Genomic DNA, 57,671 nt, shown 5'->3' with positions numbered 1-57,671 from the left:
GCTTTGGTATTGTCGCCTTTGCCTGTACTACCTGTAATGGTATGAGCGGCGCACTGGATCCGGTGATTCAGCAGGAAATTATTGACCGTGATCTGTACGCCACAGCAGTGTTATCGGGTAACCGTAACTTTGATGGCCGTATTCACCCTTATGCCAAACAAGCGTTTTTAGCATCACCTGCGCTGGTTGTTGCCTATGCAATTGCCGGTACTATCCGCTTTGATATCGAAAAAGATGTGCTGGGCTACCATAACGGTAAAGCCATTACCTTAAAAGATATCTGGCCAAGTGATGCCGAAATTGATGCGGTAGTGGCACAAAGCGTAAAACCAGAGCAGTTCCGCAAAGTATACGAACCGATGTTTGCGCTAAGTGTGGATTACGGTGAGCAAATTAGCCCGTTGTATAACTGGCGGCCACAAAGTACCTATATTCGCCGTCCACCTTATTGGGAAGGCGCACTGGCAGGCGAGCGCAGCTTAAGTGGTATGCGGCCGCTGGCGATTTTGCCGGATAATATTACCACTGACCATTTATCACCCTCCAATGCCATTTTGCTGGACAGTGCGGCCGGTGAGTATCTGGCTAAAATGGGCTTGCCGGAAGAAGACTTTAACTCTTATGCCACGCACCGCGGCGATCACTTAACGGCACAGCGCGCCACCTTTGCTAACCCCAAACTATTTAACGAAATGGTGCTGGAAAACGGCAAGGTAAAACAAGGTTCGCTGGCGCGGGTAGAGCCGGAGGGCAAGGTAATGCGGATGTGGGAAGCGATTGAAACCTATATGGATCGCAAACAGCCGCTGATTATTATTGCCGGTGCCGACTATGGCCAGGGCTCATCCCGCGACTGGGCCGCCAAAGGCGTGCGCTTAGCGGGTGTCGAAGCCATTGCTGCTGAAGGCTTTGAGCGCATTCACCGTACCAACTTAATTGGGATGGGCGTATTGCCGCTGGAGTTTAAGCCGGGCACTAACCGTAAAACCCTGCAGTTAGATGGTACTGAAACCTATGATGTGAAAGGCGCTCGCACACCACGTACCGATTTAACGCTGGTAATTAACCGCGCTAATGGCGAAGTGGTAGAAGTACCGGTCACCTGCCGTTTAGATACCGCCGAAGAAGTGTCGATTTATGAAGCCGGTGGTGTGCTGCAGCGCTTTGCGCAGGACTTTTTGCAAGGAGCGGTGTAATGAGCGCACCACAAATCAAGATCCCTGCCACCTATATGCGTGGCGGAACCTCGAAAGGCGTGTTCTTTAAGCTGACTGACTTACCCGCTGCTGCCCAGCAGCCGGGTAAGGCGCGGGATAACCTGCTGCTGCGGGTAATTGGCAGCCCGGATCCATACGGTAAACATACCGATGGCATGGGCGGCGCGACCTCAAGCACCAGTAAAACCGTGATCTTAAGCAAAAGCAGCAAGCCCGAGCATGATGTTGATTATCTGTTTGGTCAGGTCGCTATCGATAAACCCTTTATTGATTGGAGTGGCAACTGCGGCAACTTAACTGCGGCGGTAGGCGCTTTTGCGATTAGTAATGGTTTGGTCGATGCCGCGCGGATCCCGCAAAATGGCCTGTGCACGGTGCGGATTTGGCAGGCTAATATTGGCAAAACCATTATTGCCCATGTGCCGATGACAAAGGGTGAGGTGCAGGAAACCGGTGACTTTGAGCTCGACGGCGTGACTTTCCCGGCCGCTGAAGTACAAATTGAGTTTCTGGATCCGGCTGCCGATGAAGGCGAGGGTGGTGGTGCCATGTTCCCAACCGGCAATTTAGTGGATGATTTAGAGGTGCCAGGTATTGGTACCTTTAAAGCCACGCTAATTAACGCCGGCATCCCGACCATCTTTGTTAATGCGGTAGATATTGGCTATACCGGCACTGAACTGCAGGACGCGATAAATAGCGATGCGGCGGCGTTAGCGCGCTTTGAAACTATCCGCGCCTATGGCGCAGTAAAAATGGGCCTGATACAGGATATCAGCGAAGCGGCCGCCCGCGCCCACACGCCAAAAATTGCTTTTGTCGCGCCGCCACAAAGTTATATGGCGTCCAGCGGTAAAACCGTTGCTGAGAGCGAAATTGATTTGCTGGTACGGGCCTTATCAATGGGTAAATTACACCATGCGATGATGGGCACGGCAGCGGTGGCCATTGGTACGGCCGCTGCAATACCCGGTACCCTGGTAAATTTAGCCGCCGGCGGTGGTGCCAGAGAAGCAGTACGCTTTGGCCATCCATCTGGTACCTTACGGGTTGGTGCCGCGGCCGCTGAAGTAGCTGGTCAATGGACGGTGACCAAAGCCATTATGAGCCGCAGCGCGCGGGTGCTGATGGAAGGCTGGGTAAGGGTGCCTGGCGATTGTTTTTAAGGGACGCTTTTAGTGGTTATCGATTTAACAGGGCGCTATCAGCGCTCTGTTTTTTGACAGAACTGGAAAGAGCCACAGTAATGGTCACGGCCGGCAATAATCGTTAATCCTTGATTAAGTTTTGGCTGGCCGGATCTTTGTATACTCTGATGGCAGTAACAGCGCGGGCAAGGTGCATTATCTTAAGTATCTTGTGGGCCTGACCGACCTGCGCTTAGCAATAGATAACGGTCAAACATTTTCTGAATCGAAGTAACGCTTTATATAAGGAAATCATAAGAGTATGAAAAAATGGAGCACGTTTGCCGGGGTAATACTGCTATTAATTATTGGCCTTGTGGTATTCCATCAAAAAATTATTTCCGTGCTGGTTTTACCGTCATATATTGCCTGGGCAGAAGCGACCGAAACCGAAGGGCTGCGTATTGGCGAACCCTTGAGTGAAGGACAACTGCAGTTGGCGCGGGAAATTGGTATCAAAAGCCCGGAGAAGATCAGGCTGGTGGTCGTTGATCAGGTCCCTTTCCCTTACGAAAACCTGCTACTAAAAACCGTGGGCGAAGCCGTGGGGTTTATCGGTGAAGGTATTATCAACAATGCCCAGGTGTTTGGTTATGCCATTTATGTGAGAAAAGGCTATCAGTTAACGACGCCTAAACTGGCGCATGAGTTGGTACATGTGCTGCAAATTGAACGTACCAGCTTGCAGCAGGTGATAACGCAGCATTTTAGTGAGCTCGTCACCTATGGTTATGACAACTCGCCCTTGGAGGTTGAAGCCTTTCAGGCTAATGAGAAGTACCGTGATGTGTTATAGCGTTCAGTGGTTCGCGTCACAGCTTCGCTGTTGGTCGTTTTTTTCGGGCCGTTGACCCAGTAACAGGCAGTATCTTCTACAGTTAGATTATGCCTGCGTTAAGGTGCAACACCACTACCGACCAAACTTTGTAGCAATATCATGCAAACCAACCCGGTTGTACATTTTGAAATCTACGTCGACGATATGTCGCGGGCCAGAGCGTTTTATAACCTGATCGGACTGCATTCTATGCAATAGTTTGGTTTTACTGTAACCAGTTGAAACCCACGCCAGGCACAGGCGCGGCTACGCAAAAGCAATCCAGCGCCCGGCGATAATAATGGCCAGCCAGAGCAGCAAGGAGCACGCCGCAGCCAACTTTAAACCCGAGCTAACTTGGCCACCGCTTTGTGCTTGCTGCCAGCTCTGGCTGTATTGCACCAGTAGTAGGTTAAGTAGTGCCAACGATAATAATGCGAGTTTCAGCAAAAACGCCGGGTTATGTAAATAGTGCTGTGGTTGTACACTAAATAAGAGTAAACCGCTCGCTATCGCTAAGCCTAAGCCCAGACCCGCTATGCGGCTTAGCAAACTCAGAACTTCAGCCAGTGCGTTTTGGCGCAGCACACCTAAAAGTCGTAAATCCAGCAGCAGAATATTACCCAGCAGAATACCAATACCCACGATATGCAGACTGCTTAGCAGCGGATAAGCTAACTCTGAGTGACGAATGGCGCTGGCGAGCGCCGATTCCGCCAGGGTACTGCTTAGCGACTGCAGCATTACTCGTCTTCGCGCACCAGTTGCGGATAAAAGGTATACACCTTGCCATTAATGGTGGCTCTTACTGCTTTAATAATGCGCTCGTCGCTTTTCGCTGAGCGATGTCCGCGTATCAGCACGGTATCACCAACGGCGGCTTCACCCTCGACAAAGCCAGCATCGCGGGTTTGACGCGGATTACCTAAATCTACCTGCCAGGCGCCATCCGGCGTGGTAATCATTAAACGCGGATGCGGGGGACCGATAAAGATTTCGGTGATCTCGCCGGTCATTTCGGTTTGCTTATCTTCGGTCCAGTTCCAGCCGTGATGGGCCAGGGCGCTACTAGCCCAAAGCGTGACCGCAACAACAGTGACACCAAGGGTTTTGTCAGTGAACTTGCGCATGGTTAACCTCATTTGCTGTTAAAAAGAGTTAGCGTGTTTGCCGCACGCCAATGACAAGTATACGAAGCAGCGGCAGGGACGGTGCAGTTTATCGGCAATTTTGCGATAAACGGGCAGGTAAGCAGGCTCTGTTACAGCGCTTCGGCGTAGCGATACAGCGCTTTTAAAATCGCAGTTTTTTGCTCGTCGGCACTGTGTTCATGTGCCAGGTTTTCTAGCGCCAGACTAAATTGCTCCAGCGTTAAGTTTGGATTATCCAGTCCATGCATCAGTTTATCGGTGCGATAGCGTTGCCATTTTTGTAACTCGCTATCGGTAAGGGTGAGCGGGTAGTTGCGCGCCCGGTATAAAAAATACAGCCGGTTTAACCGCTCTTCGTTGAACAACACACTATCGGCAGTCAGGTTAGCCGGATCCAACTGATGCAATAGCTGCATTTTCTGCTTATCGGCATCGCTGATAAAGCCCTGGTAAAGCTGGTAGTCGGGGTTAGTCTCTGCACTATACTCGGTTGGCGTTTGATAAAGCTCAACAACCTTTTGCTGGAGCTCACGATGCTGGCGTAGCCATTCCAGATGCTGCAGGCACAGGTTACGATCGATACCAAGCTCAGTGGCGCGCTCGGCACTCAATGTTTTGGCATTAGCTAAAACCGGGCATTTGTTCAGATGAATCAGTTTTAACCCCAGCCGCTGTTCGCCATCGGCCAGGTCGCTGGTTTTTTTATATAACTTTTGCTGCAGTGTGGCTAAGTCATCGTTGAGCAACGGGCTTGGGTCGAGCTGCAGGTTATAGCAGATCACGGCATTTTTATTAGTTGGGTGGTAGGCCAGCGGTACTACCCAGCTGGCACAACCTTGCGCAGCCGGAAACTTTGATGACACATGGACCAGCGGGGTTAAACCGGCAACATCAATCAACTCACTGACTTTTTGCTTTTTACGCAGTTCAAATAAGTACTGAAATAACTTCGGCTGCTGCTGTTTTATCAATTTGGCAATAGCGATAGTGGCATAGACATCCGATAAGGCATCGTGTGCAGAGCTGTGCTCCAGGTTATTGGCTTTGGTCAGGTGCTCCAGCTTAAAGCTGGGGCTGCCATCTTCACGTAGCGGCCAGTTAATACCTTCTGGGCGCAGCGCGTAGCAGGCGCGCACCAGATCAATCAGATCCCAGCGACTATTGCCCTGTTGCCATTCCCGACCATACACATCGAAAAAGTTGCGATACAGGCTATAACGGGTAACCTCATCGTCAAAGCGCAGGCTATTGTAACCAAGCACACAGGTGTTCGGGGTGCTGAACACTTGCAGAATGCGCCGCATAAATTCGGTTTCAACTAAGCCTTTTTTATTACATAGCTGCGGAGTCAGGCCAGTAATTAATGCAGCTTGCGGGTGCGGTAAATAGTCGTTCGCCAGCTGGCAATACCACATATCCGGCTCGCCGATAATGTTTAGTTCGCTGTCAGTGCGGATGCCGGCAAATTGGGCTGGCCGGTCTTTTTTCGGATCGGCGCCCCAGGTCTCAAAGTCATAGAAATAGAAGCTTGGCGCTTGGTTCATTACAGGTCCTGATTGGGAATTCAGCCGCTTAGCTGTCAATACATTACAAGCTGCATCATACCTTATCAGGCCCCAAGCCGTACAGCCAGCACATGCCATGTTGAAGATACCCTGACCAAACTGCGACCAGTACCGGTTAATTGCGCTGTGGCGGATGGCCGAGCTACTCACAAAGTGGTAAAGTGCGAGCTACCACTTATACTTAGCGTTTTGCTAAATAAGAATACCCTGAGTTTGTTATGCGTAAAAATTTACCTGTTACTTCCATTCGTCGCACCTTCGCAGCTGAACAGCGCCTGATTTCTGTGACCGACACCCGCGGCATTATTACCGATTGCAATGACGCCTTTGTTGCGGTGAGTGGCTTTAGCCGAGAGGAGCTGATTGGCCAGCCCCATAATATTGTGCGCCATCCGGATATGCCGCCAGCAGCCTATGAAACTATGTGGCGCTATTTAAAGCAGGGGCAAAACTGGATGGGGTTGGTAAAAAACCGCTGCAAGAATGGCGATTATTATTGGGTCGATGCCTATGTAATGCCGATTAGTGAAAAAGGTAAAGTTATTGGCTATGAGTCGGTGCGTTGTGTGCCAAATGAGCAGGATGTCGCCCGTGCCGAAAAGCTGTACCAGCAAATTAATGCCGGTAAAGCCAGCCGCAAAATGCCACAACCTACGGTGTTGATTGCCAGTGTGACCTTGTTACTGCTGCTGTTAAGCCTGATGATGGCGAGTCTGGCCGTGACGCAATGGGTGTTGATCGCCGGCTTACTGGCGTTGGTTGCGTATTATCAGTTGCGGCGGCGTAAATTATTTGCCGATTTAGAATTGTTAATGCCGGGTGCGTTTCAGGATCCGCTAGCAGTTGCCAGTTATACTGACGACAGTTTAAGCAATGGCCGCTTAAAGGTCAGTGTGCTGAGTGAACGGGCGCATTTAAGAGCTATGCTAACCCGAATTGAGAACGCTGCAGGTTCTGTGGCGCGGGACTCTGAACGGGGCTTACAGCTTACCCGCGAAGCTAATAACGAGATTGATCGCCAGCAGGCCGAAACCATGCAGGTTGCCACCGCAATGAACCAGATGACCACGACCATTGCCGAGGTGGCGCATCATGTTACGGATACCGCAGCGCAAGCTGATAAAGCAAACCAGTTATCGGCGCGGGGTAACGAAATTGCCGGGATTACCCGTCATTCGATTGAAAAATTACGCGACACCGTGAGCAGTATTGGCCAGTCAGTGACTGAAGTGGCGGAGCAAACCGAGAGGATCGCTAAAGCCGCACAATTTATCGAACAAATTGCTGATCAAACCAATTTGTTGGCACTAAATGCTGCCATTGAAGCTGCGCGCGCCGGCGAGCAAGGCCGTGGCTTTGCGGTTGTTGCTGAAGAGGTGCGTAATCTGGCGTTACGTACCCAGCAGTCGACAAAAGAAATTTATAGTATTGTCAGTGAATTAACCGCACGAGCGAATAATGCAGTCCAGGTTGCCCGCTTGGGCGCCCAGGATGCAGAAAATGGCTTGCAAAAAGTGGTAGAAAGCGGTGAGATGTTAACGGGAATTAATGGTGCGGTCACTGAAATTGCCCATATGTCGACCCAGATGGCGGCGGCAGTGGAGCAACAGGCGCACGTGGCGGATGATATTAACCGGCAGGTGGTAAGTATTTCTACGTTAGCAGGACACAGCACTAGTGCGGCGAATGAGGCCTCACATACGCTGGAACAGTTAAAGAGCGTGTCTGACGATCTGGCTGATCTGGTGCATCGCTTTAAACGCTAAACCGGGCGACTAAGGAGTTTGATGTTTCGTTCATTACGCAGTCAACTGACGCTGTTACTGTTGGGGCTGTTGGTGTTGCTGGCGCTGGTTACCGGTTACGCCACCCTGACTACTATGCGTAATGACAGTGAGCAACAGGCACGGCAACTGTTACAGGTTGCCACCAAGGTGTTCCGGCAAACTTTGCAGGTGCGTAGCAACCAGTTAACCGATAGTGTGCGCTTATTGGCTGCTGACTTTGGTTTTCGCCAGGCGGTTGCTACCGCCGAAGCTGAAACCATTAACAGTGTGCTTGAGAATCACGGTGCCCGTATTAACGCCAGCCTGGCATTGTTATTTGCTGCAGATGGCCAACTGCTTGCTACTACTGCACCGATGCAAGATAGCAACTTACTGACTGATTTGTTGCAGCAAGCACGGCAGCAGCAAGAGTCGCAGGCCAGTATTCTGAGTATTGGTGAACAAGCTTATCAAATTGTGCTGGTGCCGGTCAGGGCGCCACATCTTATTGCCTGGGTTGGCATGGGTTTTAGTGTCGACGAGGCCCTGGCCAGTCAAATCCGCGAGATCACTGGGTTAGATGTCAGCTTTGCCCGCCTGGCGCCGCAACAGCGGCAGTTGCTTACGTCTACCTTAAATCCCGCAGCACAGCAGCAGTTGCAGCTCAGCATGCAACAATTAATGGTAAGCGAAGAGTTAATGTTGCTGGACGAACCACTTCATCATATTTCGCAGGCCTTTACGCTGAGTCCGCAGCAGCATCTGTGGGCGTTTCTGCATTTACCAAATGAGCGCTGGTTGGCGAATTACCAACAGTTACGTCAGCAACTACTGCAAATTTTTAGTCTGGGTTTGGCGTTAGCGCTGGTGGTGGCCTTTTTTTACACCCGCAGCGTTACCCGGCCCTTGGCTAAGCTGGTAGATTTCGCCCGTGCCATCGGCCGTGGCCAGCAGGTCGCGCCACCCGCGGTCGCCTTAGCTGAAGTCAGTCTATTGGCCAATACGCTAACTCATATGCGTTCAGCAATTCTGCAGCGGGAACGGCAACTACAACAGCAAGCAGAATGCGATACGTTAACCAATCTGCCGAATCGCTTGGCCGTTGACAAACATTTACCGGCGCTGTTGGCGGGAGAGGATACGCTGCTATTGCAGCTGAATATTGCCAAGTTCCGCTTTATAAACGACAGCTTCGGTTTTAGTAATGGCGATCTGTTACTGCAGCAGCTGGCAGGGCGTTTGGCACTGCAGGCTGATGCCCGCTTATGTGCCCGCCTCGGCGCGGATGAGTTTTTAGTGGTGTTGGCACAGCCGGTAGCAGAGAACACACTGCAACATCTACTACAGCAATTAAGCACACCCTTTGATCTGGCCGGCTCCAGCATTCAACTGAGTCTGTTGGCGGGGGCATATCCTTGTCAGCAGGGCGCCTCTGACGTCAATATGTTACTACGCCGGCTTGATATCGCGCTGAATAACGCCCGTGCCCGGGGCCTGAGCCTGATGTACTACCAAAGCGGTCAGGATGAGAGTCATCAACGCGAACTGACCATTATCCGTGATCTGCCGCTGGCGCTGAAAAGCGGGCAGTTTAGTGTGGTATTTCAGCCTAAGGTTGATATTCAGCAACAGCGTTGTGTGGCGGCCGAAGCGTTGATCCGCTGGCAGCATCCACAGCTGGGTTTTATTTCACCGATGGAGTTTATTCTATTGGCGGAGCGCTCGGGTAATATCAGTATGATCTCGCACTGGATGTTAAAAGCCGTGATTGGCCAGTTAGCCAGCTGGCAACAGCAACATCCGCAATTGGCGGTGGCGGTAAACTTGTCCGCAGCGGATTTGTTAGATGATAGCTTACCCGGCAGGATCCTCGGTTGGCTGGCAGAAGCCGGTGTGAGCGTTACGGCACTGACGCTGGAGGTCACGGAAAGTGCTGTCATGCAGGATACCGGTAAAGTTGTTGCCAATTTACAACAACTGAAAGCTGCCGGTATCAAATTGGCGATTGACGATTTTGGCACCGGGCAGTCATCCTTGGCCTATCTGAAAAATCTACCAGTGCATGAATTGAAGATTGACCGAGCCTTTATTAAAGATATCGAACATAACACCCAAGATGCCCTGATTGTGCAAGCGACGGCGCAGCTGGCGATGGGGCTGGGATTAAGCGTCACCGCTGAAGGCCTGGAAAATCAGGCTGGTTTGTCGCGGGTACTGGCGGCGGGTTGCCAACAGGTGCAGGGCTACTATTTTGCTAAGCCGTTAGCGGCAGCCGATTTTAGTCTTTGGCTGCAGCAATTTGCTACCGATAATCAACGCTTTTTTACGACGATGGTGCTTGCGCCAACGGATCCTGCCAACCCGCCAGTTGCTGACTAATAAAAGCGCTCAGCCTGGCTGCCGCCTGCGGTAATCGTTTATTGGCATGCTGTACCAGATACCAGTGACTGCTGAGCGGAAAGCCTTTTACCTGTAACACTGACAATAAATGTTGTTGTCCCTGCAAGGTATGGGCTGACAGCAAGGCTAAACCTAAACCGGCATTCACACTTAGCCTTATCGCCTCGTTAGACTCCATTTGCATACTCTGCTTTAACTCGGTGGCCTGACTACTAAGCCAGCTGTCAAAGGTCATCCGGGTGGCGGATCCCGGTTCACGTAATAAGAAACGCTCAGCCGATAATTGGCTAAAATTAAGTTGTGGTTGTTTGCTGGCCCAATGTCCCTTGGGGGCAACCAGGTAGAGCGGATTTTTCACTACCGGTGTCGCCTGCACATACTCGCCGCGCGGTGGGTGACTAAATAAATACAGGTGATCCTGTTGCTGTTCGAAGCGGCTGAGAATATGTGCCCGGTTACCAATATGCAGATTAATCACCACCTGCGGATACTGATTAGCAAAGTCGGCCAGCAGCTGCGGTAACAGGTATTGTGCGGTATTGACCACTGCCAGTGAGAGTGAGCCAGCGCTGCCGCTGCGTTGCTGATGTAATTGCAGATTAAATTCTGATATCCGTTCATCAATATCCAGCACCGCCTGATACAACAACTCGCCGGCGGCGGTCAGTTGTAACTTTTGCTGCTGATAGTCGAATAAGGGTTCGCCAATGATTTCACTAAGTTTTTTAAGCTGTAATGACACGGTAGGCTGAGTAAGGTGTAACAGCCGTGACGCGGCGGTGATATTGCCGCTTTGGGCAACCTGCCGAAATACCTGCAGTAGGCGAAAGCTAAGTTGACGGGCATCCATAGATAATTGTCTATACTAAATTGCGTGATTATTAATTAGCATAAAAGTCCGTTGGCAGGCAAGATCGCCGCCGCATTCGATAATAACGATTACAGGGGAAACTTAATGCCAGATGTCGTGATAGCGTTTTTTGCCTTGGGACTGATTGCCGGGCTGGTAAAGTCCGATTTAAAGGTACCGGTGTCGATATATGAAATCCTGTCCATCTTGTTGATGCTGGTCATTGGCTTAAAAGGGGGCATGGCCTTACATGGCGTGCCGCTGTTACCGTTGTTGCCGGAGTTATCACTGATTGTCTTTTGTGGCGCTTTGATCCCGCTGCTGCTTTATCCGTTGCTGCGTAAACTGGTCAAACTGGACAGTGCCAACTCGGCCAGTATCGCGGCACACTATGGCTCGGTCAGCGCCGGTACCTTTGCCGTGGTATTAGCAGTGGCGATGGCGAATAATCTGGAATTATCGGCGCAAACTACCTTGTATCTGGTACTGTTAGAGTTGCCGGCTATCGTCGTGATGTTATGGCTGTATCGCTATATCAACGGCAGTAAAGCTAACGGCCTGGCGATTTTACATGAAGCCCTGACCAGTCGCGGCGTGTTGTTATTACTGGGTGGTATGTTAATTGGCATGTTTTATGGCAATACCGGCTTGTCGGAAATCACGCCGGTGCTGCTGGGTGGCTTTAAAACCATGCTGGCGTTGTTTTTACTGGAGATGGGGCTTTGTACTGCCCGGGTATGTAATCCGTTGCCCTGGAAGCACTGGCGCCTGATGCTATTTGCTCTGGGGATGCCGGTGATTCTGGCCAGTATCGGATTAGTGATCTCCGGCGTGATTGGCATGCCAGCGGGCAGTGCCCTGGTCTTCGCCACCTTAATGGCCAGCGCCTCCTATATTGCCGCGCCGGCAGCGATTAGAGCGGCCATCCCGCAAGCCGATATCGGGTTATCGATGCTGGCGGCGCTGGGACTGACCTTTCCGTTTAATATTCTGGTAGGGATTCCGCTGTATCAAAGCTGGGTGCTGTAGCCGGTCTGTGCTGGCTGTAGCATGCCGATGACAAGATAAAGACTAACGTATGACGGCAAAGGATGGCAGCTTAGGTACCACAAAAGGTCTGGCATACCCGCTGTTCGGCAGTGGCTGGCTGACTAAAGGCCCCGGCAGCCGCGTTATCCTGATAGGGGCTTTGCCATAGCTGATTAAGCTGATTAAATAAGCTTAAATCGCCATCCTGACTCACCTGATCAATCACTTGCTGGATCAGATGATTGCGCGGCGTAAAAACCGGATTGGCATTAGCCATTACTCGCTCTGGCGCTTGCTGTTGTTGTTCCAGACGTTGCTGCCAGCGACGGAACCAGATCTGGTAGTCTTCGGCATCCAGTTGCTGCTGCAAATAAGGCGTACCCGGCGTTAGCAGATCGCGGAAACTCAGCGTAAAGTCGGCCTGCCGGGCCGCGAGTAAATTTAGGAAGTCAGTAATCAGTGCCGCATCCTGCTCTGTACTATTGCTAATACCTAATTTGGCGGAAAAGCGCTGTTGGTAAGCGCTTTGATAATGCGCAGGAAATTGATTAAGCACGGCCATTGCCAGCTCAATGGCCGTTTGTTGATGTTGATCCAGCAGTGGCAATAAAGCTTCAGCCAGTCGCGCCAGATTCCACTGTGCGACAGCGGCTTGGTTCTGATAGGCATAGCGCCCCTGCTGATCGATGTAACTGTATACCTGGCGCGGGTTATAGGCTTCCATAAAAGCACAGGGGCCATAGTCAATGGTCTCGCCGCTCAAGCTCATATTATCGGTATTCATCACGCCATGAATAAAACCCAGGCTCATCCACTGTGCGACCAGCTCGGCCTGGCGCTGGCTAATGGTATCCAGCAATGCCAGATAGGGATTAGCCTGCTGCCAAAGGTTGGGGTAGTGGCGGTTAATCACATAATCTGCCAGTGCTGGTAACACCGCCGGATCGGGCTGACTGGCAGCATATTGCAGGCTACCAATGCGTAAATGACTGCTGGCGACCCGTGTTAAAATCGCGCCGGGTAGGGTTTCATCGCGAAATACCAGCTCACCGCTACTGACCGCAGCCAGCGCACGGGTAGTCGGGACGCCGAGTGCGTGCATCGCTTCGCTTACCAGGTATTCACGTAACACCGGACCCAATGGCGCCCGGCCATCACCACCGCGGGAGAAAGGGGTGCGCCCGGCGCCTTTGAGTTGCAGATCAAAAAGCTGACCGTTTTGATCCCGCACTTCCGCCAGTAAGATTGCGCGGCCATCGCCAAGCCGGGGCACATAGTTGGCAAACTGATGTCCGGCATAGGCCTGGGCGAGCGGGGCAGTCCAAACCGGTAAGTCGTTACCACTGAATAAGCCAAGCCCGGCTGAAGTAGCCTGATAGTCCGCGGGCAATTGCAGTTGCTCGGCTAGCGGCTGGTTAAAAGCGAGATAGGCGGGCGAGCGCACCGGTGTTGGTGCGCAATCGGCGTAGCAGGCGCCTGGCAGAGTGCGGTAACTGTGTTCGACCTGAAACCTTGTCATAAGCGTGCTAATCGGCAGTGATAAATAGTTGAGTAGTTTACTCAGATATAGTGCTGACTGCTAGGGCGTGTTGACATTTGCTGCTTGTTTTTGCAGCTGCTTGGCTGGCCTTTATACAAGGCAGAGCGTGTCCTAGCGCTTGCGGTACTCAGACACGGCCTGATTCGAGGCTTCGACCATCTTGCGGCCTTTGGCAGAGCTTTGCGTTAGCATAATAAACAGCAAATCAATCACCAGCTCCTGGGCGTTGCGTGACAAAATTGACGACAAGCGGGCGGCATTTTCATTGGCAACGGTTTTTAAATTCAGATCGGAGAGTTTGGCCACGGTATTGGGGGCAAAACCGGTTAAACTCAGCAGCGGAATGTGCCGGCTTCTCGCATATTGACTGACCACAATCATTTCGTTGGTCTCACCGGATTCGCTGATCACCACCAGCAAATCTTTGCCGGTATAGTGGGCTAAATCGGCCAGCTGGATATGGTTATCACTTTCGGCAATGGCTTGCAGACCAAGTTTGCGCAGTTTCAGACAAAAATCCTGAGCGACCAAAAAGGACGCACCTTTGCCGGTTAACATAATGCGTCGTGCGGTATTTAATAGCTGGCAGGCCTGCTCCAGGCTGCTTTGGTCATTGGCACTCAGGGTATTGGTCAGCACTTCAATTTTGCCGGTTAAGAGTTTACGCGCCACTTCTGCAAAGCTGTCGTTCAGCGCGATATCACCATGCAATCGCTGTACGTTGGGAGTACTTTGCTGGTGTAAATGATCGCTTATTGCAAATTTAAAATCCGGGTAGCCTTTGTAGCCCAGTTTCTGCGTAAAACGAACAACGGTCGCCTGACTGACGCCGACAGCCTGGGCTAATTCTTGCGACGATAGTTGGCGGATCTGTTGGCTATGTGCCATGACATAGTCGGCGATGGCTTGCTCAGCCTGACGTAACTTTCCTTGTAGTAGCGCGATTTTTTGTAATACAGCCATCTTCAGATCCTTTTTTGGTTCAGTATAGGTGGATTTTTTACAAAAAAACCAGCCTTTGTCTGCTGTTACGTGTTAATTGTGGTAGCAGATTGCCGACTGCCGGGTAGCAGATTAAAATCAGCGCCCGCTAAATATTTGAAAGATATTCGACCACAGGAGTTTGCGGTGAATAAAAATGTATTGACCAATGTTATCGCGTTATTGCTGACGATATCAGGTTGGGCTCTGGCTGAGCCACTGTTACTTAATATCGGCCTGTTTGCCCTGGCGGGTGCTATTACTAATACTTTGGCTATTCATATGCTGTTTGAGCGGGTGCCGTTGTTATATGGCTCTGGCGTGATTCCAGCACGTTTTGCGGAATTCCGACTGGGGATCCAGCAGTTAGTGATGTCGGAGTTTTTTAATCAGGCCAATATTGCGCGTTTTATCGACAGCCAAAAACCGCAGCGTCAGACATTTGATTTCGAGCCGGTGTTAGCAGAGGTTGATTTAAGTTTAGCGTTTCGGGCACTGCAAAAAGCGGTTGAGCAGTCGTCTCTCGGTGCTATGTTGGCGATGTTTGGCGGCAGCGCCGTGTTACAGCCGTTAGAGCAACCTTTTACCGATAAATTACGTGGCGCCTTGCTACAAATTGCCGCGAGTGACGACTTTCAGCAGCTGCTGTTAAAACAGCTGCATAACAGCTCACAGTTGGATGCGTTACAGCAGCAGATAGAACAGATCGTGCAGCAGCGATTACACGAGCTGACGCCGGAGCTGGTAAAAGACATTATTCAGCGCATGATTCGCCAGCACTTAGGCTGGTTAGTAGTATGGGGTGGTGTTTTTGGTGGCTTGCTCGGCTTAATGGCAGGATTATTAACACTTTAATTTGCTGAACTGCAAAAAAGCCGCTACCGTAAACAGGAAGCACTGGCTGTGTCGGCCGGGACTATAGAAGGAAATCGCGATGAAATTGATCTTAGCCCTAACAGCTTGTGCTGGAGCCTTAATGGCGTTGCCTGCGACAGCGATGCCAGAGTTAAAAGGTAATGAGCAACTGTGGTTACTGACTGAACAACAACAATTAATAAAGGTCGCCACAGCGGCACCCGCTACCATTCTGCAGCAGCACAGTATTTCAGGCTTAGCCGAAGGTGAAAAGCTACAGGGTATCGATTATCGCGTGGCGTATGGCGTGCTCTTTGGGCTATCTGATCGCGGACACCTGTACCAGATTGATACCGCCAGCGGCAAGCTAACGCAGGTTGGCAGTGCGTTAGCCAGCGGTACCCTTAGCGCGGCGCAATATGGTTTTGACTTTAACCCGGCCGCGGATCGAATTCGGGTGGTGAATGCCAATGGCCAGAATCTGCGGTTACATCCGGAAACCGGCGCTTTGGCGTTTACTGATCCACAGCTTCATTACGCCCCGACAGATGTTAATGCGGCGAACAAACCAGCTGTTGTGGCAGCAGCCTACACCTATAATCAGCAAAACGAAAAACTGACTACCAACTACGCTATCGATCTGGCTCAACTGAGTCTGGTAACTCAGGGCAGCATTGAAGGCGTTGAACCCGCGGTATCACCGAACACCGGCACCTTATTCACTGTCGGCAAACTGGCACTGCCTGCGGTACAACATATTTCTTTTGATATTTCAGATGTGCGTAATATCGGCCTGATCAGCGCCACTGCCGCCGATGGGTCTGGCAGCACGCTTTATCAGGTTGATTTGCAAACGGCAGAGCTAAAAGCTTTAGGCAGCATTAAAGCGACTATTATGGGCTTAGCGATTGAACCTTAAAGCCTGGTGGCTGATGCTGCTGGTCAGTGCCAGCAGTCAGGCGGCAGAATTAACGGTTAACGTAACCGATAGCCAGGGCGCACCTGTTGCTGGTGCTGTGGTATTTCTGGAATCTGCCGCCGCCAGCGCTGCCGTGCAACCGGTTACTGATGCCCGTATTGTGCAAAAAAATAAAACCTTTGTGCCGGATGTACTGGTGATCCCGCGCGGTACCGCCGTGTATTTTCCCAACGAGGATACGGTGCGGCATCATGTGTATTCGTTTTCTGCTATCAAGCCATTTGAAATCAAGCTCTATGTTGGCACCCCGGCGGCGCCGGTGCTGTTTGACCAGAGTGGCGTTGCTGTGCTGGGCTGCAATATTCACGATGAAATGATTGCCTGGGTAGTGGCGCTGGATACGCCTTATTACAGCCGCAGCAATCAACAAGGCGAGGCGAAACTTACCGTGGTGCCGGAGGGGGAATATACCTTGCGGGTTTGGCATAAAGACTTATTAAACGAGCAGGATGTGCCAAAAATTATCCTGACCTTGGGTAGTACACCTCAGCGAACCTCGGTGCAGTTACCGCAGCTGGCACCCGTGTTCTAAACAGTTCGGACGCAGCTTTGCTACTTGCCTTTTGGTAATCCTTGTTATCATAGTTTTTAATGCAGCTATACTAAAACTGGCGTTTTGATGTCGCTAAGGTTGGTAGTCAATATCAGCAATATGCATCAAGGAGAGCCAGTATGAAGCATAAAATCCTCAGCGCATCGGTGATTAGCCTGATGCTTTGTTGTTCTGAATATAGTCAAGCTGTACCGGCAGAGCAGTTGGATATTGCCGGTATAAAACTTGGCATGACGGTCGATGAAGTTAAAGCCGCCATTAATAGCTTTGATCCCCAGCTACAGATTGAAGAAGTTGCTGCGGTGTTTGACCTCAACGATGGCGCTAATCTGCAGCCCAGCCCGGAGTTTTTAGATCGGATAGAAGCCTTGCAGGGGAATCAGGGGGCAGTGTTAAAGGTATTCTTCTCCGGTCCGGTGGGCGAAGTGCGGGTAATTGGCGTGGCCCGTAAGGGATTGATCCTGAGCAATCAGCCAGCGTCAGCGCAATTTATGCAGTCACTTACCGCACGCTATGGTCAACCGACGGCATTTAATCGTAATCAAAAAGATCAGCCGGTATGGGAAGCGAGTGGCAAGATGTCCTGTCTTAAAGCCCGGGATTATAAGAATGAGCCGCAGGTGAATATTGCGCCGGGTTTTGGTGAAAGTGTGTTAGTCAATGTCAGTGCGGAGCAGTTCTTTAGTAGCCGGGCCGGCAATAATACTGGTAAGGGATTATTCCCGAAGGAATTTACTGACTGTGGTAGTTACCTGAGTTACTTTTTCCCGGGCGATCCGATCAGTAGCTTTAGTGGCGAACTAATGGATCTTGGCGCGATAGTGCACACAGAACGCAGCCGACAACAATGGGTTGAACAGTTAACGGCAGAAGCGGTACAGAAACGGCTATCAAAAGGTCAGGTACCGAAGTTTTAGGCGAGATGAAGATTACGAAACAGGCCGGTCTGGTGACCGGCCTGTTTGGGTAAAGACTACTTATTTGAGATCAAAACGGTCTGCATTCATCACTTTTACCCAGGCGTTAACAAAGTCTTGTACAAACTTCTGTTTGTTATCATCCTGAGCGTAAACTTCTGCATAAGCGCGCAGAATCGAATTGGAGCCAAACACCAGATCAACCCGGGTCGCGGTCCATTTCACTTTGCCGCTGCTGCGCTCGACAATGTTATAGCTGTTGCGACCGGTCGGTTGCCAGCTGTAGTTCATGTCGGTCAGATTGACGAAGAAATCGTTGCTCAGCACCCCCGGCTTATCGGTAAAGACACCATGCTTGCTGCCACCAAAGTTGGTATCCAATACCCGCATGCCACCGATTAAAGCGGTCATTTCCGGGGCGGTTAAACCCAGTAACTGGGTTTTATCCAGCATCATTTCCTCAGGTTGTACCACATAATCTTTTTTCAGATAATTGCGGTAGGCATCATGCAGCGGCTCCAGCACTTCGAATGACTCAACATCAGTTTGCGCCTGAGTCGCATCGCCACGGCCCGGTGCAAAAGGTACTGTGATATTCACACCGGCCGCTTTAGCTGCCTGTTCAATCGCCGCCGAGCCACCCAGTACAATCAGATCAGCCAGGCTGACTTTTTTACTCAGGCCAGCTTGAATGCCCTCCAGCGCCTTCAGTACCTTTTGTAACCTTACCGGCTCATTGGCTTCCCAATCTTTTTGTGGCGCCAGCCGGATGCGGGCACCGTTCGCGCCGCCGCGATAATCTGAACCGCGGAAGGTGCGGGCGCTATCCCAGGCAGTGGCAACCAGCTCACTTACTGTTAAACCGCTGGCCAGAATTTTTGCTTTCAGCTCGCTAATTTCGGCTGCAGTCAGGCTGTAGCTCACGCTCGGTACCGGATCTTGCCAAATCAGTTCTTCTGTTGGCACATCTGGTCCGAGATAACGGCTTCTTGGTCCCAGATCGCGGTGGGTTAGTTTAAACCAGGCCCGGGCAAATACATCTTCAAAGTAGGCCTGATCTTGGTAGAAGCGCTCCGAGATTTTACGGTATTCAGGATCCATTTTCAGCGCCATATCTGCGTCGGTCATAATGGGGTTATAGCGAATGGCGCTATCTTCAACATCAACCGGCTTGTCCTGCTCTTTAATATTTACCGGCTCCCACTGCCAGGCACCGGCCGGGCTCTTTTTCAGCTCCCAGTCGTGTTCCAGCAACATTTTAAAGTAGCCGTTATCCCACTTGGTCGGTTCGCTGGTCCAGGCACCTTCAAGGCCGCTGGTGACAGTATCACGGCCAATACCGCGGGTTTTATGGTTCATCCAGCCAAAACCCTGCTCATGTAATTCAGCACCTTCTGGTGCCGGGCCCAGATTTTCGGCACGGCCATTACCGTGCGCCTTACCGACAGTATGACCACCAGCGGTCAGCGCCACCGTTTCTTCATCGTTCATCGCCATGCGGGCAAAGGTAACGCGCATATCGTGGGCGGTTTTCAGCGGATCCGGATTGCCATCCACACCCTCCGGGTTGACATAGATCAGACCCATCATTACCGCAGCCAGCGGATTTTCTAAATCGCGTTCACCAGAGTAACGGCTGCCTTCGCTACCGGATTTGGCCAACCATTCTTTTTCGCTACCCCAGTAGGTGTCTTTTTCCGGGTGCCAGATATCTTCACGGCCACCGGCAAAGCCGAAGGTTTTAAAGCCCATCGACTCATAGGCCATATTACCGGCCAGAATCATCAGATCGGCCCAGGAAATTTTGTTACCGTATTTTTTCTTGATTGGCCACAGCAGACGGCGGGCCTTGTCGAGATTGCCGTTATCCGGCCAGCTATTGAGTGGAGCAAAACGCAGATTGCCGGTGCCGGCACCGCCACGGCCATCAGCAATGCGGTAGCTCCCTGCACTGTGCCAGGCCATCCGGATCATCAGGCCACCGTAATGGCCCCAGTCTGCCGGCCACCAGCTTTGGCTTTGTGTCATCAGCGCTTTCAGATCGTTTTTAACGGCTTGCAGATCCAGCTTGGCAAACTCGGCCGCATAGTTAAAGTCGGCACCAAGCGGGTTAGACTTGCTATCGTGCTGGTGCAGGATGTCAAGGTTCAGCGTTTTCGGCCACCAGGCCATCACGTTATCGCTGCTGCTGGTATTAGCACCGTGCGCGAAAGGGCACTTACCAGTGGAGGGGGTGTTCTTGTCCATGGGTCACTCCTGTTTTGGTTATTGCAAAGGGTACGACGCGTGACACGTCAATAAGTTGCAATAACTATAGACCCCAATATGGAAAAGGAAAAATAACTTAAAGCGAATAGCCTAATAGCTTTTAGCAATTAAAAAGCAAGATCTTAACTGTTTATTTTAGCCTGGCTGACCATTAAACCACTGGATCCCATAGTGTGAGAAGATTTCAGCGTCGCGGTTATACCAGCGCCTAAAAGGCTCAATATTAAAACCATGGAGTTGCGCCAGATACGCATAGCGCATGGCGGTTTGCAGCATATCAGGATAGCGCCAGATCCGGCCGTAGGCGACCACATGCAGCTGTGGGTGCTCCCCCAGAATATCCAGTGCCTGCATCACTTTATGTAAGTAACGCAGTTCCGAGGTTTGCTCCGGGGTAATTGCCTGCGGATGAAATTTGGCCATGCTTAGCTCCGATCAGAACGGGTTTAACGTCAGTATTTTTATATCGGCTGTCGCCGCATAGATTTGAGCTGCATTTTAAGCGGAAGGGGAAATTATCGGTTGGCCTCTTGTTTAACGCTATTTGCAGCGCCACTTATGAGGTTTTAGTCGGGCAGAATTAATAATGATGAGTGCTTCGCCACAACAAAAGCAGCCAGGCGTTTTACGCTGGGTTGCCGGGTTTTTAAATCCTTATCGCGGCCGGGTGTTAGCGGCGCTGCTGTTTTTATTGCTTAGCTCGCTGGCCTGGCTGGCTTTAGGGCAGGGTGTACGTTTACTGGTAGACGAAGGCTTTGTTGCCGGTAATAGCAGCCGTTTAAACGAACTGACGTTACTGGTACTGGCTATCACGCTGGTGGGGGCTCTGGCGGTATTTTTCCGCTTCTACTTTATGAGCTGGCTCGGTGAGCGGGTCAGTGCCGATCTGCGCAACCAGGTGTTTCAACATTTACTTAAACTGTCACCGGCGTTTTACAGTGAAACCCGCACCGGTGAGGTGATTTCGCGTTTTACTGCCGACACCACCTTGTTACAAAGCGTGGTCGGTTCCAGCCTGTCGATGGCGCTACGCTCAGCGGTTACCGCTATCGGTGGCCTGACGATGATGGCCTTTACCAGTATTAAGCTGACATTATTGGTATTTCTGGCGGTGCCCTTGGTATTGGCACCAATTTTTATCCTTGGCAAAAAGGTGCGCAAGCTGGCCAGGCAAAGTCAGGATCGGTTGGCTGATATTGGCGCTCATGTTGATGAAAGCCTGCATGAAATTCATACCGTGCAGTCCTATGGCCATGAACTGCGCGATGAACAGCATTTTGCGCAAAAAATCGATGCGGTACTGGAGGCGGCACGGGGCCGGATCTTTTATCGAGCCTTACTTATTGCCTCGGTGATGCTACTTAGCATCGGCGCTGTGACAGTGGTTGGCTATATTGGTGCGCAGAATGTGTTAACTGGCAGTATCAGCGCCGGCCAACTTACCGCGTTTTTGTTCTATGCGGTTATGGTTGCCGGCGGCATGGCCACTATTAGCGAAGTGATAGGTGAAGTGCAACGGGCGGCGGGTGCAGCAGAGCGGCTGCAGGAACTGGCCAGTGAACCAGTACAAATCGCTGCGCCTGCGCAGCCGATAGCACTGCCAGCAACGCTGAGCGGCGATTTACGTTTTGACGCCGTCAGCTTTGCCTATCCGCTGTCGCCGGCACAACAGGTGCTGCACCAGCTTAGCTTTGAGGTGAAGGCGGGTGAGCGGGTGGCCTTAGTTGGCCCCAGTGGCGCGGGTAAAAGTACCCTCTTTCAGTTGTTGCAGCGTTTTTATGATGTCAGCGCCGGGTCGATTTATCTGGACCAACTGCCGATCACAGCGCTCGAGCCGGCACAACTGCGGCGCCAATTTGCGCTGGTGCCACAGGAGGCAGTGATCTTTGCCAACTCGGTGCTGGAAAACGTGCGTTATGGCCGGCCAGAGGCCAGTCTGGAGCAGGTGATTGCCGCCTGTGTTGCGGCGCGGGCTGATCAGTTTATCCGCGACTTACCAGAAGGGTATCAGACTCAACTGGGCGAGCGGGGCGTGCGCCTGTCTGGCGGTCAGAAGCAGCGTATTGCGATTGCCCGGGCCATTTTGGCGGATCGCCCAATTTTATTACTGGACGAAGCCACCAGTGCGCTGGATGCTGCCAGTGAACATGCGGTCAAACTGGCGTTGCAGGAGTTGATGCAGCAAAAAACCACGCTGATTATCGCCCATCGGCTCAGCACGGTATTAAATGCTGACCGGATCCTGGTGCTGGATCAGGGCAGGCTGCTGGCCAGTGGCAGCCATAGCGAACTGGTAGCGACTTGTCCACTTTATCGCGAGCTGGCCGAGTTGCAGTTATTGGCCTGATCGGTTTTACTTAGGATCCGATCCTCAATAATGATAACGATAACGGAGTACCCCATGCTGCGAGCAAACCAAGTCCTGCTGATCCTGCTATTGAGCCTGTTTAACTTCTCACTACAGGCTGAGCAACCAACATTACATCCAAAGCTTGAACCCTTCAGACCCTATCTGGATACCTACTGGCAGGGCGATCTGACGCAAAGCGACGCGGCCGAAAAAATGATTGACCGCTCGCACTGGCAGCGGGCTTTAAACGGCAACGCTATTAAAACGGTGCATTCGATTAATGATGGCGTTTATGGCGGCGAGTCGATTATTTATTGGGATGAAGCCAAACAAAGCATCAATTACTACTATTTTACGACGGCCGGGTTTTATACCCACGGCAGTATGACGTTTGAAGATAATAATCAGCGGATCATCGCGCGCGAGGCAGTCGAAAATAATGCCAACGGCATTACGATGGTGGAATCGGTCAGTACCCTGAGTGCTGATACTTTAACGGTTAGTTCGCGTTATCTGCAAAACGGCGAATGGGTGCCGGGGCACAGTGCCACTTATCAGCGAGTGGCGCCTCATCAAGTCAAGTTCAAATAATTTGTTTAAAGTTCGGGCAGTTAGCAGTGTCTGGCTTGCACTGCTGCTGGTTTAGGGTACAGTGGATATATTTACAGTCTGACAGCTGAAACCGGATCTTCTATGCTGTCTGCCTGCTGTTAACTGTCGCCCGTGAAAAGGAATCTTGATGCTGACGCCCGGTTTTATTGTTGCGCATAGCCACCGCCTCGAAGATCTGACCGCCCTAACTGTCGAATTGCTGGATCGCTATCCACTGCCACCGCTGGAGCAGGAGGTGCTGTTGGTGCAATCCAATGGTATAGCGCAGTGGTTAAAGCAGGCGCTGGCACGGCAGACCGGTATTGCGACTATGTTGGAAGTCAGTTTGCCGGCACGTTTGGTATGGCGGCTTTATCGCAGTGTGCTGGGCCCGGATATTCCGAAACACTCCCCCTTTGATAAGCAGCGGTTACGCTGGCGTATTCTCCGATTATTGCCGGCACTGGTCGCTGCGGATCCAGACTTTAAGGCGCTGGCGCATTATATCGCGCCGGCAGATAAGGCCGCGGCTCAACCCGGCGCTGCGGCTCATCAGCTGCAAACTGCCACCGACGAGCAGCAAAGCAGTCTGGCCGGGCCTGATCAGCGCAAATTATTTCAGTTAAGCGACAAGCTGGCCGATCTGTTTGACCAGTATCAGGTGTATCGCGCGGACTGGCTGGATAGTTGGGGCCGTGGTGAGCTGGTACTGGCCCAGTCTGGGCGGAACATCCCCTTGCCTGACGAACAGCGCTGGCAGGCGAAACTATGGCAGGCTTTGGTGCAGGATATCGGTGCCGAGCAAATTTGTAGCAATAGGGCGGCACTGCATCAGCGCTTTTTAAGTGCTGCGGCCAGCCTGACGGCGCAGCAGCGCCCCGACGGCGTACCACCGCGGATTGTGGTATTCGGTATTTCCTCGTTACCCCGGCAGACGCTGGAAGTGCTGCATGCCATGAAAGGACTGTGTCAGATTGTGCTCTGCGTCCATAACCCCTGTCAGTATCATTGGGCCGATATTATCGCCGGCCGCGATCTGCTGCGTCAGTATGCTAAGCCCAGATTTCGCAGCAAAAAACAGACCTCCGGCTCGCTGCTGCTGTCAGAGTTGCATCAATATGCACCGCCGTTACTGGCATCCTGGGGCAAACAGGGACGGGACTATATCCGGCTGTTAGATGAATTTGATGAAACGGCAGCCAAAGCGGCTGCCTTTACCAATTTACGGTTTGATCTGTTTGATGAAGCTGAACCAACGCATTTATTAGGCCGCCTGCAACACGATATTCTGCACCTCAGGCCCAATCAGGAAAGTCAGCAACACTGGCCAGCGCCAGATCCGCTAACCGATAAATCGATAGTGTTTCAGCGTTGTCACAGTGCTTTGCGGGAAGTGGAAGTGTTACATGACCATTTGCTGGCCGCCTTTGATGCTGATCCTGGCTTACAACCGCGCGATATTATGGTGATGGTGCCTGACATCAACAGCTATGCGCCCTATATTGCTGCGGTGTTTGGCCGACTGGCGGCGGATGATCCGCGTTATATCCCCTATACGCTGGCCGATCAGGGCCAGCGTCAGCGCAACCCGCTATTGCAGGCGCTGGAGCTGATATTACAGGCGCCAACGCAGCGCTTTAGTCACAGTGAACTGTTTGACTTACTGCAGGTCCCGGCACTGCGGCGTCGTTTCGCTCTGAGCGAGCAGCAGGTCAGTCAACTACAACAGTGGGCAGCTGCCGCAGGGGCACGCTGGGGTCTGGATGCTACTCAGCGTCAGGGGCTGGGGTTAAGTTATAGCTGGCAGCAAAACAGCTGGCAGTTTGCGCTGAACCGCTTGCTTTATGGGTATGCTGCCGGCGCCACGGCCGCATCCTGGCAAGATATCGCCGCTTATGCTGAGGTGTCAGCATTGGAAGCGCACGCTATAGGAGCGCTGGCAGCACTGGTAGAAACCTTACAGCATTGCTGGCAACAGCTACAGGTAGAGCGCAGCCCGGCCAATTGGCATCAACTACTAAGTAACCTGTTAGATCAACTGTTTACAGCAGACAATGAGCAGGAAATGTTACTGCTGACCAGGTTACGCGATACGCTGGATGGCTGGTTGCAGAGTACCCAGGAGGCACAGTTCACGGCGGTTTTACCTGTTAGTATCGTCGCGGAGCTGTGGCTTGCCAGTGTCGACGAGCCAAATCTGCAGCAGCGGTTTATGGCTGGTAGCGTGAATTTTGCCACACTGATGCCAATGCGGGCCATTCCGTTTCAGCGCATTTGTTTGCTGGGGATGAATGAGGGCGATTACCCGCGGCAAAGCCCGAAGACCGATTTTGATCTTATGCGTCTGCATTACCGGCCCGGCGATCGCTCGCGTCGTGAAGATGACCGCTATCTGTTTTTAGAAGCCTTGTTATCGGCCAGACAACAATTCTATATCAGCTGGGTTGGCGCCAGTGCCCAGGATAACAGTGAACTGCCGCCTTCGGTGCTGGTCGGCCAACTACAGGACCAACTGAATGCACTTTGGCCAGCGCCAGCGGGCTCCCCGACACTGGCCGAACGCCTGACAACCACCCATAAGTTGCAACCTTTTGCGCCGGCATACTTTGCTGCCGAGCCAGACTCACCTTATTTTAGCTATGCCAAAGAATGGCTTAGTATTCATCAGGATAGCGAAAAACACTCGGGTGAACGCGTAACCGGGTTATTGGGTGGTGCGGTACGCGTTACCGGTGGCGAGGCTGAACCTTTGGCACCATTTCAGGCCGAAGCGCCCTTTAGCTTATTGGATTTACAGCTACTGTTAAAAGAGCCAGCGCAGTTACTGGCGCGGCGCCGCTTAGGGGTTTACCTGCAGAGTACGCCTGAGGCCTTGCCGGATGTTGAGCCCTTTGCTTTGAACGGACTGGCGGTGTGGCAGGTAAAACACCAGCTACTGACAGCATTGCTGGCAGAGCAGCCGCAAAATGATGAACAAGCTTTAGCACTGCTGCGGCAGCAGCAACAACGTCTAAAGCAAGCCGGTGAGTTACCCTATGGTGCAGCAGCCGGGCCGGATCTGGCCCGCACCGAGCAAACCGTATTGGCGTTATATCAGGCACGGTCTGCGCTGGTGCAGCAAAGTGCGCCGCTCGCGGCCAAGACTTATCAGCTGCAACTGGGTGATGTGTTGCTGGAGGCGGAGCTCAACACACTCTATGCCACGCCAGAGGCGATGCTGCAACTGGAGCTGACCGCCAGTAAGGTGGTCGAAGTCAAACCGCGCAGTGTCAGTTATCAGTGGCGCAATCTGGTTACAGGGTATCTAAAACATCTGGTCGCCTGCACTGTGCTGGCGCAGGCACCCAGCACGGTGATCCTGGGCGCCGATGGTTTTCTGACCCTGGCGCCGCTGAGTGAGTCGCAAGCCAGAGCAGAGCTAGAGCAACTTGCAGCTTGGTTACAACAGGCGCTGTGTCAGCCATTACCGCTGGCATTAGAGCTGGCTGCTGATTGGTATAAAGCCGAGCAGAAGCAGGAAGAGTACAGTCTGTCGAAACTTGCCGGCCGCTATCACGGTAACGCGTATCAGCCAGGGGTGCGGGCCGATACGCCTTATCTGGCGCGCTATTACCCGCAGGCACAGCAACTGTTGGATGCCGGCTTTAGTGAATGGGTGGCGTATTACCGGCCGTTCTTCCAACAGCTGCTGGCAGCAACAGCACAACCGCTTAGTGCCCTGGTGGCATCGTTAGGCGCTTTAGATCAGAATTCCGCGGATATAGCAGCGGAGGCGCAGCCATGATTCAGGCGCAGCATGAGCCATTAGCAATCACGAGTCAGGAGCAGCCATGAGCCAAGAACTAACCAGCCCGCTGCAATTACCGCTGCACGGCAGTGTATTGATTGAAGCCAGTGCTGGTACCGGTAAAACCTATACCATAGCAGCGCTGTATTTACGTTTTATTCTGGCGCATCTGCCGAGGCTGACAGCGGCAGCCAGTCGCAGCACACCGCTATTGCCGGCGGATATTCTGGTGGTGACCTTTACCAAGGCGGCAACAGCCGAGCTAAAGGATCGGATCCGTCAGCGTTTAGTGGAGGCGGCGGCGGTGTTTCGAGACGCTTCGGCCAGCGCCGATCCGGTGTTGCAGGCACTGAAGGCCGATTTCGCGCCGCAGCATTGGCCGGAATGTGCCTATGCGCTGCAAATGGCCAGCGAAGCCATGGATGAAGCCAGTGTAAAAACCATCCATAGCTGGTGCCAGCAGGTGCTGCGCGAGCATGCGTTTAATAGCGGCAGTTTGTTTCAACAGGAGTTACTGACCGATCTTAGCGCTCTGCAATTAGAGGCGGTAAGAGACTTTTGGCGCAGCTGCTGCTACCCATTGCCAAGCGAACAACTACAACAGATCCAGGCTCTATACCGTGAGCCGGAAGCCTTACTGGATGATCTACGGCCGTTATGGGCCCAGGCCAGTGCCAGTTCTGAGCCGGTACAGTTAGCCGAGCTGCTGTTGGCGGCTGAGCAAGCCTATCAGCAGCGGCTCAGTAGCGCCTTTTACTACTGGCAACAGGCGTTACCGGCTTGGCTGGATTGGATTGCCGCGGCCGAAGCGGCCGGTAGCTTTAGTAAACCCAGAACCTATAATCTGAAAAAAGCCCGCCAGGATTTTGCCCCCTTGCTGGATTGGACGGCCTTACCTGTTGCAGAGGCCTTGCAGCAGTTACCTGAACTAAAAACCTCTTTTGTCGACAATTATGGCAAGCAGTTTTACCAGCATTATCAGGGCGAACCGCTGGCAGCGGACTGGCCGGCGGCCTTGCTGGAGCTGGTTGCGCTACTCTCCGGGGGACCGTCGCTGCGGCCATTACTGTTACCAAAGGCGGTAACTTGGTGTAAGGCCCGGCTGGAGCAACAACTGCAGCAGCAAGCCAAAATGGGCTTTGATGACATTATCCAGCAATGCCGGCGTGCACTGGAGGGGGATGCCGGGCCGGCACTGGCTGCTATTTTACGCCAGCAGTACCCGGTGGCAATGATTGATGAGTTTCAGGATACCGATCCGGCGCAGTACGCCATTTTCAATGCGGTATACCAGCTGGCCAGCAATGCAGCGGCACAGGCAGTCTATTTGATTGGCGATCCGAAGCAGGCGATTTATGCCTTTCGTGGCGGTGATATTTTCACCTATCTGCAAGCCCGCCGCGATACCCTAGGGCGCCACTATACGCTGACCACCAACTTCCGCTCCAGTAAGCAGATGGTGGCGGCCGTTAATGCGTTGTTTCGTCCGGCGGAGCAAAGCGCCGCCAGGCAGGCATTTTTATTCGCTGACAGCAGCGGCAACCCGTTGCCCTTTACCGAAGTTAACGCCAGGGGCGTTAAAGCTGAGCTGGTGATTGACGGTCAACCGGCCGCAGCTGCCTTAACCTTGTGGACCGCCAGCGCCGGCAGTTTCGACGAGGGTGCAGACGATAGCAAAGCATTGAGTAAAACCCTGTACCGGGAGCAGTTGGCGGGCCGGGTTGCTGACTATATTGGTGCTTTGCTGGGCAGTGCGGCCGCCGGGCGCACGGGTTTTATGCTGCGGCACGAGGCTGCGACAGCGACGACCTTACAACCGCTGCAAAGTAAAGATATTGCGATTTTGGTCAGTACCCATCAGGAAGGGCATTTGATCCAGCAGCAGCTGCGTGAGCGCGGTATGGCCAGCGTGTATTTATCGGATCGTAATTCCGTGTTCGACAGTGAAGTGGCCGGCGATCTGTATTTACTGTTGCAGGCCTGTGCCGAGCCGGCCAATCAGCAGGCGCTGCTAAATGCGCTCTATACGCCACTGGTGGCCTTGCCGCTAGCGCAGTTGGATGCGCTAAGACACGACGATAGGCTTTGGCAGCAGTATCAGGAATGGTTTTATCAGTTTAGCCACTGCTGGCAGCAGCGCGGCGTATTGGCGCTGATCCGCCAGTTAGTGCAGCAGTTTCAGGTGGCAGAGCGGGTGTTAGCGAACGCCGGTGGCGAGCGATATCTGACCGATTTACTGCACCTGGCCGAGCTGTTGCAGCAAGCCAGTGTCAAACTGGATGGTGTGCATGCGGTGCTGCGCTATTTCTATCAGCATCTGTATCAGCAGGAAGCCATTACCCAGCCAGCTGACGACCAGATAGTGCGGCTGGAAAGTGATGCTGAGCTGATCCAAATTGTCACCATCCATAAATCGAAAGGGCTGGAGTATCCACTGGTATTTTTGCCCTTTATCAGCCTGTGCCGTCCGGTAAGTCATGATGACCGGCTGGTAAGCTTTCATAATGAAGCCGGTGAACTGGTGCAAAGCCTGACGCCCGGCAAGCTTGAACTGGCAACCGCCGATCAGGAGCGGCTGGGCGAAGATATCCGCAAGCTCTATGTGGCGGTAACCCGGGCCAAATATGCGACCTGGCTTAGTTTAAGTCCGGTAGGTGATTGGCAGCGCTCAGCGCTGGCCTATCTGCTGGGCTGTGATCAGGCGACAGAGCCGCTGCAGCTGCTACAGCAAGCCGAGGCGCTGTGGCCTGCTAATGCCAATGACATTCAGGTGGTTGCCTTGCCTGCTTTTAGCACACCGCAGCATTTGCCGCCGGTGCTTAGTGGCTCAGCCTCACAGTTTGCCGCGCGGCAACGCAATACCGCGCAGCCATTTGTGCCCTGGTGGATCGCCAGTTATTCGGCGTTAACCTATGGTGCTGCCAGTCAGGGCGATACCGCGCTGGAGCATAACCTGTTGGAAGAGCAGGCCAGTGCGCTGCTTGCAGAAGCCATGCCGGATGCCTCCCCGGAAGCCTTGGCTGCAGACAGTACAGTGCAGTTTGCCGCTGTCGCGCAGTCCTTGCCAGCAACGCCAGACTTAGTCAGTTTGCATGACTTTCCACGCGGCGCCGGGCCAGGGACCTTGCTGCATAACTTGTTGCAGGATGCGGCCGAGCACGGCTTCGCCGCCGTGGCAGCCGATCCTGAGCTGTGTCAAAGCCTGGTTGCCCGGCGTTGCCGCCACGGCAGCTGGGCACAGCGCGCTGAGTTATTAGGTCGTTGGTTACATGGCTATCTGCAGTTGAGTTTTCCGTTACCGGGTGGTGGGCAGGTAGCACTTAATGCCTTGCGTAGTTATCGGGCTGAGCCTGAGTTCTGGTTCGCCGTGCAGGGGGGCAGTACCCGGCAACTGGACAAGCGGGTTAATGCCGCTGTGCTGGCCGGTGCCGCCAGACCAGAGCTTAGCCGCAACTACTTAAATGGTATGTTAAAAGGTTTTATCGACTTGCTGTTTGAACATCAGGGTAAGTACTACGTGCTGGATTACAAATCAAACTATCTGGGGCCGGATGATGCGGCTTATCACCCGGCAGCGATGCAACAGAAAATCTTACAAAGCCGCTATGAACTGCAATATGTGCTCTATAGCCTGGCATTGCATAAGCTTTTAAAAGCCCGCTTAAAAGACGCTTACAGCTATCAGCAGCATGTCGGCGGCGTGGTGTATCTGTTTTTGCGTGGCCAGCAAGCCAGTAGCCGGGGCGCCTTTATCGATCGGGTACCGGAGTCGTTGATCCTGAGTTTAGAGCAATACTTTATGCAACAAGAGCCTCAGTCTGCTGTGGAGGTCGCCGATGCTGATTAGTGCAGTGCTACCTGAGGTATTACAACGGCTACAGGATCGTCAGGCGATGCTGGCGCTACTGGCCGCCTATCAGCGCCAGCAGCTGTTAAGTCAGCTTGACCTGGCCTTTGCCCGCTTTCTGGCGCAGAACGCACCCACAGTACAACCCCTGAGTTTGTTGCTTGCTGCCTTTCTGTCACGACAGGTTGGCCGCGGCCATGTCTGTTTGCCACTGGCGGATTTACTGGCCGATGCGCCACAGCTGCTCAATTACCAGAGTGCGCAGTTAACCCCTGAGGCGTTAAGCCAGCAGGATGGCAGTCTGTTACCGGATCCGGCACTGCTGTTGGCGTCATATAGTCTGGAAGAGCTGGAGGCCTGCCTGGTACAGTGTGATACGGTGCTTACTGTAACACCGGCCAACGCTGAGTCGATTGCCAGCGCAGCGCCGGGCCGGCCGCTGGTATTGGATCAACAGATACTCTATTTCGCCCGCTATTGGTCAGCAGAGCAACAGATCGCCGCCGATTTGCGCGCTTTAATGCAAGCGGTAACCCTGCCGGCAGAGCCGGCGCAGCTAAAACTTTATCTGGATCAGCTGTTTGGAGCTGAGTCGTTAGCAGTTAGCGCTGGCGATGCCTTTGCTCAGATCAATTGGCAAAAACTGGCCTGTGCCAACAGCCTGCGTAGCCGTTTTAGTGTGATCACCGGCGGGCCGGGTACCGGTAAAACCTATACCCTGGTGCGCTTACTGGCGCTGTTACAGCGTTTGTCGCCTACGCCATTGACCATCAAGCTGGCGGCGCCTACCGGTAAAGCCGCGGCGCGGATGAAAGAGGCGATTACTCAGGCGATGCAAAGCTTACAGGCGCTGGCAGCGGACTGGCAGAGCGCGGTTGCTGCGATCCGCGCCGACAGCGCGACCCTGCATAAACTGTTGGGGGTACAAGCCGGCAGCCGGCAATTTAAGCATCAGCGTAGTAAACCGCTGGCGCTTGATGTGTTGATTGTTGATGAAGCCAGTATGATTGATATTGAGCTGATGCAGGCGCTGCTTGCGGCACTGCCGGCGGATGGCCGCCTGATTTTATTAGGTGATAAGGATCAGCTGGCCTCAGTGGAAGCCGGCGCTATTTTAGGACAGCTTTGTCAGGATGCCGAGCAGGGTGGCTATAGTGCAGAAACTATGGCTTATCTGCAGCAATTCAGCGCCGCACCTATACCGGCGCAGTTGGCAACCAGCGCGCCGCGGCAGCGGCTACAACAGGTGGTGATGTTGCGGGTTAGCCGGCGTTTTGATCAGCACAGTGGTATAGGTGCTCTGGCCCGCGCGGTCAATCAGGGTGAGCAGGCGCAGGTCGATTATCTGTTATCAGGTCAGGCGGGCTATCAGGATCTGCAGTTATTAGCCGGGGAGCCGGAGCAAGATCCGCTGCAACAGTTAGCGGCCTTGTGCCGCCGTGGCTTTGCCGCCTACTGGCAGCAGCTAGCGGCTAAACCTGCAGCGGATGCCGAGGCGGGCGCTATTGAGCAGTGGGCGCGGGCGGTGCTTAACAGCTATCAGCAATTTCAGTTATTAACGGCCGTGCGTGAAGGTCCTTTTGGCGTTGCCGGTTTAAATCAGCTGGTTCAACAGGCCTTGCCACAACTGCCGGCCAGTCGCAATTTGCAGCAGGATAGCTGGTATGAGGGGCGGCCGGTGATGATCAGCAGTAATGACTATAATCTGAATTTGCGTAACGGTGACATCGGCATTGTCCTGGTTTCACCACAGGATCAGCAAAAACGTGTGGTCTTTATCGATGCTGATAACCAGTTAAGGTGGATCTTACCCAGCCGCCTGGGCGCTGTTGAAACCGTCTTTGCAATGACAGTGCATAAGTCGCAGGGCTCAGAGTTCAGTCATACCGTGCTGGTATTGCCGGAGCGGGATAACCCGGTACTCTGCCGCGAGCTGCTGTATACCGGTATTACCCGGGCGGCAAAGCAACTGACCCTGGTGGTGCCTGACTATCAGGTGCTGAAACAGGCGGTGCAAAGACGCACCGTACGGGCCGGGCGCTTGCCCTTAGATGAATAAAACCATTAGCAAAGGATACTACTATGGTATTTAGGATCGGTATTTTAACAGCCTTACTGCTATTACTGAGTGGCTGTGCTCAACAGCTTCAATCACAGCAGGGTGCGGCAGCTGCGATGTCTGCTTCGCCTCCAATGACTGCTGCTCCCCCAATGTCTGCCGCGCAGAGAGCGCAACAAGATGCGGCGGACCAGCACTATCAGCTGTTGCTCTCAGAGGTGCAGCAAGCACCAGAGCCAAGGCGACTGGCCAGTTTGCGGCAGGCCTATACCAAAACCTCAGCTTACCGGCCATACAGTATGGTGGAGCGGGCACTGTCCAGCCTGATGTTTGAAGCTATCGCCAAAAAAGACTGGCAGCAGTGTCTGAGCCATACGTCGAACTTGTTAGCGGAGCAGTTTATCAGCTTAAACGGCCATTATGGTGCTATGGTCTGTCAGTTTGAGTCGGGCAATACCGAGCAGGGCGAGTATCATCAGGAAGTGTTAGATGGTCTGATGGCGGCGATCTGGCAAAGTGGAGATGGTAAAACGCCGGAAACCGCATTTTTCTGTACCAGCACCACTGAACTTTACGCCTTTATTAATCTGCATGGTTTTAATGCGAAGGCTCAGGCGCTGGTGTGGCACGAAGAGCAGCCATATGATTTGATGACCATCGTTAATCCACGCGATGAGCATGAGTTTAGCTGGTATTTTAATATCAGTGCCCAGATGGCGCGTGGTTTCGTTAAATAACATAGCTGAGTCAAATTGCTGAGTAATGGCCCTGATGCAAGAACGTAATCTGCGCAATTTCTATATCCCGGAAGAACAGTCGATCTATCTGCTAAATGCCAATGACGCGAAAAAGCTGAAAGATTGGGTGGCGCTTTGTATCAGCAAATTACAACAGCTGGGATACCGGGATATCCATTTACTCGGTAAAGGTGCTTATGGTTTTGCCTTTGCCGGCTTAGGCATTAATGATGAATGTTATGTGTTTAAGTTCTCGCGGATCAATCTGCCGCAGCATATTCAGGAACGGCTTGCCGATGAAGCCTATATGCTTTCGCAGGTACAACATCCGGCGGTGCCGCGTTATATCACCTATCAGGTCGTGCGCAAGCAGGGCATTCTGATGATGGATCGGGCGCCGGGTATCGATTTAGAGCAATACAGCCTGCAGCACGGCCGTTTACCGGTACGTTTGCTGGTAGATTTGGCGGCACAACTGGCTGAGTTGCTGCAATATTTACGTAGTATCGAAAAAGACGGCTCGCCGGCGCCGATCGTCCATGGCGATATTAAGCCGTCTAATCTGGTGTTTGAGGAGCAAAGCGGCCACCTGAGCCTGATTGACTGGGGCTCCTCGGTGTTTGCTCAGCTGGATCATGAGGGGCATTATCTGTCGAATAATGTGATGCAGCTGATGTCAGCCGATCTGCAGCACTCCAATGCCCGGATGGGTGATGTCTATTTTATTGGCCCGGAACAGCGCAGCGGTCAGTTATCCAGCCCGCGCTTTGACGAGCAGGGTGTCGCCAGTACCCTCTATGCGCTGGCCTCGGGGCAGGCCTGCCGCTTCGGCCGCAAAGCTATTCCGGCACGTAGTCTGGGTTTGCCGCTGGAGTTTGCCACCATGCTTGATAGTATGCTGGCCGATGATCTGACATTACGCCAGCAGGCCGGTGATTATTTTATTAAGCAGATGCCGCGCTTAAAGCAGTTGGTATTACCGGAGCTGCCGCTGTTTGATGACAGCCCTGTATTGCCGGTTTGGGTAAGCCCACAGCGGCGTGAGCTGGATACCGTGGTGTACTCGTCGCGCAAATCCTTTTTACGCGAGCATAACGAAGAGCTGGATATCGCCTACGTCGATGATGTGCAGCTGGAACGCTATTACAAAAACTATCTGGAAGGGATGGGCGAAACCGAAAAAGCCTTTATCGCTGCCGTCAGCCGGCTCGGGCGCTATCCGGTCGTAGGCGGTTTAGCCATCCACTGGCAGGCCGGCGGCATCTATATCGACAGCAGTCTGAATTTATATGATCAGAGCCTGAGTCAGGCCTTCGCGTTGGCGGTTAATAATGTGGTGACGCTGGCCCGTGCTATCGGCAAGGTCGGGATCTTTAAAGCCTGTCTATTTAATGCCCGCAATACTATTCATATTAGCCGCGCATCGGAAGCTGAGCCCTTTGTGGCGCCAGCAGAGAGTCGTATTCCGTATCAGCTGGCGCCGGTACTCAGTGCAGAGGAAGCCAGTAAGCAGCACTCTTACTTTGAAGATGGTAAGGATCCGGATGAGCAATTGGTATTACCCGATGCCATTATGGACGATATCGCGCGGCTTAACCTGATCCGGCATACCGGTTGTATTATCTTTGAGGTCACGCCCTTATATATGAAAATCCACAGCTACTACCGCCTGCTGGATCCGGCGGCTGAACCAGAATTTAACCGGCTACTGCAGAGTATTCTCAGTAAGGTCGGTTTAATCAGTGGTGACGGAGTTGGGGGCTTTATGAAGCTGCCATATAAAGACACCCGCAAGTTCAGTCATCAGAGTCAGGCACCACAGCTGTTGTATCCCGCCAATCCGTTACAGTTTAACGCCGCGAGCGGCCCTTGCTGAAATAAGCAGCAATTAACGCTGTTTAGTGTACTGACTGCGCCTGGCCGCCAGCGCGACGCGCTAAAAAAGGTTTAAATTAGTGCTTAAAACAAGTAATGTACTGCTTTTGACCCTAACTCACTTTACGAACGAAGATGTCGAGCGAAAAACACGCACTCTATGCTGAATTGCTGCAGCAGGCTAAGGCTTTGCTGCAGGAAGAAACCGATGTGATTGCCAATATGGCCAATTTCAGTGCTTTATTATTTCAAAGCCTGCCCGATTTAAACTGGGCAGGCTTTTATATTATGCGCCAGGGCGAACTGGTGCTGGGGCCGTTCCAGGGCAAGGTAGCGTGTGTGCGGATCCCGGTAGGCAAGGGCGTTTGTGGCACCTGTGTCGCAACGGGTGAAATCCAACGCGTTGCCGATGTGCATGAATTCCCGGGGCATATCGCCTGTGATGCTGCCAGTAATTCAGAGATTGTGTTACCGGTACGGCAAGGCGGTGACATTATTGCGGTACTGGATATCGACAGTCCGTCACTAAACCGCTTTGACGATGCCGACCAGCAAGGTCTGGCGGCACTGGTGGCGGTATTTGAACAAGCCTTGGTTGCCGCCTGATGAAAGACTTGCTCTCAGTGCAGGATTACCTGCTGCAGGTGGAAGACGTCGGTGACTGGGATGGCGAAGAAGAGCTGGTTGCCGATAAATTTAATACCATAGTGCACGCAGTGTGGGATGCGCTACCTGATAGTTTAACCACTAAGCACATTCGCCAGTTAATGCCACTGTTGTGGGAGCAACTGCGTGGCGATACGGTATTACTGGATGCTGACGAAGACGAACTGATTGATTGGGCACTGTCCTATATCCAACAACAAATAGAAGAAGGCATGGCTGACGATGAGCCTGCTGATGAAGAAGAGTGAATGCTGCATGACAATTGCTACCCCTGTAACGGCTGATACCCCTGTAAATTCTGAACTGGCGACGCCGGTAGCGGAAAAACCAGCGAATGTAAAAGAGGTTTTAAGCTTTTTAACCGCAAATTTTCCGCTATGCTTTATTAGCGAGGGTCCGGTAAAACCCTTAAAAGTGGGGATCTTTCAAGATCTGGCAGCTCGCCTGGGTGAGGATGCCGCTGTGAGTAAAACCCAATTGCGGCAAGCGCTACGGGTTTATACCTCAAGTTGGCGTTACCTGGAAGCCACCAAAGAAGGTGCCAGCCGGGTCGACTTAGATGGCCAGCCTGCTGAGCTGATAGATGCTCAGCAAGCGGAGCATGCGGCAAAATTATTGGCAGAAAGTAAACAAAAAGCCGCTGAGAAACGTAAGATCCGGCAACAGGAGCAAAAAGCGCTGGCGGCAAAGACGGTGCAAGCTGAAAGAAGCCCGGGCGCAGCTAAACCGGTACGGTCAGAACAAAAAAGACCGAACAAAAACCCTAAAGCTGCCTCTAAGAGTGTGAAAGCGCCGGTTAAAGCGGTACAAAGCCCTGTCGTTAAACCTGCTGCGGCTGCGGTAGAGTTAGCGGCGTTAGCACCGCAACACACAGTGGTCGGCGCTAAGGTGCTGGTGAAGTTAGGCTCAAGTCCAATGCCAGCGACAGTAACAGAAGTAAACCTGCCGGATGTGACGGTACAGTTAAACTCCGGAATGGTGATCAAAACACGTCAGGACAGCCTGTTTCAGGCCTGACGCAAACTGAGAGTGTTATGAAAAAATTTTCCCTGATAGCTGTTGGTTTATTTTTAGCACTTGGCGTTGCTGCAGAGACCACAACGCCGGTTGATATCAGCGCCTTACCGGTCATTAGCCAGTCGCCACAACATGCGACTGCCAGCAAACGGGTAGCGGCAACCTTTACCCGGGCCCACTATTTACCGGTGCAGTTGAATGACGAGCTGTCAGGGCGAATTTTTGACCTCTACCTGAAAAACCTTGATTACTACCGTAACCACCTGTTAGCCAGCGATGTCAGCGACTTTGAGCAATATCGCAATCAATTTGACGATGCGATCAATCGTGGCAACCTGAGTTTTGCATTCGATTTCTTCAATTTGGCGCAGCAACGGCGTTTTGAACGTTTTGATTTTGCCATCCAGCAACTGGAGCAAGAGCACAATTTTGAAGCCGATGACTATTACGTTTATGACCGTGAAGATGCAGCCTGGCCTTCAGACCGAGCCGAGTTGGATGAGTTATGGCGGCAACGGGTTAAGTTCGACTTACTCAATTTAAAACTGACCGGTAAAACTCTGGCGGAAGCCAAAGAAATTTTGGTTAAGCGTTATCGCAATACGCAGAAACGCCTGATGCAAACGAATAGCGAAGATGTATTCCAGTTAGTCATGAACTCGTTCGGCAGAGCGGTAGAAGCCCATACCTCCTATTTATCTCCGCGTAATGCCGATCGTTTTCAGCAGGAAATGAACCTGCAGCTGGAAGGCATTGGTGCGGTACTGCGTGCCGATGAGGATTATACGGTAATCCAAAGTCTGGTGCCGGGTGGGCCGGCGGATCTGACCCAACGCTTAAAGCCAAAAGATCGTATTATTGGCGTAGCGCAGGACAGTAAAGATTTCGTTGATGTTGTAGGCTGGCGCCTGGACGATGTAGTGGATCTGATCAAAGGTCCCAAAGGTAGTAAAGTTCGTTTACAGGTACTGGGCGGTAGTGATGTAAACAGCCAGACTCAGGTGGTGGAGATCGTTCGCGATAAGATCCGGCTGGAAGACCGGGCAGCAAAATTTGAAGTACTGGAGCCCAAACTAGGCGAATTAACGTCTAAAGTTGGCGTCATTAATATCCCGGGCTTTTATAACAATTTGTCTGAGGACGTGAAAAAGCTACTGGCCGAGGCGAACGAGCAAAAAGTTGAAGCTCTGATCGTTGATTTACGTGGTAATGGCGGCGGCTCCCTGCAAGAAGCTACCCTGTTAACCGGTTTATTTATCGATCGTGGTCCGGTGGTACAAATCCGATATGGCGATGGCAAGATTGGTCTGAATGGTGATAGCGATGGCGTTTCCTTTTATGATGGTCCGCTAACGGTACTGGTTGACCGCTACAGTGCCTCAGCCTCTGAGATTTTTGCTGCAGCGATGCAGGATTATGGCCGGGCCCTGGTGATAGGTGAGCAGACCTTTGGTAAGGGAACTGTGCAGCAACATCGCGGAATAGGTCGGATCTACGATATGTTTGAGCAACAGCTCGGTAGTGTGCAATACACCATGGCGAAGTTCTATCGCATTAATGGTGGCAGTACCCAGCATAAAGGTGTGATTCCGGATATTAGCTTCCCGTCGGCAATCGACCCTGCGGACTGGGGTGAGAGTAAGGAAGACTATGCTCTGCCCTGGGATGCGATCACCCCGGCGCAGTATGCGGCGCAGCAAGATCTGCAACAGGTTATCCCGACGTTACAACAAAAACATTTGCAGCGTATTGCGAATGAAGTTGAGTTTCAGTACCTGGCCGCCGATATCGCTGAATATCAGCAGCAGAAAGATGAAAAGCGGGTATCGTTAAATAAAGCGGAGCGCATTGCTAAGCGTAAAAGTGATGAGGCCAGGGCGTTACAACGTACCAATGAGCGGTTGAAACGTCTGGAATTACCTGCGGTTACTTCGGTTGACGACGCACCTGAGGTATTGAGCAAGCTGGATCCATTTTTAGAAGAAGCTGCCCATATCACGTCAGACTGGTTGCAGTTAAACCGGCTGGCCAAAAAGTAAGTCAGCATAAGCGAAAAGGGCGGTGTTAACCGCCTTTTCTCAATAATGATAATACGTATTACAACAACATAATAATTATAAAGGTTAACTATGTCGGGAACACGTCAATCCGTGCACGGCCTTTGGTCGAGCCGTCTGGCTTTTATTCTTGCCGCCACCGGTGCTGCAGTCGGCTTGGGAAATATCTGGAAATTCCCCTACATTATGGGTCAGAACGGCGGCGGTGCCTTCGTGCTGGTTTATCTGCTGTGTATTTTACTGATCGGTATTCCGGTTATGATGTCGGAAGTGTTGATTGGCCGGCGCGGCAGGCAGAGCCCCGGTTTATCAGTAAAAACGCTGGCCTTAGAGGCTAATGGCAGTACCCGTTGGCAACTGGCGGGTTGGAGCGGCTTAGTTGCCAGTTACCTGATCCTGTCATTTTATGCGGTGATAGCCGGCTGGGCACTGTATTACGTCTTTAAAACGGCCAGTGGTGATTTTGTCGGCATGCCAGCCGCAGAAGTTGGCGCTGAGTTTGGTAGTTTTATCAGCAACCCGCTGTTACTGATTGGATTTTCAACTGTTATTCTGGCGGCGACAGTGTATGTGGTGGGGCGTGGTGTGCACAAAGGTCTGGAGCAGGCAGTTAATTATTTGATGCCAGCCTTATTTGTACTGCTGCTTGTGATGGCGCTTTACTCTGGTTTCAATGGCGACTTTGCGCAGGCCGCTGAATTTATGTTTAAACCGGATTTTTCAAAGCTGACGGTGAACGGCGTCTTGCTGGCATTAGGGCATGCCTTTTTCAGTCTGAGTTTAGCTTCTGGCGCTATGATGATTTACGGGGCTTATTTGCCGACTAATGTGTCTATCGGTAAAACAACGATATTAATTGCACTGTGCGATACGGCCGTCGCTCTGTTGGCTGGTTTGGCAATATTTCCACTGGTATTTGGTTATGGACTAACGCCGGCAGAAGGGCCAGGGCTGATTTTTGTTACCTTACCGATTGCTTTTGGTAGCATGCCATTTGGCACGCTGTTTGGTACGCTATTTTTTGTGATGTTGGTGTTCGCCGCTTTTACCTCTACCATCGCCATGATTGAATCGACCGTTGCCTGGTTGGTCGAAACCAAAGGCTTAAAACGCTATCAGGCGACCATTGCAACCGGCTTGTCGCTGTGGTTACTCGGTTTGCTGACGGTATTCTCCTTTGCCGGTGCCAGCTGGGCCAGCCTGGACTGGACTATTCTTGGTAAGCCAATCAGTAACTTTTTTGAGCTTAAAGATTATCTGACGTCCGCAATTATGTTGCCGGTGGGAGGACTCTTTATTGCAATCTTTGTTGGTTGGGTCATGACGGAAAAAGCGACCCGTGAAGAACTGGCAACGACACCCTTTGCCTATCAAATCTGGCGTTTGGCTATCCGTTGGTTAACGCCGGTGGCGGTGATTATCGTATTTTTAAATCTGATCGGCGTGCTGGACTGGTTCCGCAGCCTGACTAACCAGTAAGCGGAGCATGGTGAACATGGAACAAACTCAGCTACGAGCTCCAAGCTTGCTGGATGCCATTCTACCGATGCTGGTGCTGATTCTGTTATTGGCGGCGTCGGTCATACTTTTTGGTAGTGACTCGTCTTACGGGCCAAATCAAATCGCACTCTTTATTGCCGCTGGTGTCGCGATCATTATTGGTTTGAAAAACGGCTACAGTTGGTCTGATCTTGAAGCCGCGATGGTAAAGGGCATTTCGCTGTCATTGGCGGCCGTACTGATTTTACTGGCGGTCGGTGCGCTAATCGGTACCTGGCTCTTATCCGGCACAGTACCAACCTTAATCTATTATGGTTTGCAGGTACTGAGCCCGAGCTGGTTTTATGCCGCCAGTTGTATCCTGTGTGCCGTAGTCGCGATGAGTATCGGTAGCAGCTGGACTACTGCTGCCACTATCGGCGTCGCGCTGATTGGCGTAGCCACGGGTTTGGGGCTGTCACCGGCAATTACTGCGGGTGCCATTGTCTCCGGTGCCTATTTTGGCGATAAAATCTCGCCGTTAAGTGAAACGACAAATCTGGCGCCCGCCGTAGCCGGTGCAGATTTATTTCAGCATATCCGGCATATGTTGTGGACCACCATCCCCAGCATTGTGCTGGCCGTTTTTGGTTTCCTGATTATCGGTTTTAATACTGAAGTTAGTGCAGATCTGCAGCAGGTACAACAAATCAGTGCGGTACTGAACAGTCAATTTAATATCAGCCTATGGACGCTGGTACCGTTGTTTGTACTGTTATTTATGGCAATGCGCAAAGTGCCAGCCTTTCCAACCGTTTTTATCGGTGCTTTATTAGGTGGTGTCTGGGCAGTGTTGTTCCAGCCAGAGCTGATAAACCGCTTAGTCGATGAGCAATTACCTGCCGCCGTTGCGGTGGCAAAACTGGTGTGGCAAACCCTGTTTGCTGGTTTTAGCATCAGCACAGGCAATAAAGATATGGATGATTTGCTCAGTGGTGGTGGTATGGCGAGCATGCTCAACACCATCTGGCTGATTTTCTCGGCGATGATGTTTGGCGCTGTGGTGGAACATATTGGCCTGCTACGGAAATTTGTGCAGTCAATTCTGGCGTTCGCCCGTAGCACCGGCTCACTGATTACCAGTACTATGGCAACCTGTCTGGCAACCAATATCCTGACCGCCGATCAGTATATGTCAATTGTGATGCCCGGCCGGATGTATAAAGAGGAGTATGAGCGTCGCGGCCTGGCACCGGTCAACTTATCCCGGGCTCTGGAAGATGGCGGCACCATAACCAGTCCGTTGATTCCGTGGAATACCTGCGGTGCCTATATGCATGGTGTGCTGAATGTTAATCCGCTGGATTACTTGGTCTATGCCTTCTTTAATTTGATAAACCCGGTGCTGGCGGTGATCTATGCTTATCTGGGGGTTAAGATCCTCCGCTTGACGCCACCCGATGCGGTGTTGCCAGGTTTGGCCGGTAAAAATAGCTAAGAAAAAAGCCTGAAGAGATTCAGGCTTTTTACCTTAAGACAGTATATGAAGTAGGGATCTGCAGTATGAGTGAAATCCGTCAGCCAAAACGTTTAGTTGACTATCAAGCCCCGGCTTTTGTTATTGAGCAAACCCTGTTACGTGTGGAATTGGATCCGGTCGCAACCCGGGTCTACAGTAAATTAAAGTTCCGACGGCAGACGGCTGGCAGTTTGTGGCTGGATGGCCAGGCGCTGCAGTTAATCAGCATCCGGCTAAATGATGCACCGCTTGGCGAAGACGCTTATCAGCTTAGTGATAAAGGGTTGGCGATTAATGAGCCGGGTGACGTTGGCATCCTGGAAGTGGTAACGCAACTTAACCCGGAACAGAATACTGCGCTAGAGGGGTTGTATCTGGCCGATGGCGTCTATTGTACTCAGTGTGAAGCTGAGGGTTTTCGGCGTATTACTTATTATCCGGACCGTCCCGATGTGCTGTCAGTTTTTACGACTACTATTGTCGCAGACCAGGCTCAGCTGCCGTTTTTACTGTCCAATGGCAATAAGATTGCCACTGAACAATTAGCTGATGGCCGCACAGCAGTAACCTGGCATGATCCTTTTCCTAAACCCAGCTATTTGTTTGCCCTGGTCGCCGGTGATTTTGATGTGCTGGCGGATCGCTTTGTCACCGCCAGTGGCCGCGAGGTGGTGCTGGAATTTTTTGTTGAAAAAGGCAAGGGCCGCCGTGCTGCTTTTGCACTGGCTGCGCTGCAGCGTGCGATGCGTTGGGACGAACAGCGGTTTGGTCTGGAATATGACTTGGATCGCTATATGGTAGTGGCGGTTGATTTCTTTAATATGGGGGCCATGGAAAATAAAGGCCTGAATATTTTTAACAGTAAATATGTACTGGCGGATGAACAAACTGCCACCGATAACGATTACTATCATATCGAGTCGATTATTGGTCATGAATATTTTCATAACTGGACCGGTAACCGTGTCACCTGCCGCGACTGGTTTCAGCTGAGTTTAAAAGAGGGGCTGACGGTATTCCGCGATCAGGAATTTAGTGCTGATATGGCTTCTGCCACCTTAAGCCGGATAGATGCAGTGAAGCTGATTCGCACCGCACAGTTTGCCGAGGATGCCAGTCCTATGGCGCACCCGATCCGTCCAGAGCAAGTATTGGAAATGAATAATTTCTATACCGTCACCGTCTACGATAAGGGTGCTGAGGTGATCCGGATGTTGCAAACGCTGCTCGGACGCGAGCGTTTTACTGCCGGGCATCAGCTATATCTTGAACGTCACGATGGTCAGGCGGTTACCTGTGATGATTTTGTGCAGGCGATGCAGGATGCCAGTGGTGTTGATTTACAGCAATTCCGCTTGTGGTACAGCCAGTCCGGTACGCCAGAAGTTAGCGTAACTCAGGTTTACGATGCCGCTGCGCAACAATTACGCTTAACCTTGACTCAGCATACGCCGGCAACTGCGGATCAGCACAGCAAGCAGCCATTGGTGATTCCGGTAAAAATCGAAATTTTGCAACCACAAACAAAGCTGCGCCAACAAGCCTTGCTGGTGCTAACGGCAGCGACTCAGGAATTTGTGATAGCTGAGATTGCGACAGCACCCTTGGTGGTTTGGCTGGAAGATTTCTCGGCACCGGTGAAACTGCACTGTCAGTATACAGCAGAGCAGTGGCTCAGTATTGCCGCACAAGCCAGCAATGGCTTTGCCCGCTGGGATGCGATGCAGCAGTATTGGAGTTTGATGCTGCGTCAGGCACTGCGCAGTAATGAGCTGCCGCAACTGTCAACTGAGTTGCTGGCTTTCTATCGTCAGTTATTGCGTCAGCCGCTGCAGGACCTGGCGTTGACCGCGGAACTATTGCAGTTACCTGATTTTGAGACCTTGGCCGGGCAGTATCAACCGATCCCGGTTGATGCCTTGCTGGATGCGTTACAACATTTGACTCTTCAGCTCGCGACGCTATTGCAGGATGATTTTAGCTATTGTTATCAGCAGCTGCTGTTTGCACCCTATCAATATCAACAACAGCAGGTAGGGCAACGTGCGCTGAGGGGGCTGTGTTTAAGTTATCTGGCTCATACCGATGCTGGTGAGGAGCTGGTGGAGCAGCAGTTTCAACAGGCTGATAATATTACCGATCAACTAGCGGCGCTGCGTGCTGGCCAGTCAGCGGTACTGGCCGCAAACGACAGCCGTTTGTCCCGGTTGGCTGAGCGCTTCGCTGACGATGTGCAAGTCTTGGATAAATACTTTAGCCTGGTCGCAACCCTACCGAGTGAGCAGGTGTTTACCAAGCTGGAGCAGCTTACTGCGCATCCGGCCTTTAGCTGGAAAAATCCGAACCGGGTTCGGGCTCTGTTCTCTGCCTTTTCTTTGCGTAACCCACAGCAGTTTCATCGTGCTGATGGCCAGGGTTACCGCTTAGTGGCCAGTGTCGTAGCCAGATTAGATGCCGTGAACCCACAGCTTGCTGCCCGCCTGATCACACCACTACTATCATGGCAACGTTATGATCAACACCGTCAGCAGTTGTTGCGGCAGCTACTACAGCAGTTAGCCAGCGGTAGTGCTATGTCAGATGATCTTTATGAAAAGGTGAGTAAGAGCCTGACATGAACCGTAGCTATCTGTTTGGCGCTTTTTTATCAGCAGAAAAGTGCCAGCGCTATTATCGCGGTGAGGTGCGTTATGTCATCGTCACTGCGGACAGCGGCGAGCGTATCCAGTTAGCCTTCCGGCATTTCCAACCCTATTTAAGCCAGCTGGGGATCCACGGTCGTTTCAGGCTGACCGTAAATGCGGCGGGGGATTTTTTGCAGCTGGAAAAAATTAGTTAGAGTATATACTTTAAACGCAAGATTAAAACATTAGCTTGCTTTATTAGCTGGTTTGACCTTTAATTTCATTAGCTTAGCCCGTGGGGCAGCTGGTCTGATCTCCATGATTAAACTAGCTGACGGCAGCAGCTGAGAGTTCTCAGTGTAAAAGGGCAAAAAATGAATAAAAATCAACAGATTTACCTCTTGGCAAACCTTGCTAACGCTTACAAATGATGTAATTATTTTAATGAAAGGAACTGATGCGGCTATGATGGCGGCTCAGGACAATAAATAAAAAAGAACATATAACTACCTGTCGGGACAGGGGGGGAGACAACAAAATGAAGAAAAGGCCAATCCGCTTTGCTAAAAGCCCATTGGCAGCCGGTATTACTACTGCGCTGTTAATGCTGTCTTATGCACCGGCTCAGGCAGCCACATTCAATTTCGGTGATGTTGAAGTGGTGTTTGACTCAACTTTCTCTTACGGTGCCAGCTGGCGTACTGAAGAGCGTAACTGGGATACCATTGCAAAAGTTAACCATCCACGCTTTAACTGGACCGGTTATAACGCTGCGACCAACGTGATCTACCCCTCCGCAGATATCTGGGCTCAGCCAGGCGGCTATTCCAGCAATGGTGATGCTGGCAACCTGAATTTTGACCGTGGTGATATGTTCAGTAGCATGTTCAAAGGCTTACATGAACTTTCAATCAAAAAAGATAATATCGGTTTCTTTAGCCGTTTTATGTATTTCTACGACACGGCGTTAAATGATGGCAAATTTGCTTACACCAACCCGTTAAGCGGTAACAAGGTTGACCCTTGTGAGGATAAAAGATCCAGTGAGTTAGCCTGTAAAGACGTGCGCCTGCTGGATGCTTACATTTATGGCAATTTCGCCTTTAATGATGGCATGAACCCGGTCACTGTCCGCGTTGGTAACCAGGTACTCAGCTGGGGCGAAAGCACCTTTATTCCACACGGTATTAATATCACGCCGGTCGATGTGGGTATTTTGCGGGCACCGGGCGCTGACTTAAAAGAAGCCTTTATCCCAACTGGCATGGTGACTTTAGCGGTCGGCTTAACAGATCAATTGTCAGCTGAACTGTTCTACCAATACAGCTGGCAGGAAAGTTATTTACCCCCCCCAGGCACTTACTTTTCAACCAACGACTTCGCGGGTCGCGGCGGTTATGCGCAGAATATCCAGTTAGGTTTCTCGGGTAACCCGGATATCGATTTGGCTTTCGTGTTACAAAACCTGAATGGTTTAGGTGCGGCGTTAGCTGCTGGTCAGATTACGCCGACGCAGGCGTCGCAACTTTATCTTGCTTACCCAACTAAGGTCGCGCTGCGCCCGGCGGGTGATGCGGGTGAAATCAAGCCGGAAGACGGTGGTCAGTACGGTGTGAAATTAGAATATTTTGCGCCAAATCTGGGTGATACCGAGTTTGCGTTGTACTATATGAACTACCATAGCCGGGTACCTGTTATTTCCGGTGTGGCATCAAACTTTGGTGCTGCCGCCATCCAGGCCGATCTGGGTTATCTGGTACAGAACGCTGGCAACCTGAGCGCTCAGAACGTGCAAAACCTACGCGCTTTCTCCAAAGGCTTACTGGAGTATCCGGAAGATATCAAACTGTATGGTTTTAGCTTTAACACCAACCTGGGCACCACCTCAGTCGCCGGTGAAATTGCTTACCGTCAGGACGAGCCACTGCAAATTGACGACGTAGAAATTCTGTATGCCGGTATGCCGGAGCAGCTGGCTAATGCGGGCATTCGTCCGGATCTGGCCGGGATTTCACAATTAGGCCGTTTTATTGGTTCGAAAGCCACTCCAGGCAATTACGCGCAGGGTTATATTCTGCGTGACACCATTCAGGCACAGATGACCTTTACCCACCTGTTTGGACCAAGCTTAGGTGCCGATAACTTTACGATGTTAGCGGAAGTAGGTGGTATCCGCATCAACGATATGCCAGCTGAAGATGTACTGCGTTTAAACGGCCCTAATACCGACCGTAGCGGTGCGCCGCTGATTGGCGCCAATGGTCCGTCAACCGGTTTACACACTGGCTTATCAAATGGCCCGGAAACCAATCCATTCCCAACAGCGTCAGCCTGGGGCTACCGTATTCTGGCCAAAGCCGATTATAACAACGTATTCGCCGGGGTGAACTTATCACAGCGTCTGGTGTTCTCACATGATGTGAACGGTATCACGCCTGATCCACTGTTTATGTTTGTTAAAGATCGTAAGTCTGCGTCTTACGCGGTGTCTTTCGATTACCTGAACAAATGGTCTGGTGAATTAAGCTATAACTGGTTCTGGGGTGGTGTAGGTACGACTAACAATACCGAAGACCGAGATTTTATTTCTTTCAATATTAAATACTCTATTTAAGGGACGAGCGCGAATTATGAAAAAACTCACCCTGTTAGCATCAGCCGTAGCGCTGGTGTTCAGTTGTAACGCCTTAGCGAAGTTACCTGCCGATCAGGTTGCGCGTCTGGGACAAGATTTAACGGCGGTTGGTGCTGAGAAGGCGGGTAATGCTGCCGGCACTATTCCGGAATGGACTGGCGGTATTCAAGCCGCCCCTGCTGGTTATAAACCTGGCGATCATCACCCCAACCCCTTTGCTGACGATAAGGTATTGTTCACTATCAGCAAGGCGAACCTGGATCAGTACCGTCAGTTTTTAAGTCCGGGCCAGATTGCCTTATTTGATCTGTATCCAGATACCTTTAAGATGAACGTGTATCCAACACGTCGCAGTGCCTCTTTTCCGCAATATTTCTATGATGCGACTAAACGTATTGCTGCGCAGGCCGAGTTGGTGCAGGGCGGTAACGGTCTGAAAAATGCGGCTATTGGTATTCCGTTCCCAATCCCAAGCAACGGTCTGGAAGCGATATGGAACCATATCGTCCGTTACCGTGGTGTTGCGGCTAGCCGTAATGGTGGCCAGGCTGCACCAACTGCGCAGGGCGCTTATACCATTATCGGCTTTGACGAGCAGATTATGTTTAAGTATTCCCACCCGGATGCGACCCCTGAAGTACTGCAAGCAGAAAACATCCTGTTCCGCTTCAAGCAAAGCGTAACCACACCAGCCCGTTTGGCCGGTACTGCGCTGCTGGTACATGAAACCATGGATCAGGTGGCGACACCGCGTCAGGCCTGGACTTATAACACCGGTCAGCGCCGGGTTCGTCGTGCACCAAACGTAGCTTATGATGCGCCGGGTACGGCCTCTGATGGTCTGCGTACCACCGATGACTTCGATATGTTTAACGGTTCACCAGATCGTTATAACTGGGAGTTAAAGGGTAAGCAGGAAATGTATATCGCTTATAACGATTACAAGCTGCACAGCAAAGAGTTGAAGTATGCCGATATCCTGATGGCTGGCCATATTAATCCAGAGCACGTACGGTATGAAAAACACCGGGTCTGGGTGGTTGAGGCAACGCTGAAAGAAGGCACCCGCCATGTTTATGGTAAGCGCGTATTCTTTATCGATGAGGATAGCTGGCAAATTCATGTTGCCGATCTGTATGACAACCGTGGCGATTTATATCGCGTAGCGGTAGCTCATGGTCTGAACTACTACGAAGTGCCAACACATTGGAGTACGTTAGAGGTTTACCATGACTTGAACTCGCGCCGTTATATCGCGATCGGTCTGGATAACGAAGATCGGATGTATGATTTCTCGGTAACCTTGTCAGATAATGATTTCACGCCAGCCTCGCTGCGTCGTGAGGGGACCCGTTAAAGTGGAAAGCTGAGAAAGGCTGGCGCAAGCCAGCCTTTTTTTTAACTGCAGGCGCCTGTCGTCTGGCCTTGATAAACTGAGTGTGTGACTGATTTATGCATAAGTATTTACTTGCCGGCTGTTTGTCGGCGTTAGCCTTGACACCACTGGCTGCGGCGATGACCGAACAGTCGGCTTTGCCGCCTGGCGAGGCCAAACCGGCCTTTATGGTACCGCTGGCAGCGAAAAGCTTACTGACTGATGTGGTGGAAATCACCAACGGTCAGTTTGCAGCTGTAGGCGACCGTGGTCATATTTTGCTGAGTCAGGATGGCACGAACTGGCAGCAGGCACAGGTGCCTGTGCAGTCACTGTTAACCTCAGTGTATTTTACTGATGCGGATTATGGTTGGGCGGTCGGGCATGATGCCACCATTCTGCATAGTCAGGATGGCGGAAAAACCTGGCAAATCCAACAGTTTTTGCCGGAAACAGATAAACCGCTGATGGATGTTTATTTCTTTGACCGGCAGCGCGGTATGGCGGTCGGTGCCTATGGCATGTTCTTTACCACTAATGATGGTGGTAATACTTGGGACAAGGCGTTTTACCTGTCACTGGCCTCGGTTGATGATCAGGAGTTTTTGGCAGAGCTGGAAGAGACCGATCCGGAAGGTTATTTACTGGAGCGTGAGTCAGTATTACCGCATTTTAACCGCTTAATTGTTGCTGGTCAGCAAATCCTGATGGTCGGCGAAGCCGGTTTTGTTGCCATCAGTGAAGATGCCGGTGAAAGTTGGCGCCGGCTGGAGGAGTTCTATAATGGTTCTTTGTTTGATATTCACCGCACTCAGGCCGGAACGCTGCTGGTTGCCGGTTTACGCGGTAATCTGTTCCGAAGCACCGATAATGGCGAAAGCTGGCAAGATATTGCGCTACCGGTGTCTGCGACCTTGAACAGTATTTTTGAAGATGACTCGGGCAAGCTTTATTTGGCGGGTAACGCCGGGGCGCTGTTATTAAGCGAAGATGACGGACTGAACTTTGTTGATCAGTCACAGGCCGACGGCCGCGCGGTATTAAATGGTCTGGCCATTGCAGAACAGGTGTTGCTGGTAACTGAAGCCGGTGTAAAACTAACTACGATAAATAAGTCTGAATAATATGAGTATGAATTGGCTGGTAAATAAGTTTGAGTATAGCCTGTTCCGTCATCGCTTAGTGGTGCTGGTGCTGTTTGCGGTCGCGACCCTTGTCTTGTTGTGGCGGGCAACCGATATCAAACTGGATGCGGCTTTTAGCAAAAACATTCCGCTAAAGCACGAATATATGCAAACCTACCTGAAACATGAACAGGACTTCGGTGGCGCTAACAATATTCTTATCGCGATGTGTGATGCCAGCGGCGATATCTTTAATGCCAACTTCTTCGATAGTTTACGTCGCGCCCATGATGATGTGGTTTATACCCCCGGAGTGGAGCGTGTGCTGGTTAAATCCCTGTTTAGCCCGAGCACCCGCTTTATTGAGGTGGTCGAGGATGGTTTTGCTGGTGGACCGGTTATCCCAGCCGACTTTACACCGGATGCCGAGGGCTTAGCGCGGGTGAAAGAAAACGCCGAGAAAGCCGGTGTTATCGGTCGCATGGTCGCGGATGACTATAGCTGCGCCATGATTACGGCTTCGTTACTCGAATACGATCCGGAAACTAACCTGCCGCTGGATACCATCGCCTTTGCCGGTAAACTGGAAAATGATATCCGCGCCAAATACCAGACCGAACAGGTTAGTGTGCATATTATTGGCTTCGCCAAAATGGTTGGCGATGTGGCAGAAGGCGCTAAAGGTGTCGTTGCCTTCTTCGGTGTGGCGATCGTCATTACGACCTTTATGGTGTTCCTGTTCTGTCGTTCGGTGATGTTGACGGTATTACCGATAGCCTGTTCACTGATTGCCGTAGTCTGGCAGATGGGCTTGCTGACGGTGCTGGGTTTTGGCATCGATCCGATGTCAATTCTGGTCCCGTTCTTAGTCTTTGCCATAGGCGTAAGTCACGGCGTACAGATGATTAACTCCACCGGTAAAAGGGTAGCTGCTGGGATGAATGCCAAAACTGCAGCCCAGGCCAGTTTCCGCAAACTGTTGATCCCAGGTGGCGTGGCGCTGTTATCTGATACAGTCGGTTTTTTAACGTTATTGATTATTGAAATCGGCGTGATCCGTGAGCTGGCCATTACCGCCAGTTTGGGTGTGGCGGTCATTATTCTGACTAACCTGATCCTGTTACCGGTGCTGATGTCTTTTGTACGCTTTAGTAAAGCCTATCAGGAACGGGTAGCCAAGCCGAATGTGGCAGCAGATAAAGCCTGGTATGCGTTATCCGCCTTTGCCACGCGCCGTTACGCTGCGGTGATCCTGGCCTGTACTGCGTTATTGTTTGCTTATGGCTATTGGCAGAGCCAGCAACTGAAAATTGGTGATTTGCATGCCGGTGCGCCGGCGCTGCACGAAGACTCACGCTATAACCAGGATACTTTTTTAATCACTGACCGCTTTGCGATCTCAGTCGACTATATCAATGTGATGGTTGAGAGTATTCCCAGTGCCTGTACCCATCATGACATTATGGATCGTATCGATCAGTTCCAATGGCTGATGGAAAACGTACCAGGTGTGCAGTCGGCGGTATCCTTGCCGTCGGTATCAAAAGTGATTAACGCCGCCTATAACGAAGGCAACGCTAAATGGCGGGTATTACCACGTAATGCGCAAAGCCTGGTGCAGGCGTCATCACGGGTTGAAACCAGCACCGGTTTATTGAATGCCGATTGCTCAGTGATGCCAGTGATGATTTTCCTCGAAGATCATAAAGCCGAAACCATAGAGCGGGTGGTTGCCGCAGCCAAGCAACATGGCGCTGAGCTGGGTGATGCGGATACCCGCTTTATGCTGGCAACCGGCCCGGCCGGTGTCATGGCTGCCACCAATGAGGCGGTAAGTGCCGCGCAGCAACCGATGATGTGGTACGTTTATGCGGCGGTGATTCTGCTATGTTTACTGAGCTTCCGCTCGGTGCGTGCCACCGCTGCAGTCATTATTCCGCTGTATGTGGTATCGGTGTTAGCTACTGCATTGATGACTAAGTTGCAGATTGGTTTAACCGTGTCGACATTGCCGGTTATTGCACTGGGTGTGGGTATTGGTGTGGACTATGGTATCTATATCCTGTCAACGATGAGCCAGCAGTTACGCGATGGTATGCCACTGCGTCAGGCCTACTTTGAGGCGTTAAAAGAGCGAGGCAGTGCGGTACTGTTTACCGGTATTACTCTGGCTATAGGTGTTAGTACCTGGGTGTTCTCGGCGCTGAAATTCCAGGTGGATATGGGGATCCTGCTGACCTTTATGTTTATCGTTAATATGTTGGGGGCAATCGTCGTATTGCCGGCACTGGCGGCTTTTTTCTGGCGCAAAAATAATTAGCCCAACAGAAAAAAATATAATTATGCAGCTTAAACAATGAAAATGGCCGAAAGGCCATTTTCTATTTAAACAAGCTGAATATTCAGCCAGAAATGCCGGTAATTCAGTGGTATAACCAGCGTAAAAGCCACAAATATCGCTTCAAAAGCGCTACAATAGCTACTACACTGCGCAGCTTAAAGTATCCCCGTTAATTTTGTGGATCCTGCAATGTCGCAGTGATTGATAAAAGGATGCAATAATGGCAAAGATAGATGGTCTACCCTCAGTATTACTACAAAATGTCAGCAAACTGATCAAACAAAAAGTAAAAGAACAGGTTGAGTTAGTCGATAAATTTGCCCATACCCTGTATGGCAATATGTCGAGTGAAGATTTAGTGGGTCGTAATGACAGCGATCTGTACGGCGCAGCCTTAAGTTTGTGGCAAACCTTTAATCAACATGCCGAGCCAGCAGCGCGCATCCGGGTGTTTAACCCGGAAATTGCCCGTCACGGCTGGGAGTCAAAACACACCATTGTCGAAATGGTGGTGCAGGACATGCCGTTTCTGGTGGACTCAGTGCGAATGGCATTGAGCCGGCATAATATTGCATCTCATCTGTTACTGCATTATCCGCTGCAAACTAAACGTGATGCGGCGGGTAATATTACCGATTTTGCCAAGCTGGGCCGCTTAAGCGATGCCACCACACAGCAAACCGTGTTTCATATTGAAATTGATCGGATGACGGACAGTGAGGCCATTGCCGCATTAAAAGCCGAGTTGTTATCGGTGATGGAAGATGTCTCTCTGGCGGTTCAGGACTGGCAACCGGCGCGGCAGAAGCTGCTGGACGTGATCAAAGCCTTACCTAAGCATGCCGGTAAGGCATCAAAAGACGAGTTAACCGAGACCACAGAGTTTTTAAACTGGTTGGCCAAAGATAACTTTACGCTGTTAGGTTACCGCTCCTACGATATCAAGCCGGTCAAAGGCGATTATCAGATTGTCGGTGAACGTGATTCGGCCTTAGGCCTGATGCGCCGTTCAGAGCCGCGGGATCTGATGCTGTCTGAATTACCGGAGCGCGGCCGCCAGCAGGCACTGAACAGCTCGCTGTTAATTTTAACCAAAACCAATGCCAAATCCCGTGTACATCGCCCGGCCTATATCGATTATGTCGGTATTAAACGCTTCGACAAGAGTGGCAAAGTAGTGGGTGAAGATCGCTTTATCGGTCTGTACTCCTCCAGCTTGTATAACAATTCTGCGGCAGAAATCCCGTTGTTAAAGGGTAAGTTAAAGCAGGTGATGGAGCGCTCAGAATTTGCGGTCGGTACTCATGCCTATAAAGCCCTGCTGAATATTTTAGAAACCTATCCACGGGATGAGCTGATCCAGGCTAATGTCGATGAGCTGCTGGATGTCAGCCGTGGCGTACTGCAAATGCAGGAACGTGATATGACGCGTTTATTTGTGCGTGAAGATACCTTTGGCCGTTTCGTCACGGCAATGGTGTATGTACCACGCGAGCGTTATAACACTCAGCTGCGTAAAGACACCCAAGCCATACTAGCACGTGCTTTAGGTTCAACCGAGCCGGTTGAATTTACCACTTATTTCTCTGAATCTGTGTTGGCCCGTACTCATTATCTGGTGCGGATCAACGATAGCCAAGTTGAGTACAACGTGAAAGAAATCGAACGAAATCTGGTTGAAGCGGCCCGTACCTGGGAAGACAAACTGGAAGCTGCCCTGATCGGGGTTTATGGTGAAGCGCGCGGCCGTGAATTAAGCCGCAAGTACGTTAATGCGTTCCCGCGGGCCTACAAAGAAGATATGCTGCCCAATGACGCGCTGGTCGATATCGGTAAGCTGGAGTCATTATCCGCTGACCACAAGCTGGAGATGCTGTTCTACCGGCCACAGGAAGAAGGGCGTGACAGTAAAGCAGTGCGTCTAAACCTGTTCCACAAAGACCAGCCGATCCATTTATCCGATGTGCTACCCATGTTGGAAAACTTTGGTCTGCGGGTAATTGGTGAAACGCCTTATGCGGTGAAGTGTCCGGATGGCTCGGTCAGCTGGATCCTGAACTTCGCGATGGAGCTAAATGGCGAGATCCCGACTGATTTTGCTGCTGCCTCACAAAGCTTTCAGGATTCTTTGACCAAGGTGTGGGCAGGCCAGCTGGAAGATGACGGCTTTAACCGCTTGATCCTTGGCGCCGGTTTAACTGGGCGCGAGGCCTCCATTTTACGTGCCTTTGCTAAATATAAACGCCAGATCGGTGGCACCTTTAGCCAAAGCTATGTCGAAAGCACTTTTGCCCGTTATGCCACCCTGGCTGGCTTGCTGGTACAGCTGTTTAACGCCAAGTTTTCACCGTCACTGAAAACGACGGCTAAGCAGTTAGAAAAACTGACTGAACAAATTAATGAGCAGTTAGAGAACGTCGCTAATCTGGACGATGATCGGATTATCCGTCGCTTTGTCGATATGATTAATGCGACCTTAAGAACCAACTACTTCCAGAAAGCCGCAGATGGCGCTGACAAGCCGTATATCTCCTTCAAGATCAAACCTGATCTGATTCCGGATATGCCGCTCCCGATGCCGATGTTCGAGATTTTCGTGTACTCACCGCGGGTAGAAGGCGTGCATTTACGCTTTGGCAAGGTGGCTCGGGGTGGTTTACGTTGGTCCGATCGCCGCGAAGACTTCCGCACCGAAGTACTGGGCCTGGTAAAAGCACAGCAGGTGAAAAACACTGTTATCGTACCATCAGGCGCAAAAGGCGGTTTTGTCTGTAAGAAATTACCGGAAACCGGTGGTCGCGAAGCCTTTATCAATGAAGGCAAAGAATGTTACCGCACCTTTATCCGTGGCTTACTGGATATCACCGACAATATTAAACAAGGCAGTATCGTACCGCCGGTTGACGTGGTGCGGTTAGACGAAGACGATCCGTACCTGGTAGTTGCTGCCGATAAGGGCACGGCTACCTTCTCCGATATTTCTAACGGGATTTCGGAAGAGTACGGTTTCTGGTTGGGTGATGCCTTCGCATCAGGTGGCTCTAACGGCTATGACCATAAAAAGATGGGTATCACAGCCCGTGGCGGTTGGGAGGCAGTAAAACGCCATTTCCGCGAAATCGGTATCGATTGCCAGACTACTGATTTTACCTGCGTGGGTATCGGTGATATGGCGGGTGACGTCTTTGGTAACGGTATGTTGTTGTCGAAACACATCCGTCTGCAGGTTGCTTTTAACCATATGCATATCTTTATCGACCCGAATCCGGATGCAGCCAAGACCTATAAAGAGCGTGAGCGTTTATTTAACTTACCAACTTCAACCTGGGATGATTTTGATAAGTCACTGATCTCTGAGGGTGGTGGTGTCTTTGCCCGTAGTGCGAAATCGATTAAGTTAAGCCAGCAAATGAAAGATATGCTGGGCACGACCAAAGCCAGCATGACGCCAAACGAATTGATCCGTGAATGTCTGATGATGCCGGTGGATCTGATTTGGAACGGTGGTATCGGTACCTACGTTAAAGGTAGCAACGAAAGCCATGCGGAAGTTGGCGATCGCGGTTCAGAAGCCTTACGGGTCAATGGCCGTGAACTGCGGGCGAAGATTTTTGGTGAGGGCGGTAACCTGGGTTGTACCCAGCGCGGCCGGATTGAATTCGCAGCCAATGGCGGACGAATTAATACTGACTTCGTCGACAACGTTGGCGGCGTAACCTGCTCGGATAACGAAGTCAATATCAAGATCCTGCTAAACGCCTTAATGGCAGCCGGTGATCTGACGCTGAAACAGCGTAATACGTTACTCAATGATATGACGGACGACGTGGCCGCTATTGTTATCGGCGACTGTTACCGGCAGACTGAGAGCATCAGCTTGTCGTCCTTGCTGGGTTCAGAGCAGATCAAAGAATATACCCGCTTTATCCATGCTCTGGAGAAAGACGGTAAACTTAACCGTGAGTTGGAATTCCTGCCGTCAGACGATGAGTTAGCGGATCGGATGGCCAAAGGTATGGGCTTAACCCGACCTGAGCTGGCAATTTTAACCGCTTACGGCAAGATGGTGCTAAAAGAACGCTTGGTGACGCCGGAAGTGTCGGATAATCCGTTCTTCCAAAAATTATTGACCGGTGCTTTCCCAGCGATATTACAACAGAAGTTTGGCAAAGAAATTAGCCAGCACCCGCTGAAAGCGGAAATTATCGCCACCAAACTGGCGAATATGCTGGTTAACGAGATGGGCCCGAACTTCGTGCAGCGGATGTTTGAAGAAACCGGCGCCTCAGTGGCTGAAGTGGCGATTTGCTATGCCATAGTGCGTGAGTTGTTCGATCTGTCACACAACTGGAAGCAATTACAACAGCTGGATAATAAAGTCTCAGCCGCGCTGCAAAGCCGGGTGCTGTTCCAACTGCGCCGCACTATGCGTCGGGCTACCCGCTGGTTTGTACGTCACCGTGACAAGTCGCTGGACATTACCCAAACCGTAGATTTCTTCAAACCGGCGTACGAAGCGATTTGCCGCGATTTAACGCAGTATATTGCTGAGCGTGAAATGCAGGAACTGGCAGAAAAAGCACAGGAGCTGGTGGAGCAGGGTATTCCGGAGCAGGTAGCATCCTATGTCAGCCGGTTGAGTACAGTGTTCTCGGTGATGGATATCGCGCAGGTGGCAGATGCACAGCAAACACCATTGGCGATGGTCGCTGAAATTTACTTTAAATTAGGCGATAAACTGGAGCTACACTGGTTCCTGGAGCAAATTACCCGGCAGCCGGTCGCCAACCATTGGCAGGCTCTGGCGCGGGCATCGTATCGCGAAGAGCTGGATTGGCAGCAACGTGGTTTAACCTCAGTGGTAGTAAAAAGCTGCGGTACGGTGTGCAATGCTGAGGACATCATCAGCAACTGGCTGGAGCAGCACAGTGGTCTGGTAGAGCGGTGGCGCTTAATGTTGTCTGAGTTTAAGACGACGCAAAGCCATGAATTCGCTAAGTTCTCGGTTGCAATGCGTGAGCTGATGTTATTAAGTCAATCGGTCTGATGCTATTCATTAACTAGTAAAATCATTACAATACCCCGGTTCGCCGGGGTATTTTTTATTTTAGGATCCGTTATGTTTTATCCTCTTGCCAGAAAGGTGTTATTTAGTTGTGATGCTGAGCGCTCGCATGATTTTGCGCTTGGAAGTTTAAAACGTCTGGCGCATACACCACTGTCGGCGTTATGGCAGCAACAACTGCTGACTAAGCCGAAAACCGTCGCTGGCATTCGCTTTGAAAACCCGGTTGGCTTAGCGGCTGGTTTGGATAAAAACGCTGACTGTATCGCCGCTTTTGCCCAAATGGGGTTTGGTTTCCTGGAAGTCGGTACTGTCACACCGCGGCCACAACAGGGTAATCCCAAACCGCGCATGTTCCGCTTACCGCAGGCGGAAGCCATTATTAACCGCATGGGTTTTAACAATAAAGGCGTGGATTATCTGGTTAATAACGTAAAGCATAGTCAGT

39 protein-coding genes (2 of these 39 cut by a window edge) are annotated in these 57,671 nt (G+C 51.6%); 31 read left to right on the top strand and 8 right to left on the bottom strand.

The genetic code is table 11. The annotated features are described in order from the left end of the window. The 3 genes from acnD to AGRI_RS03705 form a co-directional block, all read left to right on the top strand. Positions 1–1,196, top strand: partial view of a Fe/S-dependent 2-methylisocitrate dehydratase AcnD gene (gene acnD / locus AGRI_RS03715; RefSeq protein WP_008983669.1) — the end only. The gene continues 1,390 nt to the left of window position 1, outside the view; 1,196 of the gene's 2,586 nt are visible here — the last part of the coding sequence; its start codon lies beyond the left edge, outside the window; its stop codon occupies positions 1,194–1,196. Then, complete coding sequence (gene prpF / locus AGRI_RS03710; RefSeq protein WP_008983668.1) at positions 1,196–2,383, top strand: 2-methylaconitate cis-trans isomerase PrpF; 1,188 nt, start codon at positions 1,196–1,198, stop codon at positions 2,381–2,383. Before acnD ends, prpF begins: the two co-directional genes overlap by 1 nt. Before the next feature lie 283 nt (positions 2,384–2,666). Then, positions 2,667–3,200 (top strand): hypothetical protein, encoded by a 534-nt coding sequence (locus AGRI_RS03705; RefSeq protein ID WP_008983667.1) that lies wholly within the window; start codon positions 2,667–2,669, stop codon positions 3,198–3,200. Positions 3,201–3,488: 288 nt separating this feature from the next. Here AGRI_RS03705 and AGRI_RS03700 read toward each other — a convergent pair whose 3' ends face one another. From AGRI_RS03700 to sbcB, 3 genes are all read right to left on the bottom strand, one after another. Further along, positions 3,489–3,965, bottom strand: a complete 477-nt coding sequence (locus AGRI_RS03700) for a DUF6644 family protein (RefSeq protein WP_008983666.1) — start codon at positions 3,963–3,965, stop codon at positions 3,489–3,491. Next, positions 3,965–4,351: a hypothetical protein gene (locus AGRI_RS03695; protein WP_008983665.1), complete on the bottom strand. Its 387-nt coding sequence runs from the start codon at positions 4,349–4,351 to the stop codon at positions 3,965–3,967. Before AGRI_RS03695 ends, AGRI_RS03700 begins: the two co-directional genes overlap by 1 nt. 131 nt (positions 4,352–4,482) lie before the next feature. Then, positions 4,483–5,916, bottom strand: a complete 1,434-nt coding sequence (gene sbcB / locus AGRI_RS03690) for an exodeoxyribonuclease I (protein WP_008983664.1) — start codon at positions 5,914–5,916, stop codon at positions 4,483–4,485. 239 nt (positions 5,917–6,155) lie between these two features. Between sbcB and AGRI_RS03685 the strand changes: the two genes are divergently transcribed. Together AGRI_RS03685 and AGRI_RS03680 are read left to right on the top strand one after the other, a co-directional pair. Further along, positions 6,156–7,703, top strand: coding sequence for a methyl-accepting chemotaxis protein (locus AGRI_RS03685; protein WP_008983663.1), 1,548 nt, complete (start codon positions 6,156–6,158; stop codon positions 7,701–7,703). 21 nt (positions 7,704–7,724) lie between these two features. Further along, complete coding sequence (locus AGRI_RS03680) at positions 7,725–10,082, top strand: putative bifunctional diguanylate cyclase/phosphodiesterase (RefSeq protein WP_008983662.1); 2,358 nt, start codon at positions 7,725–7,727, stop codon at positions 10,080–10,082. Here AGRI_RS03680 and AGRI_RS03675 read toward each other — a convergent pair. Next, the gene (locus tag AGRI_RS03675) at positions 10,027–10,953 is read right to left on the bottom strand and encodes a LysR family transcriptional regulator (protein WP_008983661.1); all 927 of its coding nucleotides are present in this window, start codon (positions 10,951–10,953) and stop codon (positions 10,027–10,029) included. The two genes, AGRI_RS03680 and AGRI_RS03675, sit on opposite strands and share 56 nt — an antisense overlap. A 105-nt stretch (positions 10,954–11,058) precedes the next feature. Between AGRI_RS03675 and AGRI_RS03670 the strand changes: the two genes are divergently transcribed. Then, positions 11,059–11,982 (top strand): sodium-dependent bicarbonate transport family permease, encoded by a 924-nt coding sequence (locus AGRI_RS03670; RefSeq protein WP_008983660.1) that lies wholly within the window; start codon positions 11,059–11,061, stop codon positions 11,980–11,982. A gap of 70 nt (positions 11,983–12,052) precedes the next feature. Here the strand turns inward: AGRI_RS03670 and AGRI_RS03665 are convergent, their stop codons facing one another. Further along, positions 12,053–13,501 (bottom strand): protein adenylyltransferase SelO, encoded by a 1,449-nt coding sequence (locus tag AGRI_RS03665; protein ID WP_008983659.1) that lies wholly within the window; start codon positions 13,499–13,501, stop codon positions 12,053–12,055. 132 nt (positions 13,502–13,633) lie between these two features. Continuing rightward, a complete protein-coding gene (locus AGRI_RS03660) occupies positions 13,634–14,485 on the bottom strand; it encodes a MurR/RpiR family transcriptional regulator (RefSeq protein ID WP_008983658.1) in 852 nt (283 codons plus the stop codon). 165 nt (positions 14,486–14,650) lie between these two features. On the opposite strand from AGRI_RS03660, the gene AGRI_RS03655 reads away from it, so the two are divergent. The 4 genes from AGRI_RS03655 (at position 14,651) to AGRI_RS03640 (ending at position 17,807) form a co-directional block, all read left to right on the top strand. Further along, positions 14,651–15,358, top strand: coding sequence for a DUF445 domain-containing protein (locus tag AGRI_RS03655; protein ID WP_008983657.1), 708 nt, complete (start codon positions 14,651–14,653; stop codon positions 15,356–15,358). Between the two features lie 79 nt (positions 15,359–15,437). Then, a complete protein-coding gene (locus AGRI_RS03650) occupies positions 15,438–16,277 on the top strand; it encodes a DUF4394 domain-containing protein (RefSeq protein WP_008983656.1) in 840 nt (279 codons plus the stop codon). Then, positions 16,267–16,869, top strand: a complete 603-nt coding sequence (locus AGRI_RS03645) for a hypothetical protein (protein ID WP_040291392.1) — start codon at positions 16,267–16,269, stop codon at positions 16,867–16,869. Before AGRI_RS03650 ends, AGRI_RS03645 begins: the two co-directional genes overlap by 11 nt. Before the next feature lie 140 nt (positions 16,870–17,009). Beyond that, the gene (locus AGRI_RS03640; protein ID WP_008983654.1) at positions 17,010–17,807 is read left to right on the top strand and encodes a hypothetical protein; all 798 of its coding nucleotides are present in this window, start codon (positions 17,010–17,012) and stop codon (positions 17,805–17,807) included. 60 nt (positions 17,808–17,867) lie between these two features. Here the strand turns inward: AGRI_RS03640 and katG are convergent, their stop codons facing one another. Together katG and AGRI_RS03630 are read right to left on the bottom strand one after the other, a co-directional pair. After that, positions 17,868–20,054 carry a catalase/peroxidase HPI gene (gene katG, locus AGRI_RS03635; protein WP_008983653.1) on the bottom strand — a complete coding sequence of 729 codons (2,187 nt, stop codon included), beginning with the start codon at positions 20,052–20,054 and terminating at the stop codon, positions 17,868–17,870. 156 nt (positions 20,055–20,210) lie between these two features. Continuing rightward, entirely contained in the window at positions 20,211–20,498 is a 288-nt protein-coding gene (locus tag AGRI_RS03630; protein ID WP_008983652.1) for a hypothetical protein, read from the bottom strand. Between the two features lie 166 nt (positions 20,499–20,664). Here AGRI_RS03630 and AGRI_RS03625 point away from each other — a divergent pair, with 166 nt between their 5' ends. The 21 genes from AGRI_RS03625 to pyrD all read left to right on the top strand — a co-directional run. Beyond that, on the top strand, positions 20,665–22,422 hold the full coding sequence (locus AGRI_RS03625) for an ABC transporter transmembrane domain-containing protein (protein WP_008983651.1): 1,758 nt from the start codon (positions 20,665–20,667) through the stop codon (positions 22,420–22,422). Positions 22,423–22,476: 54 nt separating this feature from the next. Next, positions 22,477–23,016: a hypothetical protein gene (locus AGRI_RS03620; RefSeq protein ID WP_008983650.1), complete on the top strand. Its 540-nt coding sequence runs from the start codon at positions 22,477–22,479 to the stop codon at positions 23,014–23,016. Positions 23,017–23,164: 148 nt separating this feature from the next. Beyond that, the gene (gene recC, locus AGRI_RS03615; protein ID WP_008983649.1) at positions 23,165–26,800 is read left to right on the top strand and encodes an exodeoxyribonuclease V subunit gamma; all 3,636 of its coding nucleotides are present in this window, start codon (positions 23,165–23,167) and stop codon (positions 26,798–26,800) included. A 46-nt stretch (positions 26,801–26,846) separates the two neighbouring features. Next, positions 26,847–30,650 carry an exodeoxyribonuclease V subunit beta gene (gene recB / locus AGRI_RS03610; RefSeq protein WP_008983648.1) on the top strand — a complete coding sequence of 1,268 codons (3,804 nt, stop codon included), beginning with the start codon at positions 26,847–26,849 and terminating at the stop codon, positions 30,648–30,650. Next, a complete protein-coding gene (gene recD, locus AGRI_RS03605; protein ID WP_008983647.1) occupies positions 30,640–32,709 on the top strand; it encodes an exodeoxyribonuclease V subunit alpha in 2,070 nt (689 codons plus the stop codon). The genes recB and recD overlap by 11 nt, the downstream gene beginning before the upstream one ends. A gap of 23 nt (positions 32,710–32,732) precedes the next feature. After that, on the top strand, positions 32,733–33,446 hold the full coding sequence (locus AGRI_RS03600; protein WP_008983646.1) for a DUF4919 domain-containing protein: 714 nt from the start codon (positions 32,733–32,735) through the stop codon (positions 33,444–33,446). Positions 33,447–33,480: 34 nt separating this feature from the next. Continuing rightward, complete coding sequence (locus tag AGRI_RS03595; RefSeq protein ID WP_040291413.1) at positions 33,481–35,322, top strand: protein kinase domain-containing protein; 1,842 nt, start codon at positions 33,481–33,483, stop codon at positions 35,320–35,322. A 134-nt stretch (positions 35,323–35,456) separates the two neighbouring features. Beyond that, a complete protein-coding gene (locus AGRI_RS03590) occupies positions 35,457–35,927 on the top strand; it encodes a GAF domain-containing protein (protein ID WP_008983644.1) in 471 nt (156 codons plus the stop codon). Then, a complete protein-coding gene (locus AGRI_RS03585; protein WP_008983643.1) occupies positions 35,927–36,235 on the top strand; it encodes a hypothetical protein in 309 nt (102 codons plus the stop codon). The genes AGRI_RS03590 and AGRI_RS03585 overlap by 1 nt, the downstream gene beginning before the upstream one ends. 7 nt (positions 36,236–36,242) lie before the next feature. Continuing rightward, positions 36,243–37,004 (top strand): RNA chaperone ProQ, encoded by a 762-nt coding sequence (gene proQ / locus AGRI_RS03580; RefSeq protein ID WP_008983642.1) that lies wholly within the window; start codon positions 36,243–36,245, stop codon positions 37,002–37,004. A 17-nt stretch (positions 37,005–37,021) separates the two neighbouring features. Further along, positions 37,022–39,043: a carboxy terminal-processing peptidase gene (prc, locus tag AGRI_RS03575; protein WP_008983641.1), complete on the top strand. Its 2,022-nt coding sequence runs from the start codon at positions 37,022–37,024 to the stop codon at positions 39,041–39,043. A gap of 90 nt (positions 39,044–39,133) precedes the next feature. Beyond that, complete coding sequence (locus tag AGRI_RS03570) at positions 39,134–40,540, top strand: sodium-dependent transporter (RefSeq protein WP_040291389.1); 1,407 nt, start codon at positions 39,134–39,136, stop codon at positions 40,538–40,540. A 16-nt stretch (positions 40,541–40,556) separates the two neighbouring features. Continuing rightward, on the top strand, positions 40,557–42,038 hold the full coding sequence (nhaC, locus tag AGRI_RS03565; RefSeq protein WP_008983639.1) for a Na+/H+ antiporter NhaC: 1,482 nt from the start codon (positions 40,557–40,559) through the stop codon (positions 42,036–42,038). Positions 42,039–42,103: 65 nt separating this feature from the next. Then, complete coding sequence (gene pepN / locus AGRI_RS03560; RefSeq protein ID WP_008983638.1) at positions 42,104–44,677, top strand: aminopeptidase N; 2,574 nt, start codon at positions 42,104–42,106, stop codon at positions 44,675–44,677. Continuing rightward, positions 44,674–44,898 (top strand): DUF2835 family protein, encoded by a 225-nt coding sequence (locus tag AGRI_RS03555; RefSeq protein WP_008983637.1) that lies wholly within the window; start codon positions 44,674–44,676, stop codon positions 44,896–44,898. Before pepN ends, AGRI_RS03555 begins: the two co-directional genes overlap by 4 nt. Before the next feature lie 323 nt (positions 44,899–45,221). Continuing rightward, positions 45,222–47,297 carry a DUF1302 domain-containing protein gene (locus tag AGRI_RS03550; protein WP_008983636.1) on the top strand — a complete coding sequence of 692 codons (2,076 nt, stop codon included), beginning with the start codon at positions 45,222–45,224 and terminating at the stop codon, positions 47,295–47,297. Between the two features lie 13 nt (positions 47,298–47,310). Next, positions 47,311–48,675 (top strand): DUF1329 domain-containing protein, encoded by a 1,365-nt coding sequence (locus AGRI_RS03545; protein ID WP_202800783.1) that lies wholly within the window; start codon positions 47,311–47,313, stop codon positions 48,673–48,675. Between the two features lie 95 nt (positions 48,676–48,770). Further along, positions 48,771–49,817, top strand: a complete 1,047-nt coding sequence (locus AGRI_RS03540; RefSeq protein WP_008983634.1) for a WD40/YVTN/BNR-like repeat-containing protein — start codon at positions 48,771–48,773, stop codon at positions 49,815–49,817. A 7-nt stretch (positions 49,818–49,824) separates the two neighbouring features. Further along, positions 49,825–52,137, top strand: a complete 2,313-nt coding sequence (locus AGRI_RS03535) for an efflux RND transporter permease subunit (RefSeq protein ID WP_202800781.1) — start codon at positions 49,825–49,827, stop codon at positions 52,135–52,137. 241 nt (positions 52,138–52,378) lie between these two features. Further along, a complete protein-coding gene (locus AGRI_RS03530) occupies positions 52,379–57,205 on the top strand; it encodes an NAD-glutamate dehydrogenase (protein ID WP_008983632.1) in 4,827 nt (1,608 codons plus the stop codon). Between the two features lie 72 nt (positions 57,206–57,277). Further along, on the top strand, positions 57,278–57,671 hold the 5' portion of the coding sequence (gene pyrD, locus AGRI_RS03525; RefSeq protein ID WP_008983631.1) for a quinone-dependent dihydroorotate dehydrogenase. 617 nt of this gene lie beyond the right edge of the window; only the first 394 of its 1,011 coding nucleotides appear in the window; it begins with the start codon at positions 57,278–57,280; the stop codon falls past the right edge of the window.

The organism is Alishewanella agri BL06 (genome assembly GCF_000272005.1).
GTDB classification, from domain to species: Bacteria; Pseudomonadota; Gammaproteobacteria; order Enterobacterales; family Alteromonadaceae; genus Alishewanella; species Alishewanella agri.
Note: the sequence above shows the minus strand (reverse complement) of the source record. Positions and strands in the feature narration are given on the sequence as shown.

What these genes read in the sequence shown, in the direction of transcription:
- prpF (WP_008983668.1), top strand. Translation starts at nt 1,196, where the DNA reads ATGAGCGCACCACAAATCAAGATCCCTGCCACCTATATGCGTGGCGGA.
- AGRI_RS03705 (WP_008983667.1), top strand. Translation starts at nt 2,667, where the DNA reads ATGAAAAAATGGAGCACGTTTGCCGGGGTAATACTGCTATTAATTATT.
- AGRI_RS03700 (WP_008983666.1), bottom strand. Translation starts at nt 3,965, where the DNA reads ATGCTGCAGTCGCTAAGCAGTACCCTGGCGGAATCGGCGCTCGCCAGC.
- AGRI_RS03695 (WP_008983665.1), bottom strand. Translation starts at nt 4,351, where the DNA reads ATGCGCAAGTTCACTGACAAAACCCTTGGTGTCACTGTTGTTGCGGTC.
- sbcB (WP_008983664.1), bottom strand. Translation starts at nt 5,916, where the DNA reads ATGAACCAAGCGCCAAGCTTCTATTTCTATGACTTTGAGACCTGGGGC.
- AGRI_RS03685 (WP_008983663.1), top strand. Translation starts at nt 6,156, where the DNA reads ATGCGTAAAAATTTACCTGTTACTTCCATTCGTCGCACCTTCGCAGCT.
- AGRI_RS03680 (WP_008983662.1), top strand. Translation starts at nt 7,725, where the DNA reads ATGTTTCGTTCATTACGCAGTCAACTGACGCTGTTACTGTTGGGGCTG.
- AGRI_RS03675 (WP_008983661.1), bottom strand. Translation starts at nt 10,953, where the DNA reads ATGGATGCCCGTCAACTTAGCTTTCGCCTACTGCAGGTATTTCGGCAG.
- AGRI_RS03670 (WP_008983660.1), top strand. Translation starts at nt 11,059, where the DNA reads ATGCCAGATGTCGTGATAGCGTTTTTTGCCTTGGGACTGATTGCCGGG.
- AGRI_RS03665 (WP_008983659.1), bottom strand. Translation starts at nt 13,501, where the DNA reads ATGACAAGGTTTCAGGTCGAACACAGTTACCGCACTCTGCCAGGCGCC.
- AGRI_RS03660 (WP_008983658.1), bottom strand. Translation starts at nt 14,485, where the DNA reads ATGGCTGTATTACAAAAAATCGCGCTACTACAAGGAAAGTTACGTCAG.
- AGRI_RS03650 (WP_008983656.1), top strand. Translation starts at nt 15,438, where the DNA reads ATGAAATTGATCTTAGCCCTAACAGCTTGTGCTGGAGCCTTAATGGCG.
- AGRI_RS03640 (WP_008983654.1), top strand. Translation starts at nt 17,010, where the DNA reads ATGAAGCATAAAATCCTCAGCGCATCGGTGATTAGCCTGATGCTTTGT.
- katG (WP_008983653.1), bottom strand. Translation starts at nt 20,054, where the DNA reads ATGGACAAGAACACCCCCTCCACTGGTAAGTGCCCTTTCGCGCACGGT.
- AGRI_RS03630 (WP_008983652.1), bottom strand. Translation starts at nt 20,498, where the DNA reads ATGGCCAAATTTCATCCGCAGGCAATTACCCCGGAGCAAACCTCGGAA.
- AGRI_RS03625 (WP_008983651.1), top strand. Translation starts at nt 20,665, where the DNA reads ATGAGTGCTTCGCCACAACAAAAGCAGCCAGGCGTTTTACGCTGGGTT.
- AGRI_RS03620 (WP_008983650.1), top strand. Translation starts at nt 22,477, where the DNA reads ATGCTGCGAGCAAACCAAGTCCTGCTGATCCTGCTATTGAGCCTGTTT.
- recC (WP_008983649.1), top strand. Translation starts at nt 23,165, where the DNA reads ATGCTGACGCCCGGTTTTATTGTTGCGCATAGCCACCGCCTCGAAGAT.
- recB (WP_008983648.1), top strand. Translation starts at nt 26,847, where the DNA reads ATGAGCCAAGAACTAACCAGCCCGCTGCAATTACCGCTGCACGGCAGT.
- recD (WP_008983647.1), top strand. Translation starts at nt 30,640, where the DNA reads ATGCTGATTAGTGCAGTGCTACCTGAGGTATTACAACGGCTACAGGAT.
- AGRI_RS03600 (WP_008983646.1), top strand. Translation starts at nt 32,733, where the DNA reads ATGGTATTTAGGATCGGTATTTTAACAGCCTTACTGCTATTACTGAGT.
- AGRI_RS03595 (WP_040291413.1), top strand. Translation starts at nt 33,481, where the DNA reads ATGCAAGAACGTAATCTGCGCAATTTCTATATCCCGGAAGAACAGTCG.
- AGRI_RS03590 (WP_008983644.1), top strand. Translation starts at nt 35,457, where the DNA reads ATGTCGAGCGAAAAACACGCACTCTATGCTGAATTGCTGCAGCAGGCT.
- AGRI_RS03585 (WP_008983643.1), top strand. Translation starts at nt 35,927, where the DNA reads ATGAAAGACTTGCTCTCAGTGCAGGATTACCTGCTGCAGGTGGAAGAC.
- proQ (WP_008983642.1), top strand. Translation starts at nt 36,243, where the DNA reads ATGACAATTGCTACCCCTGTAACGGCTGATACCCCTGTAAATTCTGAA.
- prc (WP_008983641.1), top strand. Translation starts at nt 37,022, where the DNA reads ATGAAAAAATTTTCCCTGATAGCTGTTGGTTTATTTTTAGCACTTGGC.
- AGRI_RS03570 (WP_040291389.1), top strand. Translation starts at nt 39,134, where the DNA reads ATGTCGGGAACACGTCAATCCGTGCACGGCCTTTGGTCGAGCCGTCTG.
- nhaC (WP_008983639.1), top strand. Translation starts at nt 40,557, where the DNA reads ATGGAACAAACTCAGCTACGAGCTCCAAGCTTGCTGGATGCCATTCTA.
- pepN (WP_008983638.1), top strand. Translation starts at nt 42,104, where the DNA reads ATGAGTGAAATCCGTCAGCCAAAACGTTTAGTTGACTATCAAGCCCCG.
- AGRI_RS03555 (WP_008983637.1), top strand. Translation starts at nt 44,674, where the DNA reads ATGAACCGTAGCTATCTGTTTGGCGCTTTTTTATCAGCAGAAAAGTGC.
- AGRI_RS03550 (WP_008983636.1), top strand. Translation starts at nt 45,222, where the DNA reads ATGAAGAAAAGGCCAATCCGCTTTGCTAAAAGCCCATTGGCAGCCGGT.
- AGRI_RS03540 (WP_008983634.1), top strand. Translation starts at nt 48,771, where the DNA reads ATGCATAAGTATTTACTTGCCGGCTGTTTGTCGGCGTTAGCCTTGACA.
- AGRI_RS03535 (WP_202800781.1), top strand. Translation starts at nt 49,825, where the DNA reads ATGAATTGGCTGGTAAATAAGTTTGAGTATAGCCTGTTCCGTCATCGC.
- AGRI_RS03530 (WP_008983632.1), top strand. Translation starts at nt 52,379, where the DNA reads ATGGCAAAGATAGATGGTCTACCCTCAGTATTACTACAAAATGTCAGC.